Consider the following 55,903-nt stretch of genomic DNA (forward strand, 5'->3'; position numbering starts at 1 on the left):
GGTCGCGGAGCTGATCGACTGGGTGACGAGGAACATCTCGCTCACCCCGATCACCGACAGCACCGACGTGGTCTTCATCAGCCCGTTGAAGGAATTGCCCAGCGGCGGCACCATGACCCGTAGCGCCTGCGGCACGATGATCCAGCGCATCAGCTTGGTGGTCGTCATGCCCAGGGAGGCGGCCGCCTCGAACTGCCCCTTGGGCACCGAATCGAGTCCAGCCCTGATGATCTCGGCGATGTAGGCGCTCTCGTTGATCATCAGACCGACGATGGCCGCCTGTACGGCGGCCTTGACCGACAGACCGAGCAGATCGACGTCGTGGAACTGGTAGAGCCCCACCGCAGCCAGACCGGTGTAGATGATCACCAGTTTGCACCAGAAGCGGCGTGCCGCGGATGACCCAGATGTAGACGCTGGCGCACCATCTGACGACCGCGTACGGGGATCGGCGCATCAGTGCGATACCCAGTCCGACCACGGTGGCGAGCACCATCGCGATCGCCGACACCACGATCGTCAACATCAACCCGTCGAGAAACGCATCGCTGGGAGTGAACAGCGACTTCCAGAAGAACTGCCAGTCGAATTGCATCGCAACCTGTTTCTGGATGCTATTTCTGGATGCTGAGGTCGGACATGCCCCACTCGTCGAGGATCTTGCCGTAGGTGCCGTTGCTCTCCAGTTCGCCGAGCGCGGAAGCGATGGCGTCGTGCAGCGCCGTGTCGCCCTTGAGCGTGGCTGCGCCGATCTTGATCGTGCCGAACGGTTCGCCGACCGTCTGGATCTTGGCGCCAGTCTTGGTCTGGTAATAGCCGAGCGTCTCGGCCGTGTCCATGAACGCGTCGACCTGTCCGTTCTGCAGCTGCTGCAGCGACACGTCGGCCTGATTGCTGCGGTTGACATCGACAGCGGGTTTGCCTGCGGCGGTGCACTTGTCGGACTGTTCCATCGCCAGGGACTCGGCCGTGGTCGCGACGGCCACCATGACCTTTCTTGTGCCTGCACAGGCTGTCGTCGAGGCCGGTGACATCGGCCGGCTTGTCCTTGGCCACCGCGATGCCGGTGCCCGAGTAGACGTAGGGCACGAAGTCGACGACGGCCTCGCGTTCGGGTTTGATGTAGAGCTGCGCCATGATCACGTCGCACTGCTTGGCTTGTAGCGTCGGAATGACTGCGGCGAAGGCGGATTCGACGAACTGCGGTTTGAGCCCCATCTGCGCGGCGAGCGCCTTGCCCAGGTCCACCTCGCTGCCTATCAGTTCCCCGGATTCGTCGTGGTAGACGTTGGGGGGCGTGCCGTCGTTGGGGGCACAGATCTTCAGAGTGCCGGCCTGCAGGATGGCGGGCGGCTGGACTTTCGCCGGTCCGGTGGGCTCGGCAGTCGATGAATCATCCGACGAGCAGGCGCCGAGCCCCATGCTCAGCGCAGCGGCCACTACGGCGACGAGTGAGCGTTTCGATGGTCCTGTCACGGGTCCTCCCAGAACTCGGTGCCGGATGGACCATGCCATCCGATCTACCTATCGGACGATAGGTCACTATCGATCGATAGGCCACGGATCGGCGAGATCTTTTACCCCGATGTCACATGACCCGAATCGTGGGAAGACGAGCGCTCAGCTGGCGCGTGAGGTGGCCAGCTCCTTGAGGCGGCGTCGCGTGACGGTCCGGATGCCGTCCAGGCGGGCCTGGTCGAGCAACAACGAGCGCACGACGAAGTCGGCCGCCTGGACGGGACGCTGCCGGTGCACCGGCCCCGCCGGCCCGCCCTGCTCCCGCAGCGTCTCGAACAACACACCGTTGGTGGCGCGCACCACGAACGACGGCTCGAACGACGCGAACTCCCCCGCGCGCCTGCCGCCGGTCACCACGCGCTCGATCTGCCGGTGGAACGTCTCGATGCCCCGTCGCTCGGCCTCGAACTCGTCGAGTGCCAGCACCGCATCCTGGTACAGCCCCCGCGCGTCGAACGGCTGCACCAAGATCTCCCGGACGTCGCAGGCGATGGCGAGGTGGAGCTTCTCGGCCCAACTCGAGGTCTCCCCCAGCCGCTGGTCCATCCGCGCGATCGACGGCCCGAGATCGAGTTCGACCAGCGTGCGGAAGATCTCGTGCTTGGCCTCGAAGTGGTGGAACAGCGACGGCTGCCGGATGTGTACAGCCTCGGCGATGTCACGAGTCGAGGTGCCGAAATATCCCCGCTGGGCGAACAACACCGATGCCGCCAGCAGAATTCGCCCCCGCGTCGAGGACCAATCCACCGCCGGCGGTTCCCACCCCTGCCCGTACGTCACCGGTCCACTCTGACACAGCGCTAGCGGATCACCCGATCAGAACCCCAGCCTCCCCAGCTGTTTGGGATCGCGCTGCCAGTTCTTGGCGATCTTGACGCGCAGATCGAGGTAGACCTTGGTGCCGAGAAGCTTCTCGATCTGCATGCGCGCCGCGGTGCCGACCTCACGCAGCCGGGCGCCGCCCTTGCCGATCACGATGCCCTTCTGCGAATCCCGCTCGACGTAGAGGATCGCGTGCACGGCGATCAGCGGCGGCTGATCGTCTCGGCTCTCCCGCTCCTCGATCTCGTCGATCACCACCGCCAGTGAATGCGGCAGTTCGTCTCGGACGCCCTCGAGCGCGGCCTCGCGGATCAGCTCGGCCATCAACACTTCTTCGGGCTCGTCGGTGAGCTCCCCGTCCGGATAGAAGGCAGGACCGGGCGGCAGATGCGAAACGATGACGTCGGTCAGCACGTCGAGTTGCTCGGCTCTGGTCGCCGAGACGGGCACGATGTCGGCGTCAGGGCCCACGAGTTCACTGACCGCCATCAGCTGTTGCGCCACAGCGTCTTTGCTGACCTTGTCGATCTTCGTGACGATCGCGACCAGCGTGGTCCTCGGCGCCACAGCGCGGATCTGCTCGTAGATGAACCGGTCACCCGGTCCGATCTTCTCGTCGGCCGGGATGCAGAGGCCGATGACGTCGACTTCGGAGTAGGTGTCCTTGACCAGATCGTTGAGCCGCTGCCCCAGCAAGGTGCGGGGCCGGTGCAGTCCCGGGGTGTCGACGAGCACGATCTGGAAGCTGTCCCGGTGCACGATTCCCCGGATGGTGTGGCGGGTGGTCTGCGGCCGGTTCGACGTGATCGCCACCTTCGCGCCCACCAGCGCATTGGTCAGCGTGGACTTGCCGGTGTTCGGCCGTCCCACGAAACAGGCGAAGCCTGACCGGAATTCGTCGCTCACAGCGGGGTTCCGGTCCGGTCGGTGACGATGATCGCGGCGTCGGCACTCAACTCGCGGACGGCGGCCACCCCCGGATCGTCGGCGTCACCGCCGGTGAGCACCGCAGCTTCCAGACCCGTCGCGCCGCTGGACACCGCGGCCGCGACGGCGGCCTGAAGGGCCGTCAGTTCCAACGCCGCCAGTCGCACGGGGGCGCCGGCGTAGGTGCGGCCGTCGGCGTCGCGCACCGCGGCACCGCTTGCCGCCTCCGCCCGCGCCATGGCGCCGCGGGCGAGCACCACTAGCTTGGCGTCTTCGGCGTCGAGATCACTGCCCATCGCTGTCCTCCGTGTCCTCCGGCTCGGGGTCGACGGGACTGACGAGCACGGTGCCGACGCGCACACGCCCGCGCGGGTCCGGGCCGCCTTCGGCCCGCAACAGCAGTCCGTCCCAGGTGATCTCGGCGCCGGGCAGCGGAACGCGGCCCAGCTCGAGGGCCAACAGTCCGCCGACTGTGTCGACGTCGAGATCCTCGGACAACTCGAGATCGTAGAGCTCGCCGAGATCCTCGATGGGTAACCGCGCCGACACCCGGTACTGCCGTTCGCCGAGATCCTCGACGGGGGCGACCTCGTCGACGTCGTACTCGTCGGCGATCTCGCCGACGATCTCCTCCAGTACGTCCTCGATCGTGACCAGGCCGGCGATCGCGCCGTACTCGTCGACGAGCAGAACCATGTGCACACGGTCGAGCTGCATCTCCCGCAGCAGAGCATCCAGCGGCTTGGAATCCGGCACGAACGCCGGCTTGCGCATCACGTCGGCCACCGAGGTGTCCCGGCCGCCGTTGCGTGACGAGTACGTCCGCTGCACAAGGTCTTTGAGGTAGACGACGCCGACGATGTCGTCGACGTTCTCACCGATCACCGGGATCCGGGAATGCCCGCTGCGCACCGCCAGCGACGTGGCTTGACCGGCTGTCTTGTCTGATTCGATCCACACCATCTCGGTGCGCGGCACCATCACCTCACGCGCCGGCGTGTCACCGAGCTCGAACACCGACTGGATCATCCGACGTTCGTCGTCGGCCACCACACCGCGCTGCTGGGCGAGGTCGACCACCTCACGTAACTCGATCTCCGAGGAGAACGGTCCGTTGCGGAATCCGCGGCCCGGCGTGAGTGCATTACCGAGCAGCACCAGCAGCCGGCTGATGGGGGTGAACACCACCGAGATGCCTTGCAGCGGAAGCGCCGAGACCAAAGCGATCGTGTAGGCGTTCTGCCGGCCGACGGTGCGGGGACCCACTCCGATCGCGACGAAGCTGATCACTGTCATGATGGCCGCGGCCGTCATGAGTCCGCCACTGACGCCCAGGTAGTCGTCGAGGTAGGCCGCCAGCAGCACCGTCGCGCTCACCTCGCACGCAATGCGCAGCAGCACAACGAGATTGATGTACCGAGGACGATCGGCCATCACCTGGAGAAGCCGCACCGCGCCGGGTCGGTCGTCGCGCACCAACTCCTCGACGCGAGCCATCGACACGGTGCTGACCGCGGCGTCGATCGCGGCGAAGAGGCCCGCGGAGGCGATCAGCAGGATCGCCCCGACGAGCTGGCCCAACCCGGTCACGGAGTGTCGCCGCGGGGGGACTCGTAGCGGGATTCGTTGAAGTACCGCGATTCGTCGAGCAACCGGCGGTCCTTCTCGGTCTGCCGGTCCTGGTGGTAGGCCTCGACCTGTTCGGCCACCCACTCCTCGAGCAGCTGCCGTTGCAGGGCGAACATCTCTTTTTCCTCGTCGGGTTCGGCGTGGTCGTAACCCAGCAGATGCAGCACGCCGTGCACGGTGAGCAGGGCCAGTTCCTGTCCGAGCGTGTGGCCCGCGTCGGTCGCCTGCTTGGCGGCGAACTCCGGACACAGCACGATGTCGCCCAGCATCTCCTGGCCCGGCTCGGGGGCGTCCGGGCGCCCGCCGGGCTCGAGCTCGTCCATCGGGAAGCTCATCACGTCGGTGGGGCCGGGCAGATCCATCCAGCGCATGTGCAGGTCGGCCATGGCAGCTGAATCCAACAGCACCATGGACAATTCGGCAGCGGGATTGACGTCCATCTTGCGGATCACGAAGCGCGCGACGCTCACTAGTTCGGTTTCGGAGACGTCGATGCCCGACTCGTTGGACACCTCGATGGTCATGGGTTCGATTACCGCCTCGGCCGTCCGGTGCCGGAGCGGCGCTGGGCCCGGTTCATCAGGGTCGGCTCCTCGAATTTGGCGTAGGCGTCGACGATCTCGGACACCAACCGGTGGCGCACCACGTCGGCGCTGGTGAGTTCGGAGAAGTGGATGTCGTCGATGCCGTCGAGAATCCGCATGGCGGCGTTGAGCCCCGACGGCGCCCCACCGGGCAGGTCCACCTGCGTGATATCGCCTGTCACAACGATTTTCGAGTTGAAGCCCAACCGGGTCAGGAACATCTTCATCTGCTCGGCGGTGGTGTTCTGCGCCTCGTCGAGGATGATGAACGCATCGGAGATCGTGCGGCCGCGCATGTAGGCCAGCGGCGCGACCTCGATCACGCCGGCGCTCATCAGCTTGGGGATGAGCTCAGGATCCATCATGTCGTGCAGCGCGTCGTAGAGCGGGCGCAGATAGGGGTCGATCTTCTCGCTCAGGGTTCCGGGCAGGAAGCCCAGACGTTCACCGGCCTCGACGGCGGGGCGGGTCAGGATGATGCGGCTGACCTGTTTGGACTGCAGCGCGCTGACGGCTTTCGCCATCGCCAGATAGGTCTTGCCGGTGCCCGCAGGCCCGATGCCGAACACGATGGTGTGGTGATCGATCGCGTCGACGTAGCGCTTCTGGTTCAGCGTCTTGGGCCGGATGGTCTTGCCGCGGCGGCTGAGGATGTCCAGCGTCAGCACGTCGGCCGGGGATTCGTCACCGGCCCCGGTCAGCATGGCCACGCTGTGTCGCACCGCGTCGGGGGTGAGCCGCTGACCGCTGCCGAGGATCTCGAGGAGTTCGGAGACAACGCGTTCGGCCAGCGCGACATCGGCCGGTTCACCGGAGACGGTCAGTGCGTTGCCGCGGGCGTGGATATCGGCGGTGAGGAGGGTTTCCAGCGCCCGGAGGTTCTCGTCGGAGCGGCCGAGCAGGCCCACCACGAGGTCGGGCGGAACGGTGATGCTGCTGCGGACCTGCGAACTGTCCGAGCCTGCGTTCGTCTCGCGGGGCGTCACGTGGGGTTTTCTGCCTGCTTCCTGAGCTGGTGATTGCTGACGTCCAGTTTAGCGTCAGGACCAGCGCGGGGTCAGCACCCCGAGCGCACCCAACGCGACGGCCGCCGCCGTGGATGTCCGCAGCACCGAGGGGCCGAGCCTCACGATGCGCGCCCCTGCCTCGGTCAGGGTGGCCAGTTCGGCGTCGGTGATGCCCCCCTCGGGTCCGACCACCAGCAGCACCGCGGCAGCGCCGGCCAGCGGTATTTCCGCGAGCGGAAGCTCGGCCGATTCGTGCAACACCAGGACCGGTTCGGGAGCGGCGGCCCGCACGAGCTCGGCCAGCCCGGCGGTGGAGACGACGTCGTGGACGGCTGGGACATGCGGGCGCCGCGACTGTCGAGCGGCAGACCGCGCCACCGCAGCCCACCTGCGCAGACCTTTGTCGGTCTTCGCCGCGCCCTCCCAGCGCGCGACGCACCGGGCCGCCTGCCACGGCACGAAGGCGTCGGCGCCGGCTTCGGTGGCCAGTTCGACGGCGAGCTCGGCCCGCTCCGATTTGGGCAGGGCCTGCACCACCGTGACCGTCGGCACCGGTGGTTCGACGACGCGCCGGTCCTGAACGCGCGCAGTCAGGCGTCCCTTCGCGACGTCTTCGACGATGCAGTGCGCGACCACGCCCACGCCGTCGGACAGGTCGAGGTGCTCCCCCGTCCTGGTGCGGCAGACCGTCGCCGCATGGTGCCCCTCGTCGCCGTCGACGACAGCGAGCTCACCGACCGCGGGAACCGCGTCGACGTAGAACAGGGTCCGCAAACGTCAGCGACCCGTGAACGTCTCGCGCAACCGAGAGAACAGCCCGCCGCCGTTGTTCGCGGAGGCGGACTGCGACGTGCGCACCTGCGCGGTGTCGCGGCTGCGCTCCTTGAACGAACGCAGCAGTTCGATGTCGTCGTGATCCAGCCGCGACGGCACCACCACGTCGATGTGGGCATGCAGGTCACCGCGCACGCCGGACCGCAGATGCGGCATCCCGTGACCGCGCAGCGTCGTCACCGACCCCGGCTGCGTGCCCGCACCAACCGTGATCTCGGTCGGACCGTCGAGGATCGCATCCACCGACACCGAGGTGCCCAGCGCGGCGTCGACCATCGGAACCGAGATCGTGCAGTGCAGGTCGTCGCCGTCGCGGACGAACACGTCGTGCGGCTTCTCGTGCACCTCGACGTACAGGTCACCGGCCGGGCCGCCACCGGGCCCGACCTCACCCTGCGCGGCCAGGCGCACCCGCATTCCCTCGCCGACGCCGGCGGGGATCTTGACGCTGATCTCGCGACGCGCCCGCACCCGACCGTCACCGGCGCACCGGTTGCACGGATCGGGGATCACCTCACCGACACCGCCGCACACCGGGCAGGGGCGCGACGTCATCACCTGACCGAGCAGCGAACGCTGGACCGTCTGCACCTCACCGCGGCCGTGGCAGGTGTCGCACGTCATCGGGGTCGAATTGCCGTGGGTGCCCTTGCCGTGGCAGAGGTCGCACAGCACCGCGGTGTCGACGGTGACCTGCTTGGTCACGCCGGTCGCGCATTCCTCCAGGTCGAGCCGCATGCGCAGCAGCGAATCCGAGCCGGGGCGGACACGGCCGATGGGACCGCGGGATGTGGCGCCGCCGCCGAAGAACGCCTCGAAGACATCCCCGAGGCCCCCGAAGCCCGAGAACCCGCCACCGCCGGCACCGGCCGACTCCAGGGGATCCCCGCCCATGTCGACGATGCGTCGCTTCTCGGGATCGCTGAGCACCTCGTAGGCGGCGCTGACGTCCTTGAAGCGCGCCTGCGCCTCTTCGTCGGGGTTGACGTCGGGGTGCAGTTCGCGGGCCAGCTTGCGATAGGCGCGCTTGATCTCCGTATCACTGGCGCCTTTGCCCACTCCGAGCAAACCGTAATAGTCGCGTGCCACGCTCAACCTCTCCCACCCGTCGATCTGTGCTGAATACCCAACGCAGCACAGCTCAGCGGCTACCTAGGACTTCGCCAATATAGAGAGCAACTGCGGCGACGTTGGCGATGGTTCCCGGATAGTCCATCCGTGTGGGACCCAACACACCCATGCCGCCGAACACCTTGCCCGAACTACCGTATGCCGTGCTGACCACCGAGGTGCCGGCCATCTGCTCGGCCTGGGTCTCGTGCCCGATCCGCACGGTCACCCGGCCCGCCTCCTGCTGCTTGGCCAGCAGCCGCAGAACCACCACCTGCTCCTCGAGCGCCTCCAGGACCGATCGCAGCGAGCCGCCGAAATCGGCGGTGTTGCGGGTCAGGTTGGCGGTGCCGCCGAGCAGCAGACGCTCCTCGGTGTGCTCCACGAGCGTCTCGACCAGCACCGTCGCCGCCCGGCCGACCGCGTTGGCCAGCCCGCCCTGGCCGGTGATGTGCGACGCGAGATCGGACACCGCGATCGAGGCGGCCGCAAGCGGCTTACCCTCCAGAGCCTGTCCCAGAAGGTCTCTCAACTGCGCCAGCTGGGCGTCGTCGATGCCGTCGCCGAGTTCGACGATGCGCTGATCCACGCGCCCGGAGTCGGTGATCACGACCAGCAGCAGCCGGGCCGGGGTCAGTGCGACCACCTCGAGGCGACGGACCGTCGACGTGGACAGCGTCGGATACTGCACGATCGCGACCTGGCGGGTCAGCTGCGCCAGCAGCCGGACCGCGCGCCGCAGCACGTCGTCGAGGTCGACGCCGGATTCGAGGAAGGACAGGATCGCGCGGCGCTCCGCCCCCGACATCGGCTTCACATCGTCGAGCCGATCGACGAATTCGCGGTAGCCCTTCTCGGTCGGTACCCGGCCGGAGCTGGTGTGCGGCTGGGTGATGTATCCCTCGGCCTCCAGCACGGCCATGTCGTTGCGCACGGTCGCACTGGACACCCCGAGGTTGTGCCGCTCGACCAGTGTCTTGGAGCCGATGGGCTCCTTCGTCGCGACGAAATCGGCGACGATCGCGCGGAGAACTTCGAATCGGCGCTCATCAGCGCTGCCCATTGCTCACCCCACTTCGAATCGCATGTGACCGACCGGTTCATTTTACGGTCATCAACAGGGGTGATCGCGTTTGAGCGGTCCGGCGCACTCTCGGGCGTCGGGTTAACCTTGCGAGGCTAAGCAGAAGCGATGGTAGGCAAGCAAAGGCGCGTCGATGATCTTCAAGGGTGTCCGCGACGGCAGGCCGTATCCGGATCACGGTCTGTCCCACCGGCAATGGGCCCAGATTCCGCCGCGCCAGATCCGCCTCGATGAACTCGTGATGACGACGACGGTGCTGGCCTTGGACCGGCTGCTGTCGGAGGACTCGACCTTCTACGGCGACCTGTTCCCGCACGCGGTGCGCTGGCGCGGCAACGTCTACCTCGAAGACGGGTTGCACCGCGCGGTGCGGGCGGCGCTGCGCAATCGCACCGTGTTGCACGCGCGGGTGTTCGACATGGACATGCCCGCGCCGCAAATGGGCTGAGCCCTCACCCCAGCAACGGTTTGCGGTCCCGGGTCAGGTCGGTCATCGCCTTCTGCATCGCAGCCTCCACCCGGGCGGCGAAATGTTCGTCAGCCTCGCCGTCGGCGACGGTCATCGGGGCGAGCACGCGCGTGACGAGCTTGGTCGGCAGCGGCAGGTAGGGCAGCATGCCGACCGCGCCGACATTGAGACCCCATGGCACCGACACGCTCACCGGCAGCGCTTTGACGCGAAGAACCTTGTCCAGGCGCAGAGCTCGCGCCAGCCGCTCGCCGCTGGAGAGCACCAGCAGCGACTCCCCCGCACCGGCGGTGACCAGCGGGACGATCGGTACCTGCTGCTCGACGGCCAGCTTCGCGAAGCCGGTGCGGCCGTCGAACTTCACCAGGTTGCGCTCGTCGAACGTCTTCGCCGCGTCCTTGTCGCCACCGGGGAACACCAGGACGTGGTGGCCCGCCTCGAAGGCCTCCACGGCGCTGTCGCGGCTGGCCGGACGCGCCCCGAGAGGCTCGAAGAGTCGACCGACTCCCAGCGTCCAGGCGAGCTGATGGGTCAGGATCGTCAGCGGACGATCGAGGTGCATCTCGTCCAGGGCTGCCCGGACGGCGAAGACGTTCAGGTCGACGACGCCGCCGAAGCCGTGATTGGCGACGAACAGCACGGGCTCCTCAGGCACATCGATCGACGCCTCGATGTCGAGCCGGTGGTAGCGCCGGACGAATTCACCCCCGACGGCGGCGACTGCTGCCATGGCCCGCGCGATCGCGTCGTCGACGACAGGCTCGCCACCCAGGCTCTCGGCCACGCCGTCGAGGGCGGACAGAATCCCGTCGGCAAGGCTTTCCAGCCGACCCCGCTCGTCCGCATCCGCCACGGTCGCCCCCTTCGGTCGCGGTTATCGAAGCACACGCCGGGTGCTGGCGGAGCCGAGTGCGCGCACGGTATGAGTAGAGCTATGAAATTGACAGGTGTCGGGTTGTGGAGTTCGCAGTTGCGGTACGGCAACGCCGGGGAGGCGGCCGAGGCGGCCGCCGAGCTCGATGAGCTCGGTTTCCCGGCGCTGTGGATCCCCGACGTCGGCGGCCCGGTGCTCGACGCCGTCGACAACCTGTTGACCGCGACGTCGAAGACCGTCATCGCCACCGGCATCCTGAACCTGTGGATGCACGAGCCGGCCGAGGTGGCCGCGCGATACGCCACACTCACCGAAACCCATGGTGAGCGCTTCCTTCTCGGCATCGGTGTCAGCCATGCCCCGCTGATCGACTCGCAGGAGCCAGGCCGCTACCGCAAGCCGCTGGCCGCCACGAAGGCCTTCCTCGACGGCATCGACGCATCGCCGACCCCGGTGCCGGCCGCCAATCGGGTGCTCGCGGCACTCGGCCCGAAGATGCTTGAGCTGTCGGCGACCCGGGCTGCCGGCGCGCACCCCTACCTGAGCACGCCCGATCACACCCGCACGGCGCGAGAACTGTTGGGTGACGGACCGATGCTGCTCCCCGAGCAGAGCGTGCTGCTCGTCGACAACAGAGACGACGCACGCGCGATCGGCACCGACTGGCTGCGCTCGTACCTGGGGTTGCCGAACTATGCGAACAACATCCTGCGCAGCGGCTTCACCGAGGAGGACATCAGCACGGTCAGCGACCGGCTGTTCGACGCGCTGATCGCCTGGGGCGACGAGGAGACTGTGCTGCGCCGGGTCACCGAGCATCTCGACGCCGGCGCGGATCACGTGTGCGTGCAGGTGCTCACCGCGGATCCGCGGGAGTTCCCGCGGGAGCAGTGGCGCCGGCTGGCGGCCGCTCTGGCGTGATCGACACTGCCCTGATCAGGTCAGCAGGTCTCGCACCACGGCGTCGGCGAGGAGCCGCCCCCGGTCGGTGAGCACCAGCGCATCGTCTGCGGCGCGCACCAGGCCGTCCCGGACCGCGCGATCCGCACGAGCGCGCTCGTCGTCGTCCAGCAGTGCCGTCGGCAGCCCGTTACGCAGCCGCATCCGCAGCATCACGTCCTCGACGTGGACCGTCGCCGCGTCGAGGTTCTCGAAGTCCGCGACGGGCAGCTCACCTTTGTCCAGCGCGGAGGCATAGGCATTGGGGTGCTTGACATTCCACCATCTGGTGGTGCCGACGTAGCCGTGCGCTCCCGGTCCGGCACCCCACCACTGGCCACCGTTCCAGTAGCCGACGTTGTGCCGGCACTGACCACCGGGACGCGACCAGTTCGACACCTCGTACCAGTCGAGGCCGGCGGCGGCGAGCCTGCGGTCCAACAGCTCGTAGCGGCGCGCGAGCACGTCGTCATCGGGAGCGGGAAGCTCGCGGCGGCGCACCTTGCGGGCCAGCGCGGTGCCGTCTTCGACGATCAACGCGTAGGCCGACACGTGGTCGACACCCGCCTCGATCGCGGCGTCGGCGGACCGCATCAGATCGTCGTCGTTCTCACCAGGGGTGCCGTAGATCAGGTCGATGTTGACGTGCTCGAAGCCCGCCCGCCGAGCCTCCTGTGCCGCCTCCAACGGTCGGCCCGGGGAGTGGACCCGGTCCAGCGTCGCCAGCACGTGCGCAGCGGTGGACTGCATGCCCAGCGAGACGCGGGTGTAGCCGGCCGCGCGCAGGCCGTCGAAGAACGCCGGTGACGTCGATTCCGGGTTGGCTTCGGTCGTCACCTCCGCATCCGGCGCGAGCGTGAAGTGCTCGCGGATCGCATCGAGCACCGCGGCGAGCCCGGCCGCCCCGAGCAGCGACGGGGTGCCGCCGCCGACGAACACCGTCGACACCGCTGGCGCGGTCCCGAGCCGCGCCGAGGCGAGCGTGAGTTCGGTGCGCAGAGCAGCCAGCCAGCCGGCCGGTGTGGCTCCTCCCAACTCGGCCGGCGTGTAGGTGTTGAAGTCGCAGTATCCGCAGCGTGTGGCGCAGAACGGCACATGGATGTACAGCCCGAACGGTGCACCGGGGGCGAGCACCAGCTCCGGGAGCTGCGCGGCCTGGGTGGATACGACGGGCATGCGACCAGTGTTCCAGGTGGCGCGGGGCGGGGACTTTTGCTCGCCGTGAGCGCAAATCTGTGCCGGTTGGGATCGGTGGGCCCCCTCGTGGCACAATGGCCGGGTGATCGACGCCGGCATCCTGCCCACCTGCGTAGCGCTGGTGATCCGTCGTCACGTCGACTTCAAGCGTGTGTGCAGCAGCTGTTGTTGTCCTCTGTGACCTCGTAGACCTGCCCACCTGAACTTTTCAGCTGGCCGCCGGATCTGCGTCGCCGGACAGCCCCCGGTGACAGTGCGCAGTGACGAAGGCCGGCTCCGATTGAGGAGCCAGTCATGACATCAGCACCGGAAGCAACACCCAAGCCCGCCAAGCGTCCCCGCGGCGAAGGCCAGTGGGCGCTCGGGTATCGCGAGCCGCTCAACGCCAACGAACAGGCCAAGAAGGACGACAACCCGCTCAACGTGCGGGCTCGCATCGAGAACATCTACGCCAAGAACGGCTTCGAGTCGATCGACAAGGGTGACCTGCGCGGCCGGTTCCGCTGGTGGGGGCTCTACACCCAGCGCAAGCCCGGCTACGACGGCACCTGGACCGGTGACGAGAACACCGACATGCTCGAAGACGAGTACTTCATGCTGCGGGTGCGCAGCGACGGCGGCGCACTGACCGCGGCGGCGCTGCGGACGCTCGGCGGCATCTCCACCGAGTTCGCGCGCGACACCGCCGACATCTCCGACCGCCAGAACGTCCAGTACCACTGGATCCGCGTCGAAGACATGCCCGAGATCTGGCGCCGGCTCGACGAGGTCGGACTGCAGACCACCGAGGCGTGCGGCGATTGCCCTCGCGTCGTGCTCGGATCGCCGCTGGCCGGCGAGTCGCTCGACGAGGTCATCGACGGCACCCCCGCGGTCAACGAGATCGTCAAGCGCTACGTCGGCAAGCCGGAGTACTCCAACCTGCCGCGCAAGTTCAAGACCGCGATCTCGGGCCTGCAGGACGTCGTCCACGAGGTCAACGACGTCGCGTTCATCGGCGTCGAGCATCCCGAGCACGGACCCGGCTTCGACCTCTGGGTCGGAGGCGGCCTGTCGACCAACCCCATGCTGGGGCAGCGGGTCGGCGCCTGGGTTCCGCTCGACGAGGTGCCCGACGTGTGGGAGGGCGTGGTCAGCGTCTTCCGTGACTACGGCTATCGGCGCCTGCGCGCGAAGGCGCGGCTGAAGTTCCTCGTCAAGGACTGGGGCGTGCAGAAGTTCCGCGAAGTTCTCGAGACGGAGTACCTGAAGCGCCCGTTGATCGACGGACCGGCCCCCGACCCGGTGACCCGCCCGATCGACCACGTCGGTGTGCAGAAGCTCAAGAACGGCCTCAACGCCGTCGGGGTCGCCCCGATCGCCGGCCGGGTGTCGGGCACGATCCTGACCAAGGTCGCCGACCTCGCCGAAGCGGCCGGCAGTGACCGCATCCGCTTCACGCCGTACCAGAAGCTGATCATCCTCGACGTCCCGGACGACAAGCTCGACGAGTTGCGGAGCGGGCTGGATGCGCTGAATCTTCCGTCCACCCCGTCACACTGGCGGCGCAACCTGATGGCCTGCACCGGCATCGAGTTCTGCAAGCTGAGCTTCGCCGAGACCCGCAGCCGCTCGCAGGTGCTGGTGCCGGAGCTGGAGAAGCGGCTCGAGGACATCAACAGCCAGCTCGACGTGCCGATCACGATCAACATCAACGGCTGCCCCAACTCGTGCGCCCGCATCCAGGTCGCCGACATCGGGTTCAAGGGCCAGATGGTGGACGACGGCGACGGTCCCGAGGAGGGTTTCCAGGTCCACCTCGGGGGAAGTCTGGGTCTGGACAGTGGCTTCGGCCGCAAGCTGCGCCAGCACAAGGTGGTCGCCACGGAGCTCGGCGACTACATCGAGCGGGTTGTTCGTAATTTCGTGAAACAACGGGAGCAGGGCGAGCGTTTCGCTACGTGGGCACTACGAGCAGACGACGCGGACTTGAGGTGATGTGACGTGACCGACGTGATGACCGAGACGGACTTGCAGCAATTGGCCGAGCGCGGTGCGGCGGAGTTGGGGCCGCACGCGTCAGCTGTCGACCTGCTGCGATGGACTGACGAGAACTTCGCCGGCAACTACATCGTGGCGTCGAACATGCAGGACGCGGTGCTCGTCGAGATGGCCGCAGCGGTGCGTCCGGGTGTCGACGTGCTGTTCCTCGACACCGGGTACCACTTCGTCGAGACCATCGGCACCCGGGACGCGGTCGAGGCGGTCTACGACGTGAACGTCGTCAACGTGCGGCCGGAGAACACCGTCGCCGAGCAGGACGCGCAGTTCGGCAAGAACTTGTTCGAGCGCAGCGCCAACGAATGCTGCCGGATGCGCAAGGTCGAGCCGCTGTCCAAGGCGCTGCGCGGCTACTCGGCGTGGGTGACCGGCATCCGCCGAGTCGAGGCGCCGACGCGGGCGAACGCGCCGCTGATCAGCTGGGACCAGGCGTTCGGGTTGGTCAAGATCAACCCGTTGGCGGCGTGGACCGACGACGACATGCAGGACTACATCGACACCCACGGCATCCTGGTGAACCCGCTGGTCGACGAGGGCTATCCGTCGATCGGTTGCGCACCGTGCACCGCGAAGCCGGTCGCCGGCGCCGATCCGCGCAGCGGCCGGTGGCTGGGGCAGGCCAAGACGGAGTGCGGGCTGCACGCCTCGTGAGCCCGTTCGCGGACTCGCTGGTGCTGACCGCTCACGGCAGCGCTGATCCCCGGTCGGCCGCGACCGCGCGCGCGATCGTCGACTGCATCGGCCGCCGCCGTCCCGGACTCGACGCCCGGGTGGCGTTCTGTGAGCAGAACGCGCCGAATCTCGTCGACGTCCTGACCTCGGTGCCGCGCGGACGCGCGGTGGTGGTGCCGCTGCTGCTGGCCGACGCCTATCACGCGCGCGTGGACATCCCGGCCATGATCGAGGAGTCCGGGTCGCACGCCCGGCAGGCCGAGGTGCTCGGTGAGGACGAACGTCTGATTTCGGTGCTGCGGCAACGCCTCGAGCACGCGGGCGTGTCGCGCCTGGATCCGGACGTCGGTGTGATCGTCACCGCGGTCGGGTCGTCGCACACGCAGGCCAACGTCCGCACCGGCGCCGTGGCGCGCGACGTGGTGCTGACGACGGGTTGGATGGCCACCACGGCGTTCGCCACCGGTCCGTCGCCGTCTGTGGCCGAGGCGGTCGCCGACCTCCGCGAGCGCGGGGTGAGCCGTCTGGTGATCGCGCCGTGGTTCCTCGCCCCGGGCCGCATCACCGACAGGGTCGCGGCATACGCGCGGCAGGAGGGCATCCCGATGGCGGCGCCGCTGGGTGCTCACCGCCAGGTCGCCGAGACGGTGCTGGATCGCTTCGATGCCGCTCGATCGGCCCGCGCAGCGGCCTGACCAGCGCAGTTTCGGAGTCCAGGTACGCTCGGGGCCACCTGATGGCTCACGAGCAAGGACTCGATGCACCCCCATAGACCCGAGGCGGTCACATGCTGACCGCCGTTGCTGCAATTCTGCTGGGCCTCGTCGTGGTTTTCGCGATCACTGTGGCGACGGGTTATTTCGTTGCCCAGGAGTTCGCCTACATGGCGGTCGACCGATCCCGCCTGAAGGCGCGCGCCGACGCCGGTGACCGGGCCGCCGAACGTGCCCTGACCGTGACGAAGCGGACGTCGTTCATGCTGTCGGGCGCACAGCTGGGCATCACCGTCACCGGGCTGCTCGTCGGATACGCCGCCGAGCCGCTGATCGGCCGTGGCCTCGAGGCCCTGCTGGGCGGTTCGGGGATCCCGGTGGCGGTCGCGGTGGCGATCGGTGGTGTGGCCGCGATCGGCGTCTCGACGGTGATCCAGATGCTGTTCGGCGAACTGTTCCCGAAGAACCTCGCGCTGGCGCGGCCGGAGCAGCTGGCGCGGCGGTTGGCGTGGTCCACCACCACATATCTGGCACTGTTCGGCTGGCTGATCTGGCTGTTCGACCAGTCGTCGAACCTCCTGTTGCGCGCGTTGCGCATCGAACCGGTGCACGACGTCGAACACTCGGCCACACCGCGCGACATGGAGTACATCGTCGCGACATCGCGTGAGGCGGGCGAGATCCCGGTGGAACTGTCGACGCTGCTCGACCGAATCCTGGACTTCCCCACCTCCACGGCCCGGCACGCGATGATCCCGCGAGCCCGCGTCGACACGGTGCTCGCCACCGAGCCGGTGTCGGATGTGTTGGCGCGCATGGCGTCTGCACACACCCGTTACCCCCGTCGTGGCGGCCGGGCATGACGACGTCGTCGGCGTCATCCACCTGCACGACCTGCTGTCGATCGATGCGACGACGGGCACGGCGGCGCAACACTGCCGACAGGCGGTGGTCGTACCCGAGACGCTGCCCCTGCCGAATGTGGTTCGTGCACTTGCCGATTCGAAGGAAGAGATGGCCGTCGTGATCGACGAGTTCGGCGGCTTCGCCGGGATCGTCACGATGGAGGACCTGGCCGAGGAACTGGTCGGCGACATCGACGACGAGCACGACGGAACACGGCAGCAGGAGTCCGTCACCGAGGTCGCGGACGGCTGGCTGGTGGCCGGGGATCTGCCCGTCGACGAGGCGGAACGCGTGCTCGGCGTGACGCTGCCGGTCGGCGACTACGAGACCGTGGCGGGCATGGTGATCGCGCACGCCGACGGACTACCTGCCGTCGGCGACCGGGTGTCGGTGCCCCTTCCGGCCGAACCGTCCGACTTCCTGAGCACACAACCGCCTGCCGAGCGGGCGCTGGTCGCTGAGGTCCACGCTGTGCGCAGGCGTGTCCCGGCGCGCGTCCAACTGAGCACGGCCGACGCCGAGCCGAGGTCACAGGTGGAAAACGATGTCTAGCTTCTGGTCCATATCCCTGATCACGGCTGCGCTGATCGCCTTGAGCGCGTTCTTCGTCGCCGTCGAGTTCTCCTTGATCGCGGCCCGGCGCAGCCGACTCGAGGACGCGGCCGCCGACAGCCGCGGCGCCCGGGCAGCGCTGCGCAGCGCCTCCGAGCTGTCGGTGGTGCTGGCAGGAGCGCAGCTGGGAATCACCGCGTGCACCCTCTTGCTTGGTGCGATCACCAAACCTGCTGTGCACTACGCACTGTCGCCGTGGCTGCGCGACATCGGAGCACCCACGTGGCTTGCCGACGTCGGCGGCTTCGTCCTTGCCCTGGTGATCGTCACGTTCCTGCACCTGGTGATCGGCGAGATGGCGCCCAAGTCCTGGGCGATCGCCCATCCCGAGCGGTCGGCCGCCCTTCTCGCCGCACCGATGCGCGCCTTCATGTTCGTCACGCGCCCGCTATTGCACGCGTTGAACCAGGCCGCGAACTGGTGCCTGCGCCGCGTCGGCGTCGTCCCGGTGGACGAACTGGCCGACAGCCAGGACCCTCAGACGCTGCGTCAGTTGGTGGAGCACTCCGCAGCCGCCGGCACGCTCGACGCCGAGTACCACGCCAATTTGTCCAGCGCCCTGGAGTTGAACGGCCTGCGGGTCGACCAGCTGGCCCGTCCCGCGTCGCCGAGCGGCTGGGTCTCCCCCGAGGCTGATACCGCAGAGATCCGTTCTGCGGCAAGCGAATCAGGCCACCTTCGCCTGCTCGTAGGCGACCGGGCAACAGGCGCTGTCGTCGGGGTCGTGCACGTGCGCGACGGCCTGGCCTCCACAGCGCGGGCGCGCGAGCTGATGCGGCCCGCGGTCACGATGGCGGCGGACCTGCCGATCTACGAGGCCCTGCAGTTGATGCAGAGCACGCGGACCCACCTCGCGGTGGTGCCGGGCGCAGGTGACGTGCGGGTGCTGACGTTGACCGACGTGATGCACCGCTTGCTGGCCATCGACGCGGCGTAACTCACACCGCCCAATCCTTGATTCACATACCCAAGGGGGTATACCTTCGACGTATCGGATCGATACCCCCTAGGGTATAAAGAAGGAGACGAGCCGTGAAGTTCATCCAGTACTACCTCGACTGCCTGTCGCATGCGTCGTACCTGATCGGCGACGAGACGTCCGGCCGCGCAGTCGTCGTCGACCCGCAACGTGACTTGGCCGAGTACCTCGCCGACGCCCGCGAGCTGGGCCTGCACATCGACCTGGTGGTAGAGACCCACTTCCACGCCGACTTCCTGTCCGGGCACCTCGAACTAGCCGACGCCGCCGGGGCCACCATCGTGTACTCGTCGGTGGCGACGCCCGAGTTCGACGTCCTGGGCGTCGAGGACGGGCAGCGGTACGCACTGGGCTCGGACGGCGGAGTCACCCTCGAGTTCCGCCATACTCCCGGCCATACCCCCGAGTCGATGAGCGTCGTGGTCTACGAGCACGCCGAGGATGAGGTGCCCTACGGCGTGCTGACCGGCGACACCCTGTTCATCGGCGACGTCGGCCGACCCGACCTGCTCGCGTCGGTCGGCTACACCCGCGAGGAGCTCGCCACGATGCTCTACGACTCGGTGCACCAGAAGCTCATGACACTGCCGGAGGACACGCGCGTCAACCCCGCCCACGGCGCCGGCTCGGCGTGCGGCAAGAACCTCTCCACGGAACTGTCGTCGACGATCGGCGAGCAGAAGCGGTCGAACTACGCGCTGAACGCCCCGGACCGGGAGACATTCATCGCCCTGGTCACCGAGGGCCAGCCGCCCGCACCCGGCTACTTCGCCTACGACGCCACCCTCAATCAGAAGGACCGCGCCCTGCTCGACGAGGATCAGGCGCCCCCCGCGCTGACCTACGAGGAGATGACGGACCGGTTGCACTCCGGCGCGGTGCTGGTCGACGGCCGCAGCCCAGTCCAGTTCGCGCAGGGCCACTTCCGTGAGGCCATCAACATCGGACTCGAAGGCCGCTACGCCGAATTCGCGGGCTCCGTGGTCACGCCGGACAACGACATCGTCCTGATCACCGACCCCGGCTACGAACTCGAGGGCAAGAACCGCCTTGCTCGCATCGGATTCGACCGCGTGATCGGCTACCTGGCGGACCCCGAACAGGCGATGCTGACCCACCCCGAGCAGGTGCAGGTCGCATCCCGGCTGTCCGCCAAGGACTTCGATAAGCGCGCAGCTGCCATCGTCGGACTGCAGATCGTCGACGTCCGCAATCCCGGCGAGACCGAGGCGGGCATGATCCCCGGCGCGATCAACATCCCCGTCGGTCAATTGCCGAACCGGTTCACCGAATTGAACACCTCGGCACCGACGGTCGTCTACTGCGCGGGCGGCTACCGCTCCTCGGTGGCGGCAAGTGTGCTGCGCCGCAACGGCTTCGCTGATGTCAGCGACATCCTCGGCGGCTTCGGCGCGTGGGCCGAGATCACCCAGAACGCCTGAGCCGTGATCGCGCTGACCGTCATCCTCGCCCTGGGGGTCGGGCTGTCGCTCGGCCTCCTCGGCGGGGGCGGTTCGATCCTGACGGTGCCGTTGCTGGCCTACGTGGCCGGCCTCGACGCCGCCCACGCGATCACGACGTCACTGGTGGTGGTCGGTGTGACCAGCGCCGTCGGCGCACTGTCGCATGCCCGCGCCGGACACGTGCGGTGGCGCTCGGGACTAATGTTCGGCGCGGCAGGCATGGCCGGCGCCTACGCCGGCGGCTGGGTCAGCCAGTTCCTCCCCGGCTCGCTGCTACTGGTCGGCCTGGCGGCCGTGATGATCACGGCGGCCATCGCGATGCTGCGCGGCCGCTCCGCAGAGATGGTGGACTCCCCCCACCGGCCGGCCGCGTGCGCTGCTGCTGCAGGGGGCGGCCGTCGGCCTCGTCACCGGCCTGGTGGGCGCCGGGGGCGGATTCCTGGTGGTGCCCGCGCTCGCCCTGCTGGGCGGTCTGCCGATGCCCACCGCGATCGGCACCTCGCTGGTGGTGATCGCCATGAACTCGTTCGCCGGTCTGGCAGGTCATCTGTCGGCCACGACGATCGACTGGCGATTGGCGGCAGCGGTGACCGTGGCCGCGGTGGTCGGCGGCGTGGCCGGGGCCAGGCTCACCGCGCTCGTCAGCGTCGAGGTCCTGCGCATCGGGTTCGGCTGGTTCGTCCTGATGATGGCGTCGCTGATCCTCGCCCAGGAGATCGGCCCGCTCGTCGGCGCACTGACGGCGGGGCTCACGGTGGTGTCGGGCGCCCTGTATGCGTCGTGCCGGTTGGGATACTTCTGTCCACTCCGGGCGTTATACCCCCGTGGGTAAGATCGTCGACACCCCCGAACCCCGAAAGGAATCGTCATGGTCGGTGACGAAGAAGCGATCGGCGCTGTCTTGAACAGACTCCGCCGCGCGCAAGGCCAGCTGGCCGGCGTGATCTCGATGATCGAGCAGGGCCGGGAGTGCAAGGACGTCGTCACGCAACTGGCCGCGGTGTCCCGGGCACTGGACCGCGCCGGGTTCAAGATCGTCGCGACGGGCCTGCGGGAGTGCGTCGCCGAAGGCAAAGCCTCCGACGGCTCACGCGAGATGAGCGTCGACGACCTGGAGAAGCTCTTCCTCTCTTTGGCCTGACGAAAAGGCCTGACCTAGGAGATCTGCGCAACCTCGGCGACCGCGGTCTCTGTCGTCGCCTCTTCTGGAAGCTGCGGCACCCGGGTGGCACGGACGAAGACCGTGTCACCGGCCTTGAGTCCCAGCGCCTCCGCATCGCCGCGAGTGATCTGCGCGGTGAACGGCGTGTGGGTCGCAGCGTTGGTGAGCTCCACCCGCACCTCGAAACCGAGCATCACGATGCGATCGATGACCGCTTTGGTGACACCGGCGGACTGCACGGAATCGTCCGTGCTGGCGATCGCCATGTCCGAATTGCGGCCCACGCGGATGTCGTGCGGGCGCACCAGCGCGCCGTTGAGCGTGGACACCGCACCGAGGAAACCCATCACGAACGCGTTGGCGGGCCGGTCGTAGACATCGGTGGGTGAGCCCACCTGCTCGATGCGGCCCTTGTTGAGCACCGCGATCCGATCGGCGACGTCGAGCGCCTCCTGCTGATCGTGAGTGACCAGGACCGTCGTGACGTGGACCTCGTCGTGCAGGCGTCGCAGCCATGCGCGGAGGTCCTCGCGCACCTTCGCATCGAGCGCGCCGAACGGCTCGTCGAGCAGCAACACCTGCGGGTCCACGGCGAGCGCGCGAGCCAGCGCCATGCGCTGACGCTGACCGCCGGAGAGCTGGTTCGGATAGCGGGTCTGGAATCCGGCGAGCCCGACCACCTCGAGCAAATTGTCGACCTTGTCCTTGATCTCGGACTTCGGCCGCTTGCGGATCTTGAGCCCGAACGCGACGTTTTCGCGCACTGTCAAATGCTTGAACGCCGCGTAGTGCTGAAACACGAACCCGATGCCCCGCTTCTGCGGCGGCACGTCGGTGACGTCACGACCGTGGATCGTGATCGTGCCCGTGTCCGGTTCGTCCAATCCGGCGATGGCACGCAGCAGCGTCGACTTACCCGATCCGCTGGGCCCGAGCAGCGCCGTCAACGACCCGGCGGGAACGACGAAGTCGATGTTGTCGAGCGCGGCGAAATCGCCGTAGCGCTTGTTGGCGCCGGAGACGGTGATCGCGTGGGTCATGACGGTGTGACTCCCGGGTCGTGGTCGATGTTCATTGTGCGGCCTTGGCCCGGCGGGCGTCGAGGATCACCTGAGCGACCAGGACGAGTACGGCGACGGTCATCAACAACGTGGCGATCGCGTAGGCGCCGTATTCGGCGCCACGGTTGTAGCGGTCGGCGACCAGGAGCGTCAGCGTCTGCGATTGGCCGGGCAGGTTCGACGACACCATGATCACCGCGCCGAATTCGCCCAGGGTGCGGGCAATGGTCAGCACGATCCCGTACGTCAGGCCCCAGCGGATTGACGGCAGCGTGATGCGCCAGAACGTCTGCCACCACTGCGCGCCGAGTGTCGCCGAGGCCTCCTCCTGGTCGGTGCCGATTTCGTGCAGGACCGGCTCGACCTCGCGGATGACGAACGGGACGGTGACGAAGACGCTGGCCAGCACGATGCCGGGGAAGCTGAAGATGATCTCCAGGCCGAAGTCGTTCTCGACGAAGCCGAACAGCCCCGCCGATCCCCAGAGCAGGATCAGCGCGACACCGACCACCACCGGCGACACCGCGAACGGCAGGTCGATGACGGCCTGCAAGACGCTCTTACCGCGAAAGCGGTTACGCGCCAACACCAGCGCGGTCGGTACACCGAACACCACGTTCAAGGGCACCACGATCGCGACCACCAGCAGAGACAGCTCCAGCGCCGAGATCGCCGCCGGAGTGCCGATCGAGGCGAAGAACTCGCCGATGCCGGGCGAGAAGGTGCGCCACAGGATCAGGCCGACGGGCACCAGGACGAGGATCGCGATGTAGGCGATGGCCACCCATCGCAGCAGGAGCTTGACCGCCGGGGACAGGATCACGGGGCGAGCTCCTCCCGCTTGGCCGCCCGCGCCCCGAGAGCACGCAACACGAACAGCACGGCGAACGAGATGACCAGTAGCACGATCGAAATCGCGGCGGCGCCGACTTTGTCGTCGTTCTCGATGAGGGTGCGGATCCACTGCGAGGACACTTCCGTCTCCCCGGGCACGGCCCCGCCGATGAGGACCACGGAACCGAACTCACCGATCGCCCGCGAGAACGCCAAGCCCGCGCCGGACAGCAGCGAGGGCAGCAGCGCGGGCAGGACGACCTTGAGGAAGATCACGCGATTGGTGGCGCCCAGCGACGCGGCCGCTTCCTCCACCTCTCGGTCGAGTTCGAGCAGGACCGGTTGCACCGACCGCACCACGAACGGGAGTGTGACGAACAGCAGCGCGATGCCCACACCCCACTTGGTGTGCTGCAGGTGCAGCCCGACCGGGCTGTTGGGCCCGTAGAGCGCGAGCATGACCAGGCTGGCCACGATCGTGGGCAGGGCGAACGGCAGGTCGATGACGGCGTCGACGAGTCGCTTGCCCGGGAAGTCGTCGCGGGTGAGCACCCACGCGACGATCAACCCGAACACCGCGTTGATCAGCGTCACTCCCACCGAGATCGTCAACGTCACCTTGAACGATTCGATGGCCGCGTTGGAGGTGATGGCCAGCCAGAAGGCGTGCCATCCCCCAGTCGCGGACTGCCAGACGATCGCCGCGAGCGGGAGCAGCACGATGACCGACAACCACAGCGTCGCGGCGCCCACGCGCAGCGACGTACTGCCGTGCCGGTTGCGCCCCCGCGGGGGCGCACTCGGTGCTGTGGGCTCGACGGCGATCGACGTCATCCCGTGGCCTGCTTGTAGATCTTGGTGATCGAGCCGTTGTCCTTGTCGAACAGCGCCGGGTCCACGTCACCCCAGCCGCCGAGGTCGGCGATCGTCCACAGCTTCTGCGGCGTCGGGAAATCGCCTGCGAACTGCTCGGCGACCGCAGGGTCGACCGGCCGGAAGCCGGCCTCGGCCCACAGCTTCTGCCCCTCGGGGGTGTAGAGGAAGTTCTTCAGGGCGTTGGCCTGCTGCTGGTGCTGCGACGACGTCACCACCGCGACGGGATTCTCGATCTTGAAGGTCTGCGGCGGGTTGACGTGCTCGACGGGCTTGCCCTGCCGCTCCACGTTGATCGCCTCGTTCTCGTAGGAGATCAACACATCACCGGTGCCCTGCAGGAAGACGTCGGTGGCCTCGCGGCCTGATCCGGGCCGCGTCTTGACGTGCTCGGTGACCAGCTTGTTGACGAAGTCCAGTCCGGCCTGGGCGTTCTTGCCGCCGTCGCTCTTGGCCGCGTACGGCGCGAGCAGGTTCCACTTGGCCGAGCCCGAACTCAGCGGGCTCGGTGTGACGACCTCGACGCCGGGCTGCAACAGGTCGTCCCAGTCCCTGATGTTCTTGGGGTTGCCCTTGCGCACGACCAGCGACACGACCGAACCGAAGGGGACACCCTTGGTGGCGCCGGCGTTCCAGTCGTCGGCCACCTTCTTGGCTTTGACCAAACGGGTCACGTCGGGCTCGACGGAGAAGTTGACGATGTCGGCCGGCTTGCCGTCGACGACCGCGCGGGACTGGTCGCCGGAGGCGCCGTAGGAGGTCGTCACCGCCACGCCCTTGCCCTCGGGGGTGGCCGCGAACGCGGGGATGATCTTGCTCCACCCGGGTTCGGGCACCGCGTAGGCGACCAGCGTCAGCGTCGTGTCGGCGTCGGACCCGCCGCTGTCGCCGGCGACGTCGCTGGAGCCGCCACCACCGCACGCCGCGACGAGCGAAGTGGTCAGAGCGAGCGCGGCTACCGCGCGCCAGCGGTTGTGGAGTTTCATGGGCGACCTTTCCGGGGTTCTACGAACGTGGTGCGGAGTCCGGTCACGCGGAAGGTGGGGGGCAAACCGTGCACGAAGGGCACGAGACATCGTTGCCGTACACCTGACCGCCGAACGGGGTGAGGAGTCAGCAACAACAACAAACGTCAGCCACGGCGGAGAAACCCACGGCAATGAGGGCCACGATGTGACCCCCGTTGACGCCGCTCGCCGTCTGCATGGCGCGAAGAATAACACCACCCGGCGACAGTGGGTGGTCAGCGGGTGAGGACCCACATCAGGATCACGAGGACGATGAGTGCGATCAGCGCCAGCGTCACCCGCGAGCGCGGCATGCCGCTCACCGGCCCTCCACCCGGTCGTCCTCCACATCGGCCGGCGATTGCCCCTGCGGCCGGCGCAGGTGGGCCTGCAGTTTGGTCCCGCCGTCGACGACGGTGTCGAGCACGACAGCCGCCCCGTAGGCCAGCGCCAGCACCACCGGCATCACCACCACGGTCTGCAAGACGAACGGCAACCCGGTGAGCCACAGTTCGACTCCGTCCCACCAGCCCAGGAATCCGCCCACCGGCCCAGACTAGGCGTCCTGGCGGTTGAGTAGACGACAGGGCGCCGCGCAGTCGATGATGGGCAAATGTCGCAGCCCAGCGAGGCCCCGTCCGACTCCATGTCGAGCGCCGTGAGCGCCAACGGAGAGTCGTCCGCGTTCGCCCTGGCCACCGCCCCGGCGTATGCCAGCTCGGCCCCGCTGCGCAATCCCTTCCCGCCGATCGCGGACTATGCCTTCCTGTCGGACTGCGAGAACACCTGCCTGATCTCCTCGGCGGGGTCGGTGGAATGGCTGTGCGTCCCGCGGCCGGACTCACCGAGCGTGTTCGGCGCGATCCTCGACCGCGGCGCAGGCCACTTCAGGTTGGGCCCCTACGGGGTGTCGGTCCCCGCCGCCCGTCGCTACCTGCCGGGCAGCCTGATCTTGGAGACCACCTGGCAGACCCACACCGGCTGGCTGATCGTGCGTGACGCGCTGGTCATGGGTCCGTGGCACGACCTGGAACGACGGTCGCGCACCCACCGCCGCACCCCGATGGACTGGGATGCCGAGCACATCCTGTTGCGCACGGTGCGCTGCGTCAGCGGCACCGTCGAGCTCGTGATGAACTGCGAGCCGTCGTTCGACTACCACCGCACCAGCGCCAGCTGGGAGTACTCGGCACAGGCGTACGGGGAGGCGATCGCTCGGGCGACGAAGAACCCGGACTCCCATCCCACGCTGCGGCTGACCACCAACCTGCGGATCGGGCTGGAAGGTCGTGAGGCGCGCGCCAGGACCCGGCTCAAAGAAGGCGACAAGGTCTTCGTCGCGCTGAGCTGGTCGGGCCACCCCGCGCCGCAGACGTTCGACGAGGCCGCCGACAAGATGTGGCAGACCAGCGAGTGTTGGCGGCAGTGGATCAACGTCGGCGACTTCCCGGACCATCCGTGGCGGTCCTACCTGCAGCGCAGTGCGCTCACCCTGAAGGGGCTGACCTACTCCCCCACCGGCGCGCTGCTCGCCGCGCCCACCACCTCGTTGCCGGAAACCCCTCAGGGAGAACGCAATTGGGACTACCGCTACGCGTGGGTGCGCGATTCCACGTTCGCACTCTGGGGTCTCTACACGTTGGGCCTGGACCGTGAGGCCGACGACTTCTTCGCGTTCATCGCCGACGTGTCGGGCGCCAACAACGGCCAGCGGCACCCTCTGCAGGTGATGTACGGGGTGGGCGGGGAACGCAGCCTCGTCGAAGAGGAACTCAATCACCTCTCCGGGTACGACAACGCCCGTCCGGTGCGGATCGGCAATGGCGCCTTCGACCAGATGCAGCACGACATCTGGGGCACGATGCTGGATTCGGTGTACCTGCACACCAAGTCCCGTGAGCAGATCCCCGAGACGCTGTGGCCGGTCCTCAAGGAGCAGGTCGAGGAGGCGATCAAACACTGGCGCGAACCCGACCGCGGCATCTGGGAGGTGCGCGGCGAACCACAGCACTTCACGTCCAGCAAGATCATGTGCTGGGTGGCGCTCGACCGCGGGTCGAAACTGGCCGAACTCGAGGGCGAGAAGTCCTACGCCCAGCAGTGGCGGGCCATCGCCGAGGAGATCAAGGACGACATCCTCGCGCACGGCGTCGACTCCCGGGGCGTGCTCACTCAGCGTTACGGTGACGACGCGCTCGACGCCTCCCTGCTGCTCGCGGTGCTGACCCGGTTTCTGCCACCCGAGGATCCACGCATCCGCGCCACCGTGCTGGCCATCGCCGAGGAGCTCACCGAGGACGGCCTCGTACTGCGCTACCGCGTCGAAGAGACCGACGATGGTCTGGCGGGCGAGGAAGGCACGTTCACGATCTGTTCGTTCTGGCTGGTGTCCGCACTGGTGGAGATCGGCGAGATCCATCACGCCAGGCATCTGTGCGAACGCCTGTTGTCGTTCGCGAGCCCGCTGCACCTCTACGCCGAAGAGATCGAGCCGCGCACCGGCCGGCACCTCGGCAACTTTCCCCAGGCGTTCACGCACCTGGCGCTGATCAACGCAGTGGTGCACGTGATCAGGGCCGAAGAGGAGGCCGACAGCTCCGGGGTGTTCCAGCCCGCGAACGGGCCTGTGTAACGGGGCGGTCCCGGTTTTGCGTCTGCCTGCGCGCAACACTTTCCGCGTGGCCGGGTGCGGGTCGACCATCGACGGCATGAATGTGCGCTCAGACGACACTTCTCGTCAGGTCATCGACATCGCTGTGGGCATCCTGATCGGCGTCCGGGGCTACTCGCGGAGGGAGGCGTTCGACGAGCTGGTCCGCGTGGTCCGCGAGACGGGCACGGGATTGGGCAGTGCCGCCGCGGGATTGGTCGCAGTCGCCACCGGATCGTCGACGGCCGAGCAGTTCGCGGCGTGGGGCGATGTGGTGGGCGGCCGCGTGCGAACACCGTTGTCTTCCATCGCCTGAATTCGCCGCGACTCGCAATCGCGCTGATTGCAACTCTGCGGAACGAGGCAGCGCCGGCGTTACTGTCCGTCGACCTGTTGCCCGGCCTCGAGGACGAACCATGGCGAATCGGATTGACGACATCGGCGATGCACGCACCGCCACCGACGCGGGAAACTCCCTGTCCCACCGTCGATTACGGGGCACCCTCGGCGTGTGGGGCATCGTCTTCGTCGTGGTGGCTGCGGCGTCTCCGCTGGGCGTCATCGGTGGTCCGGTGCCGCTGGGCATCGCCAGCGGCAACGGGACGGGCTTCCCCGCGATCTTCATCGTCAGCACCGTTCTGGTGCTGCTGTTCGCGGTGGGTTTCACGGCGCTGACCCCGCATGTGCCCAACGCCGGCGCGTTCTACTCCTACATCGGCAAGGGCCTCGGCCGGGTCACCGGCTTCGGTTTCGCCTTCGTCGCGCTGATCTCCTACCTGGCCCTCGAGATCGGCGTCTACGGGTTGATCGGCCAGGGAGCGCAGGCGCTGTTCTCGTCCTACGGCGCACCCGAGATCCATTGGGGCGTCTGGGCGTTGGTGACCCTGCTGGTCGTGACGGTGCTGGGGCACCGCAACATCGATCTGTCCCGCAACGTCCTGGGCGTCCTGTTGATCGCCGAGGTGGCGATCGTGCTCGTCCTGGACGCCGTGGTCGCGTTTACCGGCGGTCACGAGGGACTGTCGACCGGCTTCCTGTCGCCGTCCGAGATCACCTCAGGCGCACCGGGAATAGCGCTCCTCTTCGCCTTCTTGAGCTTCATCGGCTTCGAGGCCACCGCGGTGTTCCGCGACGAGGCGCGCGACCCCCTGCGGACGATCCCTCGCGCCACCTTCGTCGCTCTCCTGCTGATCGGGGTGTTCTACACGGTGTCCACGTGGGCCCTGATCACGGCGTGGGGTGACAGCAGGGTGGTCGAGCAGGCGGCCGCTGATCCGTCGGGCCTGCTCCCGGGAGCCACCGAGGAGTACCTGGGTTCGGCAGGCCTGCACATCGTGCAGGTGCTGTTCGTCACCAGCCTGTTCGCCTGCATCCTCTCGTTCCACAACGTGGTGGCGCGCTACGTCTTCACCCTCTCGAACCGCAACGTGTTCCCGGGTGCGCTCGGTGAAGCCCACCCGCGCCACGCATCGCCGCATCTGGCGTCCGGGATCGACGGAATCGTGGTGCTGCTGTTCGTGATCGCCGGCATTGCGCTCGGCCTCGATCCGGTCACCCAGTTCTACACGTGGCTCGCCGGCATCTCGACGGTCGGCATCATCATCCTGCTGATCGCCACCAGCGCAGCGGTTCTCACGTTCTTCGCCCGGCGGCAGCGTACCGGCGCCTCGGATGTCTCGGTGTGGCGGGCATTCGTCGCGCCGGGCATCGGCCTCCTCGGCCTGATCGCGGTCCTGCTGCTCGTCTTCCAGAATCTGCCGACGCTGGTCGGCGGCTCGACACCGATCGCGATCGGCGTCGTGGCGCTGCTCGTCGCAGCATTCGCAGGCGGCGCCGCGATCGCTCTCAGACGTCCGAACGTCACCCTCGACGCAGGCGAATAGCTATCCGGCGTTGGCGACCATCGCCGTTGCGATCTCAGCGGCCTCGCCGTTGATTCGGTAGGCGCAGGCCCACGCTTCGACCGTCGCGTTCGACACCACGGACAGAGCATGCTGACACTGCCAGCCCGCCGCGCCTTCCTGCTCTGTCGTCTGTGTGAGCAGAGGCGCCCCGCCTTCGGTCACGTCCACGTCGACGGCACCCAGCGCCCAGCTGTAGTCGCCGTCGTTGGTGCCGACCGACTGGTTCGCGCACCCCTGCCATGTCTGTGACGATGACTCGAAGAAGGCTTGCGCGTCGTGCGCCGCCGGGTACAGCACCGCGGTCTGCTCGACCCAGTGCTGGTTGTCGTCGTCCGGTTCGCGGGCCACCCGGTCACGCACTGCCGTCCAGCCCGTGTCGGCATAGACGGGCTCCTCGGCTGCATAGACGGCGCCGAGGCAGCCGACATCGGACACGCTGTCGGAGTGGTCGGTCATCTCGTCCACATCGCCGGCGACCTGCATCTGGCTGCTGCCCATGATCCCGTTGACCTCACCGATGCTGAGCAGCAGCCGGTCGAGCGCGGCGTCGTCGAGCACGGGTACGTCGCGGCCTGCACCGTCGGCACGGACCGCTGCACCGTCGACAGTGCTGACGCATCCGGCAAGCACGGTCGACGCCGCCAGCAGGACACCGCTCACCCACGGGACAGGTCTCACGGCGTCATTCTCGCACCGTCAGCGGTGCGCAGCGATCTTGTTCGCGATCAGCTCGGCCACGCCGACAGCGGACCGATCCGGGCCCGCTGCGGGGCGCGGATCGGTGATCTCGACCTCCACGATGCAGTCGCCCGCCAGGGCGACAGCACGGTGAGCGGTCGGCGACGCGGTGCCCGACGAGGTGTGCAGCACGCTCGCCGACACGACTCGACTGTCGTCGAAGCCCACGTCTGCGATCCTGCTGAGTTCGCCGGCCCCGAGCTGGTCACGGGACACCGTGACGCCGTTGCATCGCCACCACCGCTCGCTGGTGGCGGCGAAGAACGCCTGTGCGGCCGAGGGGCTGCCCATCTGGACGATGCCGAAGAACGCACTGACCGGCGGCCCGTCGAAGGTGCCACCCGCCCAGGAATTGGTGGCCACCGATTGGACGGGGCTGCCGTCGTAGACCGCCTGCTGCATCCTGTACGCGGCGCCCAGGCAGTCCGGCGGTGACGCCTCGCCGGCACCGACACTGCGCAGCAGCATGTCCGGTCCGCCCTGCACGAGGTGGCCGGCGAAGCCGGTGGGCGGGGTGCCCAGTTGCGCCGCCAACTCGGGTGTCGTCGGGAGGAACTGGCCGAGCGGAATGGCCGGTGTCGGTCGAGCCGCTTCGGCGATCCTCACGACGGGTCGGTCGTCCACGGGCGCGGCGGAACATCCGGCGAGCACCAGGCAGGCGCCGGCGAGCGCCGCGAGTTTGATGGACACCCCCCTTCGATAGCACGCGAGGCTCCGCCGCGCGACCGGTTCGGTGACAACCGGCCGGCGCCATGGACTTCGGCTCAGCGGGATCGCAAAGCCGACCGGCGCCGACGTGGTGGCGCAAAGAGGCCGTTGGGCCCTGTCCGCGCAGGTCGGCACGGATGCCGGGTGGCGCAATGTGAGCCGGTTCGTCTGCGCTGCGTGCGACGGCGACGCTGCGTGGCCCTACCCCCTTTAGCGTCGCAGCAACGTCCCGGCAGGAGGTGAACGATGACAGAGTCCGCGCCGACCCCACTGCGCAGACCGCGTGCCGATCAGGCACGTCTGGTGGCCGACGTCGTGCGCCACCAAATCCATGCCGGTGGTTACCCCGATGGTCTGCCCACCGAAGCCGATCTGGCGGCCGACTTCCTCGTCTCACGCAACGCCGTGCGCGAGGCCCTGGCAGTGCTCAAGGCCGAAGGGCTGATCGACCGTGAGCCCAAGGTCGGCACCCGGGTCGCCGTGCGCAAGTACGACCACGGACTCAATCACCTCGTCGGGCTCAAAGAGACGTTCCGCGAATACGGCGAGATCCGCAACGAGGTCCGCGCCGCGATGACGGTCAATGCGCCACCGTCGGTCGCGGCGCGCCTGGCTGTGGCCCCCGGTGACTCCGTGGTGTTCATCGAGCGTCTCCGTTTCCTCGGCGAACTGCCGCTCAGCCTCGACATGACCTACCTCGCCCGCGACATCGGCGACGCCGTCCTCGAGCACTCGTTGGAACACAACGACGTGTTCTCCCTGATCGAGCTCGTCACCGGACAGCGTCTCGGCGGCGCCGACGTCGCGGTCGAGGCCGTGTCGGCGGACCCGCATTCGGCAGCCATCCTTGCTGTGCCGCAGTCCGCGTCTCTGCTGCTCCTCGAGCGGCTCGCCCACCTCGACGACGGCCGCCCCGTCGATCTCGAGTACATCCGGCTGCGCGGCGATCGAATCACGCTGCGCAGCAACCTGATCAGAGGAGAATGATGGCCCAGGTCACCCAGCGCGTCGACGTTCCCGTCACCATCGACGAATCACTGTGCATCGAGGGGTGCACGCTGTGCGTCGAGATCTGTCCGCTCGACTCCTTGGCCATCAACCCGGAGAACGGCAAGGCGTTCATGCATGTGGACGAATGCTGGTACTGCGGGCCGTGCGCAGCACGCTGTCCCACCGGTGCCGTCACCGTCAACATGCCTTATCTCCTGCGATGAAAGCGTCCTGAGTAGATGAAACGTGCACTGGCTCTTGCACTCACCGCTGTGACCGCCGCGTCACTGGCCGCGTGCTCCCTCGACAGTCAATCCTCGTCGGCGGACACCGTCCGCGTCGTCGTGGGGTATCAGTCCAAGACCATCAACACCGTCACGGCCGGTACTCTGCTGCGCGCCAAGGGATTCTTGGAGAAGCGGCTCTCTGATCTCGGAAAGGCCTCCGGCGTCAGCTACCAGGTCGAATGGCAGGACTACGACACCGGAGCCCCGATCACCGCACAGATGGTCGCCGAGAAGATCGACATCGGCTCCATGGGCGACTATCCCCTGCTCATCAACGGGTCCAAGACTCAGGCCAACGAGCGTGCGCGCACGGAGTTGGTCTCGGTCACCGGCTACAGCCCGACAGGGTCGTTGAACATGGTGGTCGTTCCGCCCGGCTCACCGGCCCGCACGATCGCTGACCTGAAGGGCCAAAAGGTCTCGGCCAGCGTCGGTTCCGCCGGCCACGGCACACTCGTGCGTGCCCTCGACAACGCCGGCATCGACCCCAAGAACGGGGTCGAGGTGCTCAACCAGCAACCGCAGGTCGGAGCGTCGGCACTGGAATCCGGTCAGGTGCAGGCGCTGTCGCAGTTCGTGGCGTGGCCCGGGCTGCTCGCCTTTCAGAACAAGGCGACGCTGCTCTACGACGGCGCGGAAGGCAAGTATCCGACTTTCCACGGGGTCGTGGTGCGCCGGGACTACGCGGCCCGCCACCCCGAGGTGCTCGACGCGTTCCTCCAGGCGCAATTGGATGCGACCGACTACCTCAACCAACACCCGCTCGAGTCGGCGAACGTGGTGGCCGAGAGCAGCGGACTCCCGCCGGAGGTCGTCTACCTGTACAACGGTCCCGGCGGTACCAGCTTCGACGCCACTCTGAAACCCTCTCTCGTGCAAGCACTTCAGGGCGACGTGCCCTACCTGCAATCGATCGGCGAGTTCGCGCCGCTGGACGTGCCCGGTTTCGTGAACGCCGATCCGCTGAAGAAGGCCTTCGCCGACCGCGGCCAGGAGTACGACGCGGCGCTCGGGCGGACCGCGAATCCTTCGGTGCTGCAGGGCCGCGACCCCGTGTGCGGTGTCGAGGTCACCGATGCCGCGCTCGCGGGCGAGGTGTGGATCGACGGCACAGACACCACGCAGGCCGCGGCGACCCCCGACTGCCTGCTGCGCGCCGTGCGCGACGCCACCGCCCGCGGTGAGAAGGTGCGCGCGGCCTATGTGCCCGACTCCGAGTTCGGCACCCGGTGGTTCGCCGACAAGTCGGTCTGGGTCCGCGAGGGCAACCGTCACCTGCCGTTCGACACCGCGGCGGGAGCGGGCCGCTACACCGCGGCACACCCCGGCGCGACGGTGGTCGACTATCAGCAAGCCCTGGCCGGTGCGGTATGACGACCGCCCCCGCAGTGCTCGGCGCTACTGACCACCACGTCACGGTGACCCCGGCTGCACCTCCCGCGCGCCGGCGGAAATGGCCGTCAATGCTGGTGCGGGTCGCGTCGGTGGCCGCGGCAATCGGGTTGTGGCAGCTGCTGACCGCCAACGACGTCCGGCTGTGGCTGCGGTTCGACACCCTGCCGACCGTCACCGAGATCGTCGGTGCGTTCGCCTCGCGGCTCGGCACGCCCGACTACTGGCTCGATCTCGGGCAGTCGCTGATCCGGATCCTCAGCGGCTTCGCCTTGGCGGCCGTGGTCGGGGTGGTCACCGGCATACTGCTCGGCCGATCGCCGAGAGCGGGCGACGTCCTCGGACCCCTGACCGAACTGATACGGCCGGTGCCCGCGATCGCCATCGTGCCGGTCGCCATCCTCCTGTTCCCCACCGACGAAGCCGGGATCGTGTTCATCACTTTCCTCGCGGCCTACTTCCCGATCATGGTCAGCACGCGGCACGCCGTCCGGGCGCTGCCGACCCTGTGGGAGGACTCGGTGCGCACTCTGGGCGGTGGCCGGCGCGACGTTCTCCTCCGGGTCGTTCTGCCCGGCATCCTGCCCGGCGTGTTCGGCGGGTTGTCCGTCGGGATCGGAGTCGCGTGGATCTGCGTCATCTCCGCCGAGATGATCTCCGGGCGACTGGGTGTCGGTTACCGCACCTGGCAGGCGTACACCGTGCTCGCCTACCCAGACGTGTTCGTCGGCATCATCACGATCGGCGTGCTCGGCTTCGCCACGTCCGCCGCGGTGGAACTGGTCGGCCGTCGGGTGACGCGGTGGTTACCGCGCGGCGAGGAGGGCAACCGGTGACCGGGATGAGCCTGGCGCTGCGGGACGTCACCCTCGGCTATGGCGGCGCATCGGTGGTCGACGGTCTGGATCTCACCGTCGACCCGGGCGAGATCCTGATGTTGACCGGCCCGTCGGGATGCGGGAAGTCGACAATCCTGCGGGCTCTGGCCGGTCTCCTCGCGCCGGACGCGGGAGCTGTGCTGGCCGACGGTGAGCCCATCACCACCACGTCACGGGACCGGGCGATGGTGTTCCAGGACAACGCTCTGTTGCCCTGGCGCACAGTGCAATCGAACATCGAACTCGCCCTCGGACTGGCGGGCCGGCCGCGGCGGACCCGCCGCGCCGAGGCGCTCACCTGGATCGCCGACGTCGGTCTCAGCGGTTTCGAGAACTATCTGCCCAAGAGTCTGTCGGGCGGCATGCGACAGCGTGTCCAGCTGGCGCGTGGGCTGGCCGGCGCGCCACGAGCGGTCATGATGGACGAACCCTTCGGTGCCCTCGACACGCAGACCCGCGCGTCGATGCAGCGGCTGCTGATCGACACGTGGCGCGCACATCCGACCACCATCGTGTTCGTCACCCACGACGTCGACGAAGCACTGATGCTCGGTGATCGGGTAGCCGTGCTCGGCCGGGCCGGTCAGCCGCTGCGCGCCCTCCTCGACGTCCCGAATCCCCGCGACTCGTCGGCGTCGCGCACGTCACTGCGCGCCGCCGTCGTCGCCGCACTCGATCACTCGGAGTTGGTGCCATGATGCAGATTCCCGCGCTCGACGACGCGACACGCCTCGACTGTGACGTGCTGGTCATCGGTGGCGGCACAGCCGGCACGATGGCCGCGCTGACCGCTGCCGAACACGGCGCCAATGTGCTGCTGCTGGAAAAGGCCCACGTCCGGCATTCGGGCGCTCTGGCCATGGGCATGGACGGTGTCAACAACGCCGTGATCCCCGGCAAGGCCACCCCTGAGGACTACGTCGCCGAGATCACCCGCGCCAACGACGGAATCGTCAACCAGCGCACCATCTATCAGACCGCCACCCGCGGCTTCGCGATGGTCCAGCGCCTCGAACGTTACGGGGTGAAGTTCGAGAAGGACGAGCACGGCGAGTACGCCGTCCGCCGTGTCCATCGCTCCGGGTCCTACGTACTGCCGATGCCCGAGGGCAAGGACGTCAAGAAAGCCCTCTATCGCGTGCTGCGGCAACGCTCGATGCGCGAGAAGATCCGCATCGAGAACCGGTTGGTCCCGGTGCGGGTACTCACCTCGGCAGGCCGCGCGGTCGGGGCGGCGGCGCTGAACAGCCGCACCGGCGAATTCGTGGTCGTGGGAGCCAAATCCGTGATCCTCGCGACGGGAGCGTGCGGTCGGCTCGGGCTACCCGCGTCGGGCTACCTGTACGGCACCTACGAGAACCCGACCAACGCGGGCGACGGATACGCGATGGCCCTGCACGCCGGCGCCGAACTGTCCGGCATCGAATGCTTCCAGATCAACCCGCTGATCAAGGACTACAACGGGCCGGCCTGCGCCTACGTGGCGAACCCCTTCGGCGGGTACCAGGTCAACGCGCTCGGTGAGCGGTTCGTCGATTCCGACTACTGGTCCGGTCAGATGATGGCCGAGGTGAAGAGCGAGATCGAATCCGCTCGCGGACCGATCTATCTGAAGGTCAGCCACCTGCCCGACGAGACCCTGTCGACGTTGGAGGGCATCCTGCACTCGACCGAGCGGCCCACCCGCGGCACGTTCCACGCCAACCGCGGTCACGACTACCGCACCCATGACATCGAGATGCACATCTCCGAGATCGGTCTGTGCAGCGGGCATTCCGCGTCCGGGGTCTGGGTGGACGAGAACGCTCGCACCACGGTGCCCGGCCTGTACGCCGCCGGCGATCTCGCCTGCGTGCCGCACAACTACATGATCGGCGCGTTCGTCTACGGCGACCTGGCCGGCTCCGACGCCGCGCGCACCGCAGCCGATGTGCCGGCGCCGCAACAGCTTCCGACAGATCAGATCGCCGCGGCCCACGAACTGATCTACCGACCACTGCGTCAGCCCGACGGCCCGCCGCAGCCGCAGGTCGAATACAAGCTGCGCCGGTTCGTCAACGACTACGTGGCGCCGCCGAAGACCGCGGCGAAACTGTCGCTGGCGGTCGAGACGTTCGAACGAATGCGCGCCGAGGTCGCAGGCATCGGCGCCACCACGGCGCACGAACTGATGCGAGCCGTGGAAGTGTCCTTCATCCGCGACTGCGCCGAGATGGCCGCCCGGTCCTCGCTCACGCGTACCGAATCCCGGTGGGGCCTCTACCACGACCGCAGCGACCTGCCCGACCGCGACGACGACGCGTGGCGGTACCACCTCAACCTCCGTAAGACACCCGATGGCGAGATCGAGTTCCTCAAGCGCCCCGTCGCTCCCTATCTCGTACCCGTCCCCGGGTTCGACGACATCCCCAGCGACACAGACGAACCCGTCGTTATCGCTGAGCCGGCGCTGATCGGTGGCCGGGCACCCGCCTCAGAACTATCGCGGGTGATCGACTCTGCCGGGCCGCCACCCTCGCCGCGGATCGCGGCGGTCCTCGCGCTCGACGAGCCGTCCGTCGACGATCTCGCGCAGTTCTTGACCGACGACGATCCCGGAGTGCGGCGCACAGCCGTCGACGTCCTGACCGAGCACATGTGCGAGGGGTACGCCGAACCGCTCGTCGACGCTCTGGCCGATGTCGACGCCGGGGTCCGCAGGGTCGCTGCCGACGGCATACGCGAGCTGGTCGAGGTGTTGCCGAGCCCGGAATCGGTTGCCCATGTCGTCGGTTCGACCGACGCAGCAGTTCGAGGCGCCGCGATCTACGTGCTGAGTTCACGCCGCGTCGGTGACGTCGAGACGTACCGGCGCGTGGTCAGAGACCCCGATCATCGGGTCCGCATCGAGGCCGTTCGCGCGTTGGTGTCGGTCGACGACGCGGACGGGGTGGCCGCGGCGCACGCCGATCCCAACCGGGAGGTGCGCATCGCGGTCGCGGGCGGTCTGGGCACACTGCGGGCAGGTGCGCCGACGGTCCGGCTGCTGCTCGACGATCCCGATCCACTGGTCCGCGCTGCGGCTCTGGCCGCGATCGGCGACATCGGCTGGCACGAGGGTGACGGAGCGACTGTCGAGCAGGCGTTGGGGTCCTCCGCCTGGCAGATCCGTCAGGGGGCGGCGCGTGCGCTGGCCGGCGCACCGTCACCGTCGGCCGCCGTGCCACCGCTCTCACGTGCGCTGACCGACCCCCACCTCGACGTCCGCAAGGCCGCGGTGCTCAGCCTCACCCGGTGGGCGCCGTCGGAGGAAGCCGCGCGCGCCGCGCTGACCGGTGCCCTCGACGACGGCGATGCCGATGTCCGCGCTTATGCCCGCCGGGCCCTGGAAGCCGCGTCATGACCGGGGCTCATGACCGGGTGAGATAGCGCGTGCGCTCCCAGTCGCTGACGTGCCCGAGGTAGGCGTCCCATTCGCTGCGTGCGAGTACCGCGAAGTCCAGCACCGACTGTTCACCGAGGATGTCGAGAATGGTGTCGTCCTGGATGGCGAGCGCCACCGCGGTGCCCAGCGAATCGGGCAGGGGCACACCCTTGCCGTACAGGTTCCCCTCCGCGGGTTCGGGTGGCTCTCGACGGGCCTCCAATCCTGCGACGACAGCGGCCAGGGCCGACGCGACAAGCCAGTAAGGGTTCGAATCTGCGGCGCCGGAACGCAACTCGATCCGCGACGCGTCAGGCGCCTCGTCGACGAGCGAACGTATCGCCGCGCTGCGGTTGTCCCGGCTCCAGTTCACCGTGTCCGGAGCGAACGTGTCAGGCGCAAAGCGGCGGTAAGCATTCACCGAGTGGGCGCCGAACAGCGTGATCGACGGCAGATGCTCGTACAACCCGGCGATCACGTACCGCGCGGCCTGGCTCTCGGCGCCGTCGACCGCCGCGAACACCGGACGGTCACCCTCCCACAGCGAAATGTGCAGGTGCGCCGACGAACCGGAATGCTCGGAGAACGGTTTGGGCATGAAGCTCGCGAGCTTGCCATGCCGGCGCGCGACCTCCTTGGCGGCGTACTTGAGGCGGGCACTGTCGTCGGCCGCGGCCAGCGCGTCGGTGTAGACCAGATTGGTCTCGACCTGACCTGGTCCGTATTCGGTCTGGATACCCTCCAATCGGGTGAAGGCGCTCAGGGTCTCATAGAGGTCGGCGATCAGGGGGTCGAGGGCGTTGGCGTTCTCCAGCGAGTACGCCTGAATGGCGTCGATGATCGGCGTGCCGTCGGTCTCGAGCAGGTAGAACTCGAACTCGACACCGATCTTGGCGGTGTAGCCGAGGTTCGCCAGTCGCGCCAGCACACGTTTGAGCACGCCGCGGGGATCGAGCAGCGACGGCGTGCGGTGGTGGGTGACGATGTCGGAGATCACGTGCCCCACGCCGGGGCGCCACGGGAGGCGGGTGAAGGTGCTGAGATCGGGAACGGCGTAGACGTCGGGATAGCCGCTGGCCCAATTCGTCAGCGCCAGTGAATCGATGACCGTGCCGTCGGTGTTCCACGCGAGTGCAGCCTCGCAGAATGCGAAACCGGTACCGGTGGCGCGGTCGAGGAACTGTCCTGCCGGTATCCGCTTGCCGGCGGAGTGCCCGAACGAATCACTCCAGGCGACCTCGATCTCGGTCAGCGTGCCGTCAGCAATACCGCGGCGCAGCTCCTCTGCGGCCACGCTCGGCCCGGCGATCTGCGTCATCGCGAACTCCTTCCGGCCGCACGCCGCGTCGGGGCGACGCCGCGCTCTCGGGGTGTGGTTGCACCCCACACCCCGTACCGTTCCGGAACGCTCAATGCGTGCTCACGGCAACGGGACAGCACCGGGCACGTGAGGCAGATCCGTTTGGCTTCTTCCTCATGGCGCCGCCGGATCGACCGATGATCGCTCTCGGGAAAGAACAATTCGGACGGGAACTCCAGGCAGCGCCCGTGCAGTTGCCAACTCCAGAATTCGTCCGGCGGCTCGATGGGTAGTGCAGCAGTCACTCCTGCATCGTCGCCGACCTCGCCACCGACCCCCAGATATCCGCTCGACGTGAGTGATATCGATGGCCCCAGCGGCATGGTGGCCGCCGGGTCAGGTCGTCACACGCTGGAAAACAACACGGCACCCATCAGCACGAAAGCGACACCGAGAACGAGGACAGTCCACGCCCACCGCTCGGACATCTTGGTGACCGACAGTTCTGCGATGACCCACGGCGTCGCCGGATCCTCCATGCAATCAGGCTATGAAGAACCGCGTGCCGACGACGCGACGAGTAGGCCGGCGCTCGCAACGGTGCGTCTGAACCATCTCTGCCGCAGTACTTTTCACGACAGTGGTACATCAGATCAGGCTGAGGGAAAGCATGATGCCATCGACGCGGTCACACCTTGAGGGGTCGCCCCAGCGGAAGGGCACGTCCGCCGGTCTCCTGCCAGAGCGCGGCGGCCCAGAAGTAGACCACGAAGGCGACGAACACGAACACGGCCCATCCGCCGAGTCTGGTTGCGGCCACACTTCCGGTCACGTTGCCCAGCAGCAGAAGCGCCAGTGCGACATCGACCACGGCGAACAGCACCGGGAAGGTCCATGGAAGCCGGATCGTCAGCACGGTGAGAATTCCGATGGTCAGTAGCCAGCTCGCCAGCCACAGGGACACCGTCTCCTGCACGCCGCCTGCCGGGATGCCGAACCAATTGTGCGCCAGACCCAGCGACAGCACCGAGTAACTACCGTAGAACCCGAAGAACGTGCCGTAGATCGTCGCAGTGACGTTCTGCCGCAGCGCGGCCGCCCAGATCGTGGTGATCAGCAACCCGACCGCGGTGCCCGACAACAGAACTGGTACGGGCGCTGCCGACGTCGATACGATGCCGGTGTTCGTGAACCCCAACCCCACCGCGCCGGCGATGATGAGTGGCAGGCCGATCAGACCGGGGTTGCCCTCCGGCGGTCCCGCGGTTTCAGCGGCGCCCTCGGTGACTGAAGGTTCAGTGAGCGTGGGTGATTCGGCGATGTCGGTCATGATCTCTCCTGAGGAAGGTCAACGGGTGGCGAGTGCGGGTTGACGGGCGACGCTGTAGCCCTGCCACGCATCGAGGACGGCGTCGAGCTGCTCGGGTGTGTGACGGCCCAGGCCGCATTCGGTACCGATACCGAAGTGCGGAAGGAACTCCGCGGCCAGTGCCGCCCGTTCGAGCGCGCCGGCAGCTCCGTCCTCGGCGTGCAGGAGCCCGAGATAGAACTCGGTGTGCGGCTCGATCGCGAGCGCGCTCAGCGGCTGCCAGTGGGCACGTCTGTTCCAGGATGTGACGGTGGCGGCCTGGATCGCGTCGATGCGGCGCGACACGTGCCGGGACAACCCGTTGGCGAGCGTGACGATGGCCGAGGCGTCGCGAGGCAGGACATGGCGGCCGCCACGGGCGGCGGCTTCCTCGTCGGGCGGATCTCCCATGAACGGGGACGCGCCGAACTTCGAGTCGCCGTAGCAGAAGTGAAAGGTCAGCTCGGCGTCATCGTGGACCCATGCGGCGAGGCGACCCGTCGCCTCGAAGATCGGCTCCACGTCACCGTAGGGGTTGGCGAACCAGCCTTCGATCGTGGCCAGTTCGGTGGGAAGATCCCATTGGATGGCGAGGTCGGACGGCGGGACGAGTTCCTGCAAGCGCTGCACGCTCGCGCGCAGAGCGCTCTCGTAGGCGTGGGCGATGGCCACCTGGGAATCCCACTCGGCGAAAGAGTTCACCGCGTTGAACGGGGTCGGTATCGACACGAGGAACCGGGAATTCTCGGCCAGCACACCATCCCGGCGCGCGGCGACGAACCGGCGGTACGAATCGGCGGCGATCGAGTGGTAGTCGACCGGCCCGAACTCGACCGCCACACCGGCACGCACCCGCGCACGCCCGTCGACCACGTCGAGGGTCGGATTGTCCAGAAAGTGGTCCGCCTGTGTCAGAACCCAATTGGCACGCTCGCCGGGTTCGCCGTCGGGGACTCGGGTCACGCCGGGTTGCAGTCGAGTACCCACCAACGCGAACGCGTCGTCGACGGTGGCTACGTTGATACTGCCGGTGAGGTAGAAGCCGGTCATCGAGGATTCCTTCGTTGGTCGGACGGGATCACAGCAGGACGCCGAGCCGTGGCGGAACGGTGCCGCGCAGTGTGTGGTTGCCGAGGTGGACGTATTTCCAGCGCGCCGGGTCGTGCAATGAATGCACCCGGACGTTGCGCCAATGCCGGTCCAGCGCGAACGCTCGATCGGTGGCGGACGCTCCTGCGAGTTCGAAGATGCCACTGGCGATCTCCACGGCGAACTCCTGGGCCAGCGCCTTGGCAGCGGCCACGTTCAGCGAGGCCGCCGCCGCCCCGTCACGGGTGACCTTCGGCGCGGCGAGAGCGTCGTCGACCAGGGAAGCACCGTGGGCAAGCAGAGCCTCCAGGGCGTACAACCGCGCCGTCAATTCACCGAATCGGCGCACGACATGTGGCTCCTCGTCGGCGCGTTCGACCCCGGCTTCGAACCAGGGGCGGCTGCGCGTGGTGACGAAATGCGCGCCGTCCTGCAGCGCGGCCCGCGCGATCCCGATGTCGATTGCGGCATGCAGTGCCTGGTCGAACGCGCCGAGCACCGACGGTTCGGCTGTCACTGGATCAGGGGCGGGACCTTCGTCGACGACGAAGGTCCCGTCGACGACTACGTCGCCGAAAACCACTTCGCCACTTGCCGTCCCACGCTGTCCGAAGGCATTCCACCGATCCAGGTTCAACGTCACGCCGGCGTCGGCGGGACGGACGAACACGGTTGCACCGTGTGCCGGAGCGGTGTCGGGAATCGTCGCTGCGACAGCGATCCACGACGCGCCGAGCGTGCCGGTCGCGTAGTACTTCTTTCCGTTGAGAAGCCACGATCCGTCATCGCGACGCGCCACCGTGGTCCGCCGTTCGACGCTGGTGCGTGTGCCGCGCTCGACGGTGGCATTACCGAGCTGGGCGCCGGCGAGCACATCACGATAGATGCTCGGCGCCGGCTCGGAGTGCCCGAGGCCGCGGATCGCTTCGAGCACGACGTAGTGTGACAACAGCAGTTGAGCGACAGCGGAATCTGCGACCGCGAGGATGCGCAGTACCTCAACCACCGACGCCCTCGGAAGGTCGGGCCCGCCGAAGTCGCCGGGAACCGAGATACCGAGCAGGCCCGACCTCGCGACGTCCTGCAGAGCTACCTCCGGCCAGACGCCTTCGATTTCACGCTCGACGACGCCGTCTGCGATGGTCGCCGCAACTGCCGTCGCGACATGCAGCGCCTCGTGAGACGTTGACAGCAGCGGTGGTCTCGTGATCGTCGTCATGCGTAATACGCTACGGCGACAAGGCAATTGGCGAAACCCGCATCAAGCGACGGTCAACGGCCGTGCAGAATCGCTGTACACCCCGTCCGCGGAAAGCCGAGCCCCCACCGATCGCGTCAACGACAGCAGGGTGGCCAATGCTGTGCCGTCCTCGGGAATCCTACTGGTGGCAAGCGAAATTCGACGCGCTGGGCGGTGACCAGCAACCCTGCGCACCAGAACGTCGGCGCGCGCACTTCCGACCGCCAACGACGGGACCAACGAGATGCCCATGTTGGCAGCGACCATGCCCTGCACTGTCGTGTAGTCGTCAGCTCGGAAGGCCACGTCCGGGACGAATCCCGCTTCCCGACAGGCTTTTTGGAAGACACGCACATCGGGACAGTCTCCTGTCGCCGTACTGATCACCCACTGGTCGGCGGCGAGCGCAGAGAACGGCAGCTCCGCCAGGCCGGCGAGTCGGTGCCTCGCGGGCAGGACAACGAAGAATTCGTCGTCGTAGACGGGAACGATGTGCAGACCGGGGAGGTCTGGACGTTCGCCGGGCACAGACGTGATGACCGCGGCGTCGACTCGTTCGGTGTCGAGCAGTCCGACGGCGTCCTGCGGGTCGGCTGAGAGGAGCTCGATCTCGACGCCGGGGCGCTGACTGCGTAAGTGAGCCAGCGCCGGCGGCAGGATCGTGGCTGCCGCGGACGTGAAGGACGCGATCCTCAACCGCTGTTCATCCCCGGCGGTGAGTATCTCGAGATCCCGTTCCGCGTGGGCCACTGCGCTCAGGATCACCTCGGAGTGGTCGAGGAGACGTCGACCGGCGGCGGTCAACCGCGCACCATTGGGCCCCCGATCCAGCAACACCGCTCCGACGTCGCGCTCGAGCGCGCTGATCTGTTGGGACACCCCAGAGGTCGTGTAGTTCAGGTGTCCGGCCGCCGCGCTGAGAGAGCCGCGAGCCGCGACTTCGGCCAGCACCACCAACCGCCGGATGTCGAACACGGCGTCAATCTACGGTCGGCACGGTCGCCGATCGAGAGTTGCGCTCACGACGACGGAATCAGCCGTCACTACGCCGACGCAACGCCGCCGGCACGGATGCCGTGATGGCGCTCCGCGACGTCGGGGTGGGCGCGAGTACGTGACTTCCACGCGTTCTCCCCATAGGTGTTGAAGATCGGATTCGCCGGGTCCGTCTCGACGCCGCGCGAGAGAGCAGCCAGCTCGGGTGGAAGCGCGATGATCGGCACGAGCGCATCCAACGCGGGGTTGAGGAAGAAAGGTATCGACACCCGATCGGTACCCGGCCGGGGCGCGATCACTCGATGCCGGGTGGCGCGCAGGTACCCGCCGCTGGCGACCTCCAGCAGTTCACCGATGTTCACGATGAAAGCGTCCGCGACAGGTGGCACGTCGACCCAGGTGCCCTCCGAGGTCTCCACCTGCAACCCCTCGGAATCCGGCTCGACCAGCAACAAGGTCAACACCCCGGAGTCCTTGTGGGCACCGACGCCCTGGTGAGTCTGCGTGGTCCCGGGATATCGGACGACCTTCATCAAAGTGGCCGGCGCCGTGGCGAAGGCGGAGTCGAAGATGTCCTCGTCAGCGCCTAGCGAGACCGCCCAGTGCCGAAGCAGTCTCAGCCCCACCACCGACAGCGCGTGGCTCCACTCCTCGAAGGCTGCGCGGAAGTCCGAGGGGCGCCCCGGCCACAGATTCGGACCCTGCAGACGCCAAAAGCCTTGTGCGCCCTCGAGGACGGGCCGCTCGGGACCGATGTCGATCTGCTCGCGCCAGTCGACGAGCCCGTTGGTCAGTTCGCCGCCCAGCCGCGAATAGCCCCGGAATTGCGGGCTTTGCAGCTGACTGATCTCGTTCTTCTCGGCTGCCGGCACCGCGAAGAAGGCGCGAGCCGCTGCCAGCACGCGATCGAACTGTGTGGAGTCCACGCCGTGCCCTGTGAGGTAGAAGAAGCCACTGTCATGGGCGGCCTCGCGCAGCTGCGTCCGAAAGCCTGCCGGATCCAAGTCTGCGGAGGTGAGGTCGAGTACAGGGAGCACTCCGCCATCATCGATGCGAGGACCCGTTGCGCGCCACCGACATCGACGAATTCGCGACAGTTGTGAAGCAACGCTGGACACAGTGTCGCGGGAGACATCAGGATCGGTCGGCGTTTCTGGCCATCTCAGCCACCGCCGCGGCGGCCTCGTTGGTGACTCCCGGCCCGCACACCATCGCCTCGACGACCGTCGCGACCGCGGCCCCCATCGCATGCTGGCACTGCTCCCCCACGCGGTCCGACCGTGTGGTGCGCTGACTGGCAATGCCGTCGCTGACCTCGACCGGTTCGCGCTCCCAGGTGACCGGAGCGGGCCCGCCGGTCGTCACCGGCACACCCACGCACACGTCCCATGACAGCTTCGACATATCGAGGATGCGCCGGGCGTCCTTGGCCGACCGCACGACGACCACGCTCTGGCGCACCGAGCCGGCGGGCGAATCCGAGGCCCTGGTCAGGATCGCCGTCGGCCCTCCGTCTCGGTACACGTTGCGGTCCGCGATGTCGACCGTGTGCACGCATCCGGGCGGCCTCGTGCCGTTGGCCAATTCGTCAGTGAACTCTCGACCGTCGGGGTCGCTGTGGAAACCACTGGTGTGCAACAGTTCATCGAGTTCGACATCGCTGAGCAGCACCGAGTCCAACCCGCCCGTCGGGGCGGGCACGGCGGTGCCCTCGACACCCCCGCCACACCCGGTCACGAGGACGGCCAGCGCAACGACTAGTCCGCGCCGCACGTCGGACCTACTTCTTGGCCTTGTCGGCGGCGGCGTCGGTGGACAGCGCCGCGACGAAGGCCTCCTGCGGAACGTCGACCCGGCCGATGGTCTTCATCCGCTTCTTGCCTTCCTTCTGCTTCTCCAGCAGCTTGCGCTTACGGGTGATGTCACCGCCGTAGCACTTGGAGAGCACGTCCTTGCGAATGGCCCGAATATTCTCGCGCGCAATGATTTTCGATCCGATGGCTGCCTGCACCGGCACCTCGAACTGCTGGCGCGGGATGAGCTCCTTGAGCTTGGTGGTCATCTTGTTGCCATACGCGCTGGCCCCGTCCTTGTGGACGATCGCCGAGAACGCGTCGACGGCCTCGCCCTGCAGCAGGATGTCGACCTTGACCAGGTCGGCCTGCTGCTCGCCGGCCTCCTCGTAGTCCAGGCTCGCGTAGCCGCGGGTGCGCGACTTCAGCGAGTCGAAGAAATCGAAGATGATCTCGCCCAACGGCATCGTGTAGCGCAGCTCCACACGTTCGGGCGACAGGTAGTCCATGCCGCCGAGCTCACCGCGCCGGGACTGGCACAGCTCCATGATCGTGCCGATGAACTCACTCGGCGCAATGATCGTCGTCTTCACGATCGGTTCGTACACCTCACGGACCTTGCCCTCCGGCCAGTCCGACGGATTGGTGACGACCAGCTCGGAGCCGTCGTCCTTGACGACGCGGTACACCACGTTCGGCGAGGTGGAGATGAGATCCAGGTCGAACTCGCGCTCGAGGCGCTCCCGGGTGATCTCCATGTGCAGCAGACCGAGGAATCCGCAGCGGAACCCAAACCCCAGCGCCACCGAGGTCTCAGGCTCATACGTCAGCGCCGCGTCGTTGAGCTGCAGCTTGTCCAGCGCTTCGCGCAGGTTCGGATAGTCGGAACCGTCGACCGGGTACAGCCCCGAGTACACCATCGGCCGGGGTTCGCGGTAGCCGGTCAGCGGCTCGGTGGCACCGCCGCGCGCGGTGGTCACGGTGTCGCCGACCTTGGACTGGCGGACGTCCTTGACGCCGGTGATGAGGTAACCCACCTCGCCGACACCCAGGCCGTCGGAGGCCTTCGGCTCGGGCGAGACGATGCCGACCTCGAGCAGTTCGTGGACGGTGCCCGTCGACATCATCTTGATGCGCTCGCGCGGCACGATCTTGCCGTCGACGACGCGGACGTAGGTGACAACGCCGCGATAGGTGTCGTACACCGAGTCGAAGATCATCGCCCGGGCGGGCGCGTCGGCGTCGCCGGTGGGAGCCGGCACCTGCCGGACGACCTCGTCGAGCAGCTCCGTGACGCCGACGCCGGTCTTGCCCGACACCCGCAGGACGTCGGACGGCTCGCAGCCGATGATGTGGGCGAGCTCGCTGGCGTAACGCTCGGGGTCGGCGGCCGGCAGATCGATCTTGTTCAGCACGGGGATGACGGTCAGGTCGCGATCCAGGGCCAGGTAGAGGTTGGCCAGCGTCTGGGCCTCGATGCCCTGGGCGGCGTCGACGAGCAGGACGGCGCCTTCACACGCCTCCAACGCGCGGGACACCTCGTAGGTGAAGTCGACGTGGCCGGGCGTGTCGATCAGGTGCAGCACGTGCTCTTGGTCACCGACCTTCCACGGAAGCCGCACGTTCTGCGCCTTGATCGTGATCCCGCGTTCCCGCTCGATGTCCATGCGGTCGAGGTACTGCGCCCGCATGTCGCGGTCGGAGACCACGCCGGTGAGCTGCAGCATCCGGTCGGCCAGCGTCGACTTGCCGTGGTCGATGTGGGCGATGATGCAGAAGTTCCGAATCTGCGCCGGCGCGGTGAAGGTCTTGTCGGCGAAACTGCTAATGGAATTTCTCCTGGTGAGCGCGATACGGGTACCGGAAACGGCCAGTCCAGAGTAACGAGCACCCGCCCGCGCGACACAATCGAGCGCCGCGGCGACCGCCTACAGTGGGTTGTTATGGCGTCATCGTCCTCGCCCTTCAAGACATTCCAGAGGCTGGTGTTCTCCGAAGCTCCCAAGCTGGTGCGGCATATCCAGCGGTCGGACTCGTTGCAGCGCGGGATCCAGCAGGGAATCCAGTACGGGCTCCAGCAGGGCCTGCGGCTGGGTCTGGAAGTGATCGGTGGCACACAGACGGCGCCGGCCCGCGCGCTGCCTGCGGGACGGCCAGTCTCGAGCACGTTCGTCCCGTCCGCGCACCGAGCCCGCAGGGTCGTCTACGCCCCGGACCTCGACGGCCGCGCCGACCCGGGCGAGATCGTGTGGACCTGGGTGGTCTACGAGGACGATCCGACCCGCGGCAAGGACCGACCGGTGCTGGTGGTCGGTCGGGACCGTGAGGTCCTGCTGGGGCTGATGCTGTCCAGCCAGGATCACCATCGTGACGACCCGAACTGGGTGGGTATCGGCAGCGGCCCGTGGGACTACGAGGGCCGGGCCAGCTGGGTGCGCCTCGACCGGGTCCTCGACGTGCCCGAGGAGGGCATCCGGCGAGAGGGCGCGATCGTCGAACGCACGACGTTCGAGGTGGTGGCGACGCGTCTGCGCGCCGAATACAGCTGGAGCTGAGTCAGCACCACATCAGCGCGGCGCCCGCCACATCTGCCACATCGGCGGCCCACCGCCGGGCACGACGAGCTCGCCGGTGACCTCGAAGCCGAACCGCAGGTAGTACGGCACGTTCGACTCCTTGGTGGACTCGAGGTACGCCGGCGCGCCCTCGGCGTCGCAGCGGTCCAGCCGCGATGCCATCAGCGCTTGCCCGAAGCCCGCACCACGCACGTCGGGGTCGCTGCCGATGACGGCGAGGTACCAGTGCGGCTCTTCGGGGTGGTGCTGCTTCATCAGCTCCGAGACGTCCATGCCCCGCTTGGACTCACCTCGCATCGCGAGCAGGAAGGTCGGCAGCATCGCGAGGTCTTCGCGGGTCGTGGTCTTCCAGCGGCCGGGCGGGTCCCACAGGGCGGCGGCGCCGAGCTGACCACCCCGGCTCGCCAGCTCGACAGCGTCGCCGGCGAGGAAGTGGTGCCGGGTCATAGCCGCGAAGATGCGGGGCAGCGCGGCGGCGCGACGCCGGTCGTCGGGCATCATCCACTGCATCACCGGGTCGTCGAGGAACGCCCGCCCGAGCACGCGCGACAAGGCCTTCACGTCCGAACGGCGAGCCGAGGTGACGTCGATGCTCACCGGGAAAACCCTACGCGGCGGCGCCGATCCGCAGAAGCGGTGCGACGCCCGCGCCGACGTGGCGGATCTCGTCGATCTGCGGGTAGCCCGACAAGATGAATTCCTGCGCCCCGGCCTGGACGTATCGGTCGAGGGTCGCAGCGACATCGGCGTAGCTGCCGACAGCCGCAGTGCCTGCGCCGTCGCGAACCAGGCCCGGTCCGGCCCACAGTCCGGGCTCGATCTCCAGGCTGCGGGCGTCGCGCAACACACCGTCGGTCAGGGCCGCCATCCGCCGCTGCCCCTCGGACACACTCGCCGAGTAGCGGGCGTGGGCCCGTGCCACCTGGTCCGGGGTCAGGTCGGACAGCAGCTCCTCGGCGCGCTGCCACGCCTGCTCGGTGGTGGGGCGGGCCACGGTGTGCAGCCGCACGCCGAACCGCAGCGTGCGGCCGTGCTCGGCGGCCGCGGCGCGCACCCGCGCGAACTTGTCAGCCACCTGATCCGGCGTCTCACCCCACGTGAGGTAGACGTCGGCGTGTTCTGCGGCCACCGCGATCGCCTCCGGTGACGAACCGCCGAAGTAGACGGTCGGTCTGGTCGTGACCGGGTAGGCGGTCCTCGCATGCTCGACGGTGTAGAACTCGCCGTCGAACGAGAAGTCGCCGCCGGAGAGGATGCCGGCCACGACGGTCAGGAATTCACCGGTGCGCCGGTAGCGGGCCGCCTTGTCGACGTCGTCGCCGAAGCGGCGCATCTCCGCGTCGTCGCCGCCGGTGACGACGTTGAGCGCCAACCGGTTTCCGGTGAACCGCTGATACGTGCTGACCTGCTGGGCCGCGAGTGTCGGGGAGAGCACACCGGGACGGAAGGCGACGAGGAATTTCAGCGCACGGGTGTGTTGGGCGAGCGCCGCGGTGGCCAACCACGAGTCCTCGCAATGGGATCCGGTCGGGGTCAGCGCGGCCTCGAAGCCGAGATCCTCGGCCGTGCGGGCCAGGGCCGTGAGATTCTCCAGCGACGGCTCCAGATACGACGACACCCGCGACCCGTCGGCGGCCTGATTGTCGGCGATCGTGGCGGTGTCGCCGTGCGTGGGCAGGTACCAGTGCAGCGTCGGGCCGGCCATCACATGAGCCTCACCTGGATTCAGCGTCACTGACCAGGGTTTCACCCACCGTGATCGCAACCCTGACCCCAATCGTGCTGCGCTACTTCGGATCATCACGAGCCGTAGGCTGTGAACCAGCTGGCGATGTCCGTAGCTTTCCCCCGTGATCGAGATCGAGAACCTGACGAAGAGGTTCGCCGACCGCACCGTGCTCGACGGGGTGAACCTGTCGGTGGGCGACGGGGAGATCCTGGCCGTCGTCGGGCCCAGCGGCGCGGGCAAGAGCACGCTGTCGCGGTGCATCAGCTTCCTGGAACGCCCCACCAGCGGCACCGTCCGGGTCGACGGCAAGGACTTCGCCACCCTGTCCCCCGACGACTTGGTCGAGGCGCGCCGCAGGATCGGCGTGATCTTCCAGTCCGCGCCACTGCTGCGGCGCCGCACCGTCGCCCAGAACGTCGCGCTGCCATTGAACTATCTGGGCGCCACCGACGAGTCGGTCGCCCGGCGCGTCGGCGAGCTCCTCGAGCGGGTCGGGTTGGCCGACCGCAGCGAGTCGTACCCCGCGCAGCTCTCCGGCGGCCAGAAGCAGCGGGTCGGTATCGCGCGTGCCCTCGCACTCGGTCCGTCGCTGGTGCTCTCGGACGAAGCGACCTCGGGACTCGATCCGGCCACCACCAAGTCGATTCTGGCTCTGCTCAGCCATCTTCGCGACGAGTTCGGTCTGTCCATCATCCTGATCACCCACGAGATGGAGGTCGTCCGGGAGATCGCGGACTCGGTGGCCAGGATCGCCGACGGTCGCATCATCGAGAGCGGGTCCGTCGAGGACGTCATCCTCGATCCCGAATCGCTGCTGGCCCATGAACTGCTGCCCGACCGACCGAGCGTGGCCGTACCCCGCGACGCGGACGTCTGGGAGATCTCCTACGCATCACGCGCCGTACCGCTGGACTGGCTGACGACGATCCATGACGCGCCGGGCCTGTCGGGGACGACGGTCAGCGTCCTCAGCGCCAGCGTCGAGGCCATCCGCGGCATCGCGGTGGGCCGCGCCGTGCTCGCGCTGTCCCCCACGGCGCCAGCAGGTTTCGCGCGGTACCTGAGGGAGCGCGGCCTGCACGTCAGAGCGGCAGCCTCCGCCGAGGCCGCGGCGTGACACCCACTCTGCTCGCCCAGGAGGACTTCAGCACACCGTGGCACAAGGTGCCCGACCTGCTGCTGCCCGCCTACGGCGAGACCTGGGTGATGGTGGGCATCACGATGTTTCTCGTCGTGCTGATCGGCATCCCGGTCGGGGTGATCCTGCACAACACCTCCGAGTTCGGCCTGCACCCCGACCCGCGGGTCTTCACGGTCCTCAACACCATCGTCAACATCGGCCGCTCCCTGCCGTTCCTGATCCTGATGGCGGCGATCATCCCGGTGACGCGTTTCCTGGTCGGCACGACGATCGGCATCCCCGCGGCGATCGTGCCGATGACGACGGCCGGGGTGCCGTTCTTCGCGCGGCTGGTGCAGAACGCGCTGCGCGACGTGCGCTCCGACGTCACCGACATGGGCCAGGTCTCGGGCGGATCCACGTTGCAGGTGATCCGCACCGTGCAGTTGTCGGAGGCGCTACCCGCCCTGGCCGGGGCGCTCACCGTCAACACCATCGCGATGATCGACTACTCCGCCATCGCGGGATCGATCGGCGCCGGAGGCATTGGCAACCTCGCTATCACCTACGGCTACAACCGATTCGACGACAACATCATGATCGCCACCGCCGTCTCCCTGATCATCACCATCGCGGTCGTCCAGTTCGTCGGCGACCGCGTCGTCAAAGCTCTCACCCGCTGAAAGGACCATCATGACCGACCAGATCAACGCGCCTTCGGGCGCGGGTCTCGACATCGACATCAAGAAGAAGAAGCGCTGGCCGTGGATCGCCGTTGCGGCCGTCGTCGTCCTCGCCGTCGCCGGGGGCATCTCCTATGCGCAGTTCGCCAACAAGGACAAGCCCTTCGGCACGACGCTGCCGGTGGCGACGTGGAGCACCGACATCGCCGCCGAGAACCTGCTGAGCTACATCGCCAGCGACATCGCACCCGACCACGGCATCACGATCGAACCCGTCAAGATCGACAACCTGATCGAGATCAACCGCGCCGTCGACGCCGGAACGGTCGCCGGGAACTTCTTCGAGCACCAACCGTTCCTCAATGACGCCATCGCCGCCAACGGATTCGAGCTGACGCTCGCCGCGCCGACGTTCACCTGGGACCAGGCCACCTACTCGGACAAGTACCGCAACTGGAACCAGGTACCCAACGGGGCCAAGATCGCTCTGCGCGACGATCCGGCCGGGCAGGCCATCGCTCTGCTCGACCTCGCCTACGACAAGCAGATCACGCTCAAGCCCGGAAAAGACACGCTCGCGGGCCTGCCGCAGCTCGACGACATCGCGTCCAACCCCAAGAACTACCAATTCGTCCAGGTGCCGATCGGCCAGCTGGCCCGAAGCCTCGCCGACGTCGACGCCGTCGTGGTGCACATCTCCGACGTCTACGCCGCCGGTCTGACGGAGCAGCAGATCCTCGCCCGTGAGCCTGCACCGAAAGGCAGCGAGGGCGGTCTCGTGGTCAGCAACAAGCACATCGACGACCCCAACGTGGTCAAGCTGATCGACACGTTCAAGGACCCGCGGATCGCGGAGTTCCTCCAGACGACCGACAACAAGCTGATCCGCGACACGCTAGGACCGATCTCATGACCGACAAACGCCCGCTGTTCTATTCGGCGTTCGTGATGAATACCGCCTCCCATGTGCTGCACGGATTGTGGCGGGCGCCCGAGGCGCGCAATCACGAGTTCAACTCACTGCGGCATTGGACGTCGCTGGCCTCGGCTGTCGAGAAGGCCGGCTACGACCTGCTGTTCTTCGCCGACGTGTTCGGATTGCGGGCACCGTGGAACGGCAACTGGCGCAAGGCCGTCGAGGGCGGTATCCAGGTCCCGGTCAACGACCCCTCCTCACTCGCCTCCGCCCTGGCGGTGGTCACCGAGAATCTCGGCATCGTGTTCACCAGTTCGATCGTGCAGGACCACCCGTTCAACTTCGCGCGCAAGATGTCCTCGCTGGACCACTACACCGAGGGCCGGCTCGGGTGGAATGTCGTGACGAGCTTCAACGCCAACATGTTCCGCAGTTTCGGCCATGACGGCACGCTGAACCACGACGAACGCTACGAGTGGGCCTACGAGTACGTCGACGTCACGTACAAGCTGTGGGAGGGCTCCTGGGACGACGACGCGCTGCTGGCAGACAAGGCCCGCGGGGTGCACTCCGATCCGGCCGGCATCCACCGCATCAACCATGTCGGCAAGCGCTACTCGGTGGAGGGGCCACACTTCTCGTCGCCGTCGCCGCAACGTACACCGGTGCTGTTCCAGGCGGGCGCGTCGCCTGCGGGACAACTGTTCTCGGCCCGCAACGCCGAGGGCGTGTACATCAGCAGCCCCAATCCCGCCGCTGCCCACGCGCTGACATCCGAGACGCGAGCGCTGGCCGCCGACAACGGGCGCGATCCCGGCGATATCGCTTTCGCGCAAGGGCTCTCGTTCGTCATCGGTGACACCCATCGGGACGCGGTGCGCCGTCACGACGAGATCAAGCGCTTTCTCGATCTCGAAGGCGTTGCGCTGCATGCGCTCGGCGACGCGGGCGTCGACGCCGGTCACCTGCCGCTCGACACCCCGATCAGCCAGCTCGGCGAGTTCACGGGCGTGCAGGGATTCGCGCGGTGGGCCGCAGAGGCCTCGGGTAACGCCGAGCCGACGATCCGCGACCTGGCGTGGGTCCTCGAGGGCGCCAACCGGGTCGTCGGCACCGCCGAGGAGATCGCCGACCAACTCGAGGAGTGGCGCGAAGCTGGGGTCGACGGTGTCAACGTCTACCACGCGACGGTCCCCCAGTCCTTCCAGGAGGTCGCCGACCGACTGTTCCCGACGCTGCGGGAACGCGGGCTGATCGCCACGGACAAGTCGGGAACGTTGCGGCACAAGCTGTTCGGGCGCGGGGACCGGTTACCCGACAGCCACCCCGCGGCGGCCTACCGGGGCGCGTTCGCCGACAACTCGCTGCTGGACCCCGCTATCCCTGGGTGATGTAGTCCTGCAGCCGTTGCTGCTCGCGTTCCAGCTCCTCCATCCGCGTCTTCACGACATCGCCGATGCTGACGATGCCGCGCAACCGGCCGTCGACGACGACGGGCACATGGCGCACCCGGTTGGTCGTCATCAGCGCGCTCAGAATGTCGATCGAATCGTCGGGTGCGCACGTCGCGACCACGGTCGTCATGATGTCGGCGACGGGGCGGCGCAGCAGTTCCGCACCGACCTCGTGCAGACCGCGCACGACGTCGCGTTCCGAGACGATGCCGTGCAACCCCTCGTCGGACACCACCACCATGGCGCCGATGTTGTGCACCGCGAGTTCGGTGAGCAAGCCCGCCACCGACGTCTCGGGAGTGATCGTCGCGACGGATGCGCCCTTGGCGCGCAGTACGTCGGAAATTCGCATCACCACCTCCTTGTGATGTAGCTCACTCAGGATACTCCCAGGAGGCGCCGGAACAGAACAGCGTGTCTGCTCGGTTGCGCTTCTCGAGACACCGACCGAGAGGACCACCATGTCACCCACCACCACACTCGGCGACCAGCTGACCGTCAGCGCACTGGGCTTCGGCGGGATGGCGCTCACGCCGGTGTACGGCGGCGTGACCGACGATGCCGAATCGCTGGCGACGCTCCATCACGCCGTCGACGTCGGCGTCACGTTCATCGACACCGCCAACGTCTACGGTTCCGGCGACAACGAGCGGCTCATCGCGCGGCTACTCGCCGACCGCCGCGACGAGGTGACCCTGGCGACGAAGTTCGGCATCGTGGCCAACCCGGCCGGCACCGGCGGTCGCGTCGCCGTACGGGGTGATGCGGCCTACGTGCGGCAGTGCATCGACGAGAGCCTGCAGCGTCTGCAGACCGATGTCGTGGACCTGTACTACCTGCACCGGCGGGATCCCGCTGTCCCGATCGAGGAGACGGTGGGCGCCATGGCCGAGCTGGTGCGGGCGGGCAAGGTTCGTCACCTCGGGCTCTCCGAGGTGACGGCCGAAGAACTGCGAGCAGCTCACGCGGTGCATCCGATCGCGGCCCTGCAAAGCGAATGGTCGATCTGGACGCGTGACATCGAGACCGCGATCGCGCCGGCCGCGGCCGAACTGGGCGTCGGCCTCGTTCCGTTCTCCCCGCTGGGCCGGGGATTCCTCACAGGCACGGTGCGTTCGGCCGCCGACATCTCCGACACCGACTTCCGCCGCACGATGCCGCGCTTCGCCGGCGCCGCGCTGGAAGCGAACCAGCGCGTCGTGGACGCCGTCGAACAGGTGGCCGGCGAGATCGGGGCCACCGCAGCGCAGGTGGCGCTCGCCTGGCTGCGGCACCGCGCGCAGGAACTGGGCGTGGCGAGCGTGCCGATCCCCGGCACCCGGCGCGCGGCCCGCATCGACGAGAACCTGGGTTCCCTGACGGTTGCGCTGACCCCCGATCAGGTCAGCACGCT

57 protein-coding genes and 3 pseudogenes (1 of these 60 cut by a window edge) are annotated in these 55,903 nt (G+C 67.8%); 25 read left to right on the forward strand and 35 right to left on the reverse strand.

The window, feature by feature from the left end; all coding sequences use genetic code 11:
* From PGN37_RS23185 to hrcA, 12 genes and pseudogenes are all read right to left on the reverse strand, one after another.
* Positions 1 to 369 (reverse strand): ABC transporter permease subunit (locus PGN37_RS23185; protein ID WP_335333340.1); only part of this gene is annotated, 369 nt, incomplete at its 3' end.
* A 64-nt stretch (positions 370 to 433) separates the two neighbouring features.
* A pseudogene (locus PGN37_RS23190) lies at positions 434 to 595 on the reverse strand (amino acid ABC transporter permease); the annotation flags it as partial.
* The gene (locus tag PGN37_RS27370) at positions 526 to 1,515 is read right to left on the reverse strand and encodes a transporter substrate-binding domain-containing protein (protein WP_442933000.1); all 990 of its coding nucleotides are present in this window, start codon (positions 1,513 to 1,515) and stop codon (positions 526 to 528) included. The gene PGN37_RS27370 and the pseudogene PGN37_RS23190, both read right to left, overlap by 70 nt.
* A gap of 105 nt (positions 1,516 to 1,620) precedes the next feature.
* The gene (locus tag PGN37_RS23205) at positions 1,621 to 2,298 is read right to left on the reverse strand and encodes a TetR/AcrR family transcriptional regulator (RefSeq protein ID WP_335333342.1); all 678 of its coding nucleotides are present in this window, start codon (positions 2,296 to 2,298) and stop codon (positions 1,621 to 1,623) included.
* A gap of 36 nt (positions 2,299 to 2,334) precedes the next feature.
* Positions 2,335 to 3,246 (reverse strand): GTPase Era, encoded by a 912-nt coding sequence (era, locus tag PGN37_RS23210; protein ID WP_335333343.1) that lies wholly within the window; start codon positions 3,244 to 3,246, stop codon positions 2,335 to 2,337.
* Entirely contained in the window at positions 3,243 to 3,563 is a 321-nt protein-coding gene (locus PGN37_RS23215; RefSeq protein ID WP_335333344.1) for a cytidine deaminase, read from the reverse strand. Before PGN37_RS23215 ends, era begins: the two co-directional genes overlap by 4 nt.
* Positions 3,553 to 4,857, reverse strand: coding sequence for a hemolysin family protein (locus PGN37_RS23220; RefSeq protein ID WP_335333345.1), 1,305 nt, complete (start codon positions 4,855 to 4,857; stop codon positions 3,553 to 3,555). Before PGN37_RS23220 ends, PGN37_RS23215 begins: the two co-directional genes overlap by 11 nt.
* Entirely contained in the window at positions 4,854 to 5,420 is a 567-nt protein-coding gene (gene ybeY, locus PGN37_RS23225) for an rRNA maturation RNase YbeY (RefSeq protein ID WP_335333346.1), read from the reverse strand. The genes PGN37_RS23220 and ybeY overlap by 4 nt, the downstream gene beginning before the upstream one ends.
* Before the next feature lie 8 nt (positions 5,421 to 5,428).
* Positions 5,429 to 6,466 (reverse strand): PhoH family protein, encoded by a 1,038-nt coding sequence (locus tag PGN37_RS23230; protein ID WP_335333347.1) that lies wholly within the window; start codon positions 6,464 to 6,466, stop codon positions 5,429 to 5,431.
* A 54-nt stretch (positions 6,467 to 6,520) separates the two neighbouring features.
* Positions 6,521 to 7,261, reverse strand: a complete 741-nt coding sequence (locus PGN37_RS23235) for a 16S rRNA (uracil(1498)-N(3))-methyltransferase (RefSeq protein WP_335333348.1) — start codon at positions 7,259 to 7,261, stop codon at positions 6,521 to 6,523.
* Between the two features lie 3 nt (positions 7,262 to 7,264).
* The gene (gene dnaJ / locus PGN37_RS23240; protein ID WP_335333349.1) at positions 7,265 to 8,410 is read right to left on the reverse strand and encodes a molecular chaperone DnaJ; all 1,146 of its coding nucleotides are present in this window, start codon (positions 8,408 to 8,410) and stop codon (positions 7,265 to 7,267) included.
* A gap of 52 nt (positions 8,411 to 8,462) precedes the next feature.
* The gene (gene hrcA, locus PGN37_RS23245) at positions 8,463 to 9,494 is read right to left on the reverse strand and encodes a heat-inducible transcriptional repressor HrcA (protein WP_335333350.1); all 1,032 of its coding nucleotides are present in this window, start codon (positions 9,492 to 9,494) and stop codon (positions 8,463 to 8,465) included.
* Between the two features lie 154 nt (positions 9,495 to 9,648).
* On the opposite strand from hrcA, the gene PGN37_RS23250 reads away from it, so the two are divergent.
* Entirely contained in the window at positions 9,649 to 9,963 is a 315-nt protein-coding gene (locus PGN37_RS23250; protein ID WP_335333351.1) for a type II toxin-antitoxin system VapB family antitoxin, read from the forward strand.
* Positions 9,964 to 9,967: 4 nt separating this feature from the next.
* Here the strand turns inward: PGN37_RS23250 and PGN37_RS23255 are convergent, their stop codons facing one another.
* Positions 9,968 to 10,837 (reverse strand): 1-acyl-sn-glycerol-3-phosphate acyltransferase, encoded by an 870-nt coding sequence (locus PGN37_RS23255; protein ID WP_335333352.1) that lies wholly within the window; start codon positions 10,835 to 10,837, stop codon positions 9,968 to 9,970.
* Positions 10,838 to 10,918: 81 nt separating this feature from the next.
* On the opposite strand from PGN37_RS23255, the gene PGN37_RS23260 reads away from it, so the two are divergent.
* On the forward strand, positions 10,919 to 11,779 hold the full coding sequence (locus PGN37_RS23260) for an LLM class F420-dependent oxidoreductase (RefSeq protein WP_335333353.1): 861 nt from the start codon (positions 10,919 to 10,921) through the stop codon (positions 11,777 to 11,779).
* A 15-nt stretch (positions 11,780 to 11,794) separates the two neighbouring features.
* On the opposite strand, the gene hemW is transcribed toward PGN37_RS23260, so the two are convergent.
* A complete protein-coding gene (gene hemW, locus PGN37_RS23265; RefSeq protein WP_335333354.1) occupies positions 11,795 to 12,973 on the reverse strand; it encodes a radical SAM family heme chaperone HemW in 1,179 nt (392 codons plus the stop codon).
* A gap of 315 nt (positions 12,974 to 13,288) precedes the next feature.
* Here hemW and PGN37_RS23270 point away from each other — a divergent pair, with 315 nt between their 5' ends.
* From PGN37_RS23270 to PGN37_RS23305, 8 genes and pseudogenes are all read left to right on the forward strand, one after another.
* Positions 13,289 to 14,971, forward strand: a complete 1,683-nt coding sequence (locus tag PGN37_RS23270) for a nitrite/sulfite reductase (RefSeq protein ID WP_335333355.1) — start codon at positions 13,289 to 13,291, stop codon at positions 14,969 to 14,971.
* 18 nt (positions 14,972 to 14,989) lie between these two features.
* The gene (locus PGN37_RS23275) at positions 14,990 to 15,685 is read left to right on the forward strand and encodes a phosphoadenylyl-sulfate reductase (protein ID WP_442933001.1); all 696 of its coding nucleotides are present in this window, start codon (positions 14,990 to 14,992) and stop codon (positions 15,683 to 15,685) included.
* A complete protein-coding gene (locus tag PGN37_RS23280) occupies positions 15,682 to 16,401 on the forward strand; it encodes a sirohydrochlorin chelatase (RefSeq protein ID WP_335333357.1) in 720 nt (239 codons plus the stop codon). Before PGN37_RS23275 ends, PGN37_RS23280 begins: the two co-directional genes overlap by 4 nt.
* Positions 16,402 to 16,493: 92 nt before the next feature.
* Positions 16,494 to 17,877 (forward strand): annotated as a pseudogene (locus PGN37_RS23285) (hemolysin family protein).
* Complete coding sequence (locus PGN37_RS23290; RefSeq protein WP_335333358.1) at positions 17,870 to 18,874, forward strand: hemolysin family protein; 1,005 nt, start codon at positions 17,870 to 17,872, stop codon at positions 18,872 to 18,874. The pseudogene PGN37_RS23285 and the gene PGN37_RS23290 overlap by 8 nt, the downstream one beginning before the upstream one ends.
* A gap of 95 nt (positions 18,875 to 18,969) precedes the next feature.
* Positions 18,970 to 20,358, forward strand: a complete 1,389-nt coding sequence (locus tag PGN37_RS23295; protein WP_335333359.1) for an MBL fold metallo-hydrolase — start codon at positions 18,970 to 18,972, stop codon at positions 20,356 to 20,358.
* A 3-nt stretch (positions 20,359 to 20,361) separates the two neighbouring features.
* Positions 20,362 to 21,211 (forward strand): annotated as a pseudogene (locus PGN37_RS23300) (sulfite exporter TauE/SafE family protein).
* 36 nt (positions 21,212 to 21,247) lie between these two features.
* Entirely contained in the window at positions 21,248 to 21,520 is a 273-nt protein-coding gene (locus tag PGN37_RS23305; RefSeq protein ID WP_335333360.1) for a metal-sensitive transcriptional regulator, read from the forward strand.
* Between the two features lie 14 nt (positions 21,521 to 21,534).
* On the opposite strand, the gene PGN37_RS23310 is transcribed toward PGN37_RS23305, so the two are convergent.
* From PGN37_RS23310 to PGN37_RS23330, 6 genes are all read right to left on the reverse strand, one after another.
* Positions 21,535 to 22,581 (reverse strand): sulfate/molybdate ABC transporter ATP-binding protein, encoded by a 1,047-nt coding sequence (locus PGN37_RS23310; RefSeq protein WP_335333361.1) that lies wholly within the window; start codon positions 22,579 to 22,581, stop codon positions 21,535 to 21,537.
* Between the two features lie 31 nt (positions 22,582 to 22,612).
* Entirely contained in the window at positions 22,613 to 23,425 is an 813-nt protein-coding gene (gene cysW, locus PGN37_RS23315) for a sulfate ABC transporter permease subunit CysW (protein WP_335333362.1), read from the reverse strand.
* Complete coding sequence (gene cysT / locus PGN37_RS23320; RefSeq protein ID WP_335333363.1) at positions 23,422 to 24,270, reverse strand: sulfate ABC transporter permease subunit CysT; 849 nt, start codon at positions 24,268 to 24,270, stop codon at positions 23,422 to 23,424. The genes cysW and cysT overlap by 4 nt, the downstream gene beginning before the upstream one ends.
* Positions 24,267 to 25,295: a sulfate ABC transporter substrate-binding protein gene (locus PGN37_RS23325; protein ID WP_335333364.1), complete on the reverse strand. Its 1,029-nt coding sequence runs from the start codon at positions 25,293 to 25,295 to the stop codon at positions 24,267 to 24,269. Before PGN37_RS23325 ends, cysT begins: the two co-directional genes overlap by 4 nt.
* Before the next feature lie 127 nt (positions 25,296 to 25,422).
* Positions 25,423 to 25,515 carry an Ms4533A family Cys-rich leader peptide gene (locus PGN37_RS27375; RefSeq protein ID WP_370464399.1) on the reverse strand — a complete coding sequence of 31 codons (93 nt, stop codon included), beginning with the start codon at positions 25,513 to 25,515 and terminating at the stop codon, positions 25,423 to 25,425.
* Positions 25,516 to 25,635: 120 nt separating this feature from the next.
* A complete protein-coding gene (locus tag PGN37_RS23330; RefSeq protein WP_335333365.1) occupies positions 25,636 to 25,863 on the reverse strand; it encodes a hypothetical protein in 228 nt (75 codons plus the stop codon).
* Between the two features lie 99 nt (positions 25,864 to 25,962).
* Here PGN37_RS23330 and PGN37_RS23335 point away from each other — a divergent pair, with 99 nt between their 5' ends.
* The 3 genes from PGN37_RS23335 to PGN37_RS23345 all read left to right on the forward strand — a co-directional run bounded on the left by PGN37_RS23335 (position 25,963) and on the right by PGN37_RS23345 (position 29,849).
* Positions 25,963 to 27,948 carry a glycoside hydrolase family 15 protein gene (locus PGN37_RS23335; RefSeq protein ID WP_442933002.1) on the forward strand — a complete coding sequence of 662 codons (1,986 nt, stop codon included), beginning with the start codon at positions 25,963 to 25,965 and terminating at the stop codon, positions 27,946 to 27,948.
* Between the two features lie 76 nt (positions 27,949 to 28,024).
* Complete coding sequence (locus PGN37_RS23340; protein ID WP_335333367.1) at positions 28,025 to 28,282, forward strand: ANTAR domain-containing protein; 258 nt, start codon at positions 28,025 to 28,027, stop codon at positions 28,280 to 28,282.
* A gap of 100 nt (positions 28,283 to 28,382) precedes the next feature.
* Positions 28,383 to 29,849, forward strand: a complete 1,467-nt coding sequence (locus PGN37_RS23345) for an APC family permease (protein ID WP_335333368.1) — start codon at positions 28,383 to 28,385, stop codon at positions 29,847 to 29,849.
* Here the strand turns inward: PGN37_RS23345 and PGN37_RS23350 are convergent, their stop codons facing one another.
* A complete protein-coding gene (locus tag PGN37_RS23350) occupies positions 29,850 to 30,548 on the reverse strand; it encodes a sensor domain-containing protein (protein ID WP_335333369.1) in 699 nt (232 codons plus the stop codon).
* A gap of 18 nt (positions 30,549 to 30,566) precedes the next feature.
* Positions 30,567 to 31,298, reverse strand: a complete 732-nt coding sequence (locus PGN37_RS23355; protein WP_335333370.1) for a sensor domain-containing protein — start codon at positions 31,296 to 31,298, stop codon at positions 30,567 to 30,569.
* 264 nt (positions 31,299 to 31,562) lie between these two features.
* On the opposite strand from PGN37_RS23355, the gene PGN37_RS23360 reads away from it, so the two are divergent.
* From PGN37_RS23360 to PGN37_RS23385, 6 genes are read left to right on the forward strand one after another with little or no spacing between them, the layout of a single operon-like run.
* Positions 31,563 to 32,303, forward strand: a complete 741-nt coding sequence (locus PGN37_RS23360) for a GntR family transcriptional regulator (protein ID WP_335333371.1) — start codon at positions 31,563 to 31,565, stop codon at positions 32,301 to 32,303.
* Complete coding sequence (locus tag PGN37_RS23365) at positions 32,303 to 32,530, forward strand: 4Fe-4S dicluster domain-containing protein (RefSeq protein WP_048422878.1); 228 nt, start codon at positions 32,303 to 32,305, stop codon at positions 32,528 to 32,530. Before PGN37_RS23360 ends, PGN37_RS23365 begins: the two co-directional genes overlap by 1 nt.
* 15 nt (positions 32,531 to 32,545) lie before the next feature.
* Positions 32,546 to 33,967 (forward strand): ABC transporter substrate-binding protein, encoded by a 1,422-nt coding sequence (locus PGN37_RS23370; RefSeq protein WP_335333372.1) that lies wholly within the window; start codon positions 32,546 to 32,548, stop codon positions 33,965 to 33,967.
* Positions 33,964 to 34,821: an ABC transporter permease gene (locus PGN37_RS23375; protein WP_335333373.1), complete on the forward strand. Its 858-nt coding sequence runs from the start codon at positions 33,964 to 33,966 to the stop codon at positions 34,819 to 34,821. Before PGN37_RS23370 ends, PGN37_RS23375 begins: the two co-directional genes overlap by 4 nt.
* A 5-nt stretch (positions 34,822 to 34,826) precedes the next feature.
* Positions 34,827 to 35,561, forward strand: a complete 735-nt coding sequence (locus PGN37_RS23380; protein WP_335333408.1) for an ABC transporter ATP-binding protein — start codon at positions 34,827 to 34,829, stop codon at positions 35,559 to 35,561.
* The gene (locus PGN37_RS23385; RefSeq protein WP_335333409.1) at positions 35,561 to 38,245 is read left to right on the forward strand and encodes a fumarate reductase/succinate dehydrogenase flavoprotein subunit; all 2,685 of its coding nucleotides are present in this window, start codon (positions 35,561 to 35,563) and stop codon (positions 38,243 to 38,245) included. The genes PGN37_RS23380 and PGN37_RS23385 overlap by 1 nt, the downstream gene beginning before the upstream one ends.
* Positions 38,246 to 38,252: 7 nt before the next feature.
* On the opposite strand, the gene PGN37_RS23390 is transcribed toward PGN37_RS23385, so the two are convergent.
* The 10 genes from PGN37_RS23390 to lepA form a co-directional block, all read right to left on the reverse strand.
* Complete coding sequence (locus PGN37_RS23390; RefSeq protein ID WP_335333374.1) at positions 38,253 to 39,584, reverse strand: glutamine synthetase family protein; 1,332 nt, start codon at positions 39,582 to 39,584, stop codon at positions 38,253 to 38,255.
* Entirely contained in the window at positions 39,581 to 39,949 is a 369-nt protein-coding gene (locus PGN37_RS23395; RefSeq protein ID WP_335333375.1) for a WhiB family transcriptional regulator, read from the reverse strand. Before PGN37_RS23395 ends, PGN37_RS23390 begins: the two co-directional genes overlap by 4 nt.
* A 21-nt stretch (positions 39,950 to 39,970) precedes the next feature.
* On the reverse strand, positions 39,971 to 40,105 hold the full coding sequence (locus PGN37_RS23400; protein ID WP_335333376.1) for a hypothetical protein: 135 nt from the start codon (positions 40,103 to 40,105) through the stop codon (positions 39,971 to 39,973).
* A gap of 149 nt (positions 40,106 to 40,254) precedes the next feature.
* A complete protein-coding gene (locus tag PGN37_RS23405) occupies positions 40,255 to 40,896 on the reverse strand; it encodes a GPR1/FUN34/YaaH family transporter (RefSeq protein WP_335333377.1) in 642 nt (213 codons plus the stop codon).
* An 18-nt stretch (positions 40,897 to 40,914) separates the two neighbouring features.
* Positions 40,915 to 41,964, reverse strand: a complete 1,050-nt coding sequence (locus tag PGN37_RS23410) for a hypothetical protein (protein ID WP_335333378.1) — start codon at positions 41,962 to 41,964, stop codon at positions 40,915 to 40,917.
* Between the two features lie 28 nt (positions 41,965 to 41,992).
* Complete coding sequence (locus PGN37_RS23415; RefSeq protein WP_335333379.1) at positions 41,993 to 43,222, reverse strand: acyl-CoA dehydrogenase family protein; 1,230 nt, start codon at positions 43,220 to 43,222, stop codon at positions 41,993 to 41,995.
* A 42-nt stretch (positions 43,223 to 43,264) separates the two neighbouring features.
* Entirely contained in the window at positions 43,265 to 44,218 is a 954-nt protein-coding gene (locus PGN37_RS23420; RefSeq protein WP_335333380.1) for a LysR family transcriptional regulator, read from the reverse strand.
* A gap of 68 nt (positions 44,219 to 44,286) precedes the next feature.
* Positions 44,287 to 45,276 carry an isopenicillin N synthase family dioxygenase gene (locus tag PGN37_RS23425; protein ID WP_335333381.1) on the reverse strand — a complete coding sequence of 330 codons (990 nt, stop codon included), beginning with the start codon at positions 45,274 to 45,276 and terminating at the stop codon, positions 44,287 to 44,289.
* 97 nt (positions 45,277 to 45,373) lie between these two features.
* Positions 45,374 to 46,012, reverse strand: a complete 639-nt coding sequence (locus PGN37_RS23430; RefSeq protein WP_335333382.1) for a sensor domain-containing protein — start codon at positions 46,010 to 46,012, stop codon at positions 45,374 to 45,376.
* A gap of 7 nt (positions 46,013 to 46,019) precedes the next feature.
* Positions 46,020 to 47,906, reverse strand: a complete 1,887-nt coding sequence (lepA, locus tag PGN37_RS23435) for a translation elongation factor 4 (RefSeq protein WP_335333410.1) — start codon at positions 47,904 to 47,906, stop codon at positions 46,020 to 46,022.
* A 69-nt stretch (positions 47,907 to 47,975) separates the two neighbouring features.
* Here lepA and PGN37_RS23440 point away from each other — a divergent pair, with 69 nt between their 5' ends.
* Positions 47,976 to 48,587, forward strand: coding sequence for a type II toxin-antitoxin system PemK/MazF family toxin (locus PGN37_RS23440; protein WP_335333383.1), 612 nt, complete (start codon positions 47,976 to 47,978; stop codon positions 48,585 to 48,587).
* A gap of 12 nt (positions 48,588 to 48,599) precedes the next feature.
* Here the strand turns inward: PGN37_RS23440 and PGN37_RS23445 are convergent, their stop codons facing one another.
* Complete coding sequence (locus tag PGN37_RS23445; protein WP_335333384.1) at positions 48,600 to 49,205, reverse strand: GNAT family N-acetyltransferase; 606 nt, start codon at positions 49,203 to 49,205, stop codon at positions 48,600 to 48,602.
* A 10-nt stretch (positions 49,206 to 49,215) separates the two neighbouring features.
* Positions 49,216 to 50,313, reverse strand: coding sequence for an LLM class flavin-dependent oxidoreductase (locus PGN37_RS23450; protein ID WP_335333385.1), 1,098 nt, complete (start codon positions 50,311 to 50,313; stop codon positions 49,216 to 49,218).
* Positions 50,314 to 50,458: 145 nt separating this feature from the next.
* Here PGN37_RS23450 and PGN37_RS23455 point away from each other — a divergent pair, with 145 nt between their 5' ends.
* From PGN37_RS23455 to PGN37_RS23470, 4 genes are read left to right on the forward strand one after another with little or no spacing between them, the layout of a single operon-like run.
* Positions 50,459 to 51,454: a methionine ABC transporter ATP-binding protein gene (locus PGN37_RS23455; RefSeq protein WP_335333386.1), complete on the forward strand. Its 996-nt coding sequence runs from the start codon at positions 50,459 to 50,461 to the stop codon at positions 51,452 to 51,454.
* On the forward strand, positions 51,451 to 52,140 hold the full coding sequence (locus tag PGN37_RS23460; protein ID WP_335333387.1) for a methionine ABC transporter permease: 690 nt from the start codon (positions 51,451 to 51,453) through the stop codon (positions 52,138 to 52,140). Before PGN37_RS23455 ends, PGN37_RS23460 begins: the two co-directional genes overlap by 4 nt.
* Positions 52,141 to 52,150: 10 nt before the next feature.
* Entirely contained in the window at positions 52,151 to 53,053 is a 903-nt protein-coding gene (locus tag PGN37_RS23465; RefSeq protein ID WP_335333388.1) for a MetQ/NlpA family ABC transporter substrate-binding protein, read from the forward strand.
* Positions 53,050 to 54,447 (forward strand): LLM class flavin-dependent oxidoreductase, encoded by a 1,398-nt coding sequence (locus PGN37_RS23470; RefSeq protein ID WP_335333389.1) that lies wholly within the window; start codon positions 53,050 to 53,052, stop codon positions 54,445 to 54,447. Before PGN37_RS23465 ends, PGN37_RS23470 begins: the two co-directional genes overlap by 4 nt.
* On the opposite strand, the gene PGN37_RS23475 is transcribed toward PGN37_RS23470, so the two are convergent.
* A complete protein-coding gene (locus PGN37_RS23475) occupies positions 54,434 to 54,862 on the reverse strand; it encodes a CBS domain-containing protein (protein WP_335333390.1) in 429 nt (142 codons plus the stop codon). The two genes, PGN37_RS23470 and PGN37_RS23475, sit on opposite strands and share 14 nt — an antisense overlap.
* Positions 54,863 to 54,971: 109 nt before the next feature.
* Here PGN37_RS23475 and PGN37_RS23480 point away from each other — a divergent pair, with 109 nt between their 5' ends.
* On the forward strand, positions 54,972 to 55,903 hold the 5' portion of the coding sequence (locus PGN37_RS23480; protein WP_335333391.1) for an aldo/keto reductase. Its footprint extends 76 nt past the window's final position; 932 of the gene's 1,008 nt are visible here — the first part of the coding sequence; its start codon is at positions 54,972 to 54,974; its stop codon lies off the right edge, out of view.

The organism is Mycobacterium kyogaense (assembly GCF_036946525.1).
Lineage (GTDB): Bacteria > Actinomycetota > Actinomycetes > Mycobacteriales > Mycobacteriaceae > Mycobacterium > Mycobacterium kyogaense_A.

What these genes read in the sequence shown, in the direction of transcription:
- PGN37_RS27370 (WP_442933000.1), bottom strand. Translation starts at nt 1,515, where the DNA reads ATGGCATGGTCCATCCGGCACCGAGTTCTGGGAGGACCCGTGACAGGA.
- PGN37_RS23215 (WP_335333344.1), bottom strand. Translation starts at nt 3,563, where the DNA reads ATGGGCAGTGATCTCGACGCCGAAGACGCCAAGCTAGTGGTGCTCGCC.
- ybeY (WP_335333346.1), bottom strand. Translation starts at nt 5,420, where the DNA reads ATGACCATCGAGGTGTCCAACGAGTCGGGCATCGACGTCTCCGAAACC.
- hrcA (WP_335333350.1), bottom strand. Translation starts at nt 9,494, where the DNA reads ATGGGCAGCGCTGATGAGCGCCGATTCGAAGTTCTCCGCGCGATCGTC.
- PGN37_RS23250 (WP_335333351.1), top strand. Translation starts at nt 9,649, where the DNA reads ATGATCTTCAAGGGTGTCCGCGACGGCAGGCCGTATCCGGATCACGGT.
- PGN37_RS23260 (WP_335333353.1), top strand. Translation starts at nt 10,919, where the DNA reads ATGAAATTGACAGGTGTCGGGTTGTGGAGTTCGCAGTTGCGGTACGGC.
- hemW (WP_335333354.1), bottom strand. Translation starts at nt 12,973, where the DNA reads ATGCCCGTCGTATCCACCCAGGCCGCGCAGCTCCCGGAGCTGGTGCTC.
- PGN37_RS23270 (WP_335333355.1), top strand. Translation starts at nt 13,289, where the DNA reads ATGACATCAGCACCGGAAGCAACACCCAAGCCCGCCAAGCGTCCCCGC.
- PGN37_RS23275 (WP_442933001.1), top strand. Translation starts at nt 14,990, where the DNA reads ATGACCGAGACGGACTTGCAGCAATTGGCCGAGCGCGGTGCGGCGGAG.
- PGN37_RS23290 (WP_335333358.1), top strand. Translation starts at nt 17,870, where the DNA reads ATGTCTAGCTTCTGGTCCATATCCCTGATCACGGCTGCGCTGATCGCC.
- PGN37_RS23305 (WP_335333360.1), top strand. Translation starts at nt 21,248, where the DNA reads ATGGTCGGTGACGAAGAAGCGATCGGCGCTGTCTTGAACAGACTCCGC.
- PGN37_RS23310 (WP_335333361.1), bottom strand. Translation starts at nt 22,581, where the DNA reads ATGACCCACGCGATCACCGTCTCCGGCGCCAACAAGCGCTACGGCGAT.
- cysT (WP_335333363.1), bottom strand. Translation starts at nt 24,270, where the DNA reads ATGACGTCGATCGCCGTCGAGCCCACAGCACCGAGTGCGCCCCCGCGG.
- PGN37_RS23325 (WP_335333364.1), bottom strand. Translation starts at nt 25,295, where the DNA reads ATGAAACTCCACAACCGCTGGCGCGCGGTAGCCGCGCTCGCTCTGACC.
- PGN37_RS27375 (WP_370464399.1), bottom strand. Translation starts at nt 25,515, where the DNA reads ATGCAGACGGCGAGCGGCGTCAACGGGGGTCACATCGTGGCCCTCATT.
- PGN37_RS23335 (WP_442933002.1), top strand. Translation starts at nt 25,963, where the DNA reads ATGTCGAGCGCCGTGAGCGCCAACGGAGAGTCGTCCGCGTTCGCCCTG.
- PGN37_RS23340 (WP_335333367.1), top strand. Translation starts at nt 28,025, where the DNA reads ATGAATGTGCGCTCAGACGACACTTCTCGTCAGGTCATCGACATCGCT.
- PGN37_RS23345 (WP_335333368.1), top strand. Translation starts at nt 28,383, where the DNA reads ATGGCGAATCGGATTGACGACATCGGCGATGCACGCACCGCCACCGAC.
- PGN37_RS23360 (WP_335333371.1), top strand. Translation starts at nt 31,563, where the DNA reads ATGACAGAGTCCGCGCCGACCCCACTGCGCAGACCGCGTGCCGATCAG.
- PGN37_RS23365 (WP_048422878.1), top strand. Translation starts at nt 32,303, where the DNA reads ATGGCCCAGGTCACCCAGCGCGTCGACGTTCCCGTCACCATCGACGAA.
- PGN37_RS23370 (WP_335333372.1), top strand. Translation starts at nt 32,546, where the DNA reads ATGAAACGTGCACTGGCTCTTGCACTCACCGCTGTGACCGCCGCGTCA.
- PGN37_RS23375 (WP_335333373.1), top strand. Translation starts at nt 33,964, where the DNA reads ATGACGACCGCCCCCGCAGTGCTCGGCGCTACTGACCACCACGTCACG.
- PGN37_RS23380 (WP_335333408.1), top strand. Translation starts at nt 34,827, where the DNA reads ATGAGCCTGGCGCTGCGGGACGTCACCCTCGGCTATGGCGGCGCATCG.
- PGN37_RS23385 (WP_335333409.1), top strand. Translation starts at nt 35,561, where the DNA reads ATGCAGATTCCCGCGCTCGACGACGCGACACGCCTCGACTGTGACGTG.
- PGN37_RS23390 (WP_335333374.1), bottom strand. Translation starts at nt 39,584, where the DNA reads ATGACGCAGATCGCCGGGCCGAGCGTGGCCGCAGAGGAGCTGCGCCGC.
- PGN37_RS23395 (WP_335333375.1), bottom strand. Translation starts at nt 39,949, where the DNA reads ATGCCGCTGGGGCCATCGATATCACTCACGTCGAGCGGATATCTGGGG.
- PGN37_RS23400 (WP_335333376.1), bottom strand. Translation starts at nt 40,105, where the DNA reads ATGGAGGATCCGGCGACGCCGTGGGTCATCGCAGAACTGTCGGTCACC.
- PGN37_RS23405 (WP_335333377.1), bottom strand. Translation starts at nt 40,896, where the DNA reads ATGACCGACATCGCCGAATCACCCACGCTCACTGAACCTTCAGTCACC.
- PGN37_RS23410 (WP_335333378.1), bottom strand. Translation starts at nt 41,964, where the DNA reads ATGACCGGCTTCTACCTCACCGGCAGTATCAACGTAGCCACCGTCGAC.
- PGN37_RS23415 (WP_335333379.1), bottom strand. Translation starts at nt 43,222, where the DNA reads ATGACGACGATCACGAGACCACCGCTGCTGTCAACGTCTCACGAGGCG.
- PGN37_RS23440 (WP_335333383.1), top strand. Translation starts at nt 47,976, where the DNA reads ATGGCGTCATCGTCCTCGCCCTTCAAGACATTCCAGAGGCTGGTGTTC.
- PGN37_RS23450 (WP_335333385.1), bottom strand. Translation starts at nt 50,313, where the DNA reads ATGGCCGGCCCGACGCTGCACTGGTACCTGCCCACGCACGGCGACACC.
- PGN37_RS23465 (WP_335333388.1), top strand. Translation starts at nt 52,151, where the DNA reads ATGACCGACCAGATCAACGCGCCTTCGGGCGCGGGTCTCGACATCGAC.
- PGN37_RS23470 (WP_335333389.1), top strand. Translation starts at nt 53,050, where the DNA reads ATGACCGACAAACGCCCGCTGTTCTATTCGGCGTTCGTGATGAATACC.
- PGN37_RS23475 (WP_335333390.1), bottom strand. Translation starts at nt 54,862, where the DNA reads ATGCGAATTTCCGACGTACTGCGCGCCAAGGGCGCATCCGTCGCGACG.